Annotated in this window: 31 protein-coding genes and 1 other RNA gene; 21 read left to right on the forward strand and 11 right to left on the reverse strand. The window is 37.2% G+C overall.

All coding sequences use genetic code 11. From position 1 onward, the window contains the following. Window positions 1–419 precede the first annotated feature (419 nt). The 10 genes from TERY_RS23850 to TERY_RS23890 all read left to right on the forward strand — a co-directional run bounded on the left by TERY_RS23850 (window position 420) and on the right by TERY_RS23890 (window position 12317). The gene (locus TERY_RS23850) at window positions 420–1061 is read left to right on the forward strand and encodes a bifunctional 4-hydroxy-2-oxoglutarate aldolase/2-dehydro-3-deoxy-phosphogluconate aldolase (RefSeq protein ID WP_011614157.1); all 642 of its coding nucleotides are present in this window, start codon (window positions 420–422) and stop codon (window positions 1059–1061) included. A 169-nt stretch (window positions 1062–1230) separates the two neighbouring features. Beyond that, a complete protein-coding gene (locus TERY_RS37960) occupies window positions 1231–1851 on the forward strand; it encodes a L,D-transpeptidase family protein (RefSeq protein WP_011614158.1) in 621 nt (206 codons plus the stop codon). Window positions 1852–2249: 398 nt separating this feature from the next. Further along, window positions 2250–3203, forward strand: a complete 954-nt coding sequence (locus TERY_RS23860) for a metal ABC transporter solute-binding protein, Zn/Mn family (protein ID WP_011614159.1) — start codon at window positions 2250–2252, stop codon at window positions 3201–3203. After that, window positions 3200–4000 (forward strand): ATP-binding cassette domain-containing protein, encoded by an 801-nt coding sequence (locus tag TERY_RS23865; protein WP_011614160.1) that lies wholly within the window; start codon window positions 3200–3202, stop codon window positions 3998–4000. The genes TERY_RS23860 and TERY_RS23865 overlap by 4 nt, the downstream gene beginning before the upstream one ends. A 158-nt stretch (window positions 4001–4158) precedes the next feature. Beyond that, window positions 4159–4320, forward strand: a complete 162-nt coding sequence (locus TERY_RS35660) for a hypothetical protein (RefSeq protein ID WP_196797166.1) — start codon at window positions 4159–4161, stop codon at window positions 4318–4320. A gap of 128 nt (window positions 4321–4448) precedes the next feature. Further along, entirely contained in the window at window positions 4449–5267 is an 819-nt protein-coding gene (locus TERY_RS23870) for a metal ABC transporter permease (protein WP_011614161.1), read from the forward strand. An 828-nt stretch (window positions 5268–6095) separates the two neighbouring features. Continuing rightward, window positions 6096–7271, forward strand: coding sequence for a glycosyltransferase (locus TERY_RS23875; protein ID WP_011614162.1), 1176 nt, complete (start codon window positions 6096–6098; stop codon window positions 7269–7271). A 538-nt stretch (window positions 7272–7809) separates the two neighbouring features. Next, a complete protein-coding gene (locus TERY_RS23880) occupies window positions 7810–8961 on the forward strand; it encodes a DegT/DnrJ/EryC1/StrS family aminotransferase (RefSeq protein ID WP_011614163.1) in 1152 nt (383 codons plus the stop codon). A gap of 131 nt (window positions 8962–9092) precedes the next feature. Continuing rightward, complete coding sequence (locus TERY_RS23885; RefSeq protein WP_011614164.1) at window positions 9093–10658, forward strand: FAD-dependent oxidoreductase; 1566 nt, start codon at window positions 9093–9095, stop codon at window positions 10656–10658. A gap of 300 nt (window positions 10659–10958) precedes the next feature. Then, window positions 10959–12317: a hypothetical protein gene (locus TERY_RS23890; RefSeq protein WP_011614165.1), complete on the forward strand. Its 1359-nt coding sequence runs from the start codon at window positions 10959–10961 to the stop codon at window positions 12315–12317. 116 nt (window positions 12318–12433) lie between these two features. Here TERY_RS23890 and TERY_RS26055 read toward each other — a convergent pair whose 3' ends face one another. The 6 genes from TERY_RS26055 to TERY_RS23925 all read right to left on the reverse strand — a co-directional run bounded on the left by TERY_RS26055 (window position 12434) and on the right by TERY_RS23925 (window position 26673). Continuing rightward, complete coding sequence (locus TERY_RS26055) at window positions 12434–17299, reverse strand: CHAT domain-containing protein (RefSeq protein WP_011614166.1); 4866 nt, start codon at window positions 17297–17299, stop codon at window positions 12434–12436. Window positions 17300–17979: 680 nt separating this feature from the next. Further along, window positions 17980–22614 (reverse strand): tetratricopeptide repeat protein, encoded by a 4635-nt coding sequence (locus TERY_RS26060; protein WP_011614167.1) that lies wholly within the window; start codon window positions 22612–22614, stop codon window positions 17980–17982. 328 nt (window positions 22615–22942) lie between these two features. After that, on the reverse strand, window positions 22943–23734 hold the full coding sequence (locus TERY_RS26065; protein ID WP_011614168.1) for a DUF1822 family protein: 792 nt from the start codon (window positions 23732–23734) through the stop codon (window positions 22943–22945). Next, window positions 23734–24465, reverse strand: a complete 732-nt coding sequence (locus tag TERY_RS23915) for a hypothetical protein (RefSeq protein WP_011614169.1) — start codon at window positions 24463–24465, stop codon at window positions 23734–23736. Before TERY_RS23915 ends, TERY_RS26065 begins: the two co-directional genes overlap by 1 nt. A gap of 352 nt (window positions 24466–24817) precedes the next feature. Then, window positions 24818–25765, reverse strand: a complete 948-nt coding sequence (locus TERY_RS23920; RefSeq protein ID WP_011614170.1) for an ABC transporter permease — start codon at window positions 25763–25765, stop codon at window positions 24818–24820. A 2-nt stretch (window positions 25766–25767) separates the two neighbouring features. Beyond that, the gene (locus tag TERY_RS23925; RefSeq protein WP_011614171.1) at window positions 25768–26673 is read right to left on the reverse strand and encodes a hypothetical protein; all 906 of its coding nucleotides are present in this window, start codon (window positions 26671–26673) and stop codon (window positions 25768–25770) included. Between the two features lie 2630 nt (window positions 26674–29303). On the opposite strand from TERY_RS23925, the gene hpnJ reads away from it, so the two are divergent. Next, the gene (gene hpnJ, locus TERY_RS23930; protein ID WP_011614172.1) at window positions 29304–30734 is read left to right on the forward strand and encodes a hopanoid biosynthesis associated radical SAM protein HpnJ; all 1431 of its coding nucleotides are present in this window, start codon (window positions 29304–29306) and stop codon (window positions 30732–30734) included. A gap of 415 nt (window positions 30735–31149) precedes the next feature. Here the strand turns inward: hpnJ and TERY_RS23935 are convergent, their stop codons facing one another. Beyond that, on the reverse strand, window positions 31150–32511 hold the full coding sequence (locus TERY_RS23935) for a lipid-A-disaccharide synthase-related protein (RefSeq protein ID WP_011614173.1): 1362 nt from the start codon (window positions 32509–32511) through the stop codon (window positions 31150–31152). Window positions 32512–33732: 1221 nt separating this feature from the next. Between TERY_RS23935 and ssrA the strand changes: the two genes are divergently transcribed. From ssrA to TERY_RS23960, 5 genes are all read left to right on the forward strand, one after another. Continuing rightward, window positions 33733–34130, forward strand: a transfer-messenger RNA (tmRNA) gene (gene ssrA / locus TERY_RS26620). A gap of 1124 nt (window positions 34131–35254) precedes the next feature. Further along, a complete protein-coding gene (locus TERY_RS23945) occupies window positions 35255–35815 on the forward strand; it encodes a PEP-CTERM sorting domain-containing protein (RefSeq protein ID WP_011614174.1) in 561 nt (186 codons plus the stop codon). A gap of 592 nt (window positions 35816–36407) precedes the next feature. Beyond that, on the forward strand, window positions 36408–38426 hold the full coding sequence (gene bchD, locus TERY_RS23950) for a magnesium chelatase ATPase subunit D (protein ID WP_011614175.1): 2019 nt from the start codon (window positions 36408–36410) through the stop codon (window positions 38424–38426). Between the two features lie 498 nt (window positions 38427–38924). Beyond that, window positions 38925–39185 carry an RDD family protein gene (locus TERY_RS23955; protein ID WP_370497341.1) on the forward strand — a complete coding sequence of 87 codons (261 nt, stop codon included), beginning with the start codon at window positions 38925–38927 and terminating at the stop codon, window positions 39183–39185. Window positions 39186–39218: 33 nt separating this feature from the next. After that, window positions 39219–39653 (forward strand): type IV pilin-like G/H family protein, encoded by a 435-nt coding sequence (locus TERY_RS23960; protein WP_011614177.1) that lies wholly within the window; start codon window positions 39219–39221, stop codon window positions 39651–39653. Between the two features lie 665 nt (window positions 39654–40318). Here the strand turns inward: TERY_RS23960 and TERY_RS26070 are convergent. Both TERY_RS26070 and TERY_RS23970 read right to left on the reverse strand, forming a co-directional pair. Further along, window positions 40319–40612, reverse strand: a complete 294-nt coding sequence (locus TERY_RS26070) for a hypothetical protein (RefSeq protein WP_011614178.1) — start codon at window positions 40610–40612, stop codon at window positions 40319–40321. A 152-nt stretch (window positions 40613–40764) separates the two neighbouring features. Then, a complete protein-coding gene (locus TERY_RS23970; RefSeq protein ID WP_011614179.1) occupies window positions 40765–49890 on the reverse strand; it encodes an FG-GAP-like repeat-containing protein in 9126 nt (3041 codons plus the stop codon). Window positions 49891–50643: 753 nt separating this feature from the next. Between TERY_RS23970 and TERY_RS23975 the strand changes: the two genes are divergently transcribed. The 3 genes from TERY_RS23975 (at window position 50644) to TERY_RS26625 (ending at window position 52437) form a co-directional block, all read left to right on the forward strand. After that, on the forward strand, window positions 50644–50958 hold the full coding sequence (locus TERY_RS23975) for a CU044_2847 family protein (RefSeq protein WP_011614180.1): 315 nt from the start codon (window positions 50644–50646) through the stop codon (window positions 50956–50958). Between the two features lie 2 nt (window positions 50959–50960). Continuing rightward, window positions 50961–51128, forward strand: a complete 168-nt coding sequence (locus TERY_RS34160; protein WP_155994614.1) for a hypothetical protein — start codon at window positions 50961–50963, stop codon at window positions 51126–51128. Between the two features lie 292 nt (window positions 51129–51420). Beyond that, window positions 51421–52437, forward strand: a complete 1017-nt coding sequence (locus TERY_RS26625) for a GUN4 domain-containing protein (RefSeq protein ID WP_011614181.1) — start codon at window positions 51421–51423, stop codon at window positions 52435–52437. A gap of 219 nt (window positions 52438–52656) precedes the next feature. Here the strand turns inward: TERY_RS26625 and TERY_RS37965 are convergent, their stop codons facing one another. Both TERY_RS37965 and TERY_RS37970 read right to left on the reverse strand, forming a co-directional pair. After that, window positions 52657–52830 carry a hypothetical protein gene (locus tag TERY_RS37965; protein ID WP_370496248.1) on the reverse strand — a complete coding sequence of 58 codons (174 nt, stop codon included), beginning with the start codon at window positions 52828–52830 and terminating at the stop codon, window positions 52657–52659. Window positions 52831–52913: 83 nt separating this feature from the next. Then, window positions 52914–53045 carry a hypothetical protein gene (locus tag TERY_RS37970; RefSeq protein WP_011614182.1) on the reverse strand — a complete coding sequence of 44 codons (132 nt, stop codon included), beginning with the start codon at window positions 53043–53045 and terminating at the stop codon, window positions 52914–52916. Window positions 53046–53066: 21 nt separating this feature from the next. Between TERY_RS37970 and TERY_RS37975 the strand changes: the two genes are divergently transcribed. Together TERY_RS37975 and TERY_RS23990 are read left to right on the forward strand one after the other, a co-directional pair. Then, a complete protein-coding gene (locus TERY_RS37975) occupies window positions 53067–53189 on the forward strand; it encodes a hypothetical protein (RefSeq protein WP_370496251.1) in 123 nt (40 codons plus the stop codon). Window positions 53190–56787: 3598 nt separating this feature from the next. Then, window positions 56788–57279, forward strand: coding sequence for a helix-turn-helix domain-containing protein (locus TERY_RS23990; protein ID WP_011614183.1), 492 nt, complete (start codon window positions 56788–56790; stop codon window positions 57277–57279). Window positions 57280–57671: the final 392 nt, after the last annotated feature.

Genomic DNA, 57671 nt, shown 5'->3' on the forward strand with positions numbered 1-57671 from the left:
AGGATATTTCTACCCTTTTATATTATTTATCCAAAACTTTTAACTAAGGCTTTTGAGTATGGGGAGAGACATTATATATAATGCCTGTACAACATTTATCACATAAACTTAACGAGGGTCTATTATAAAAAAAGATTATCCTCTTTGTATTAATTATTTAATAACTGAAGTTTCACAAAAAGTTAGTATTCATCTATAGAAATTATTACTAAGTTGAGTCCAGGCTGGGAATTGAAACTCGTCGCTCCTCAACTGCAGCTAATTTTTTATATCTCAACTAAATACTATTTTTTTAATCAGTTTTATATCTGCTTATTCCACATAATCTAACCTATATAATCATCAAGATTAATTATTAGCTGCATAATTTTATTTGCAATCGTCTTTATTTCTTATTACCCATTACTTTGTGAATAGCTATGGATCAAGATAATTGGTTAAACACATTACATGAAAATCGAATAATTGCTGTTATCCGCGCATCAAAAATGCAGCAAGCTTGGCACATGGCAAATGCCGTTGCTGCTGGAGGTATTCGGATAATAGAAATTACTTGGAATAGTCATCAAGCAGCAAAACTAATTACTTTATTACGCTCCGAATTACCAAATTGTATCATTGGTACAGGTACACTATTAACCTTAGAAGACTTACAAAAAGCACTTAAGATTGGTTGTCAGTTTGTCTTTACCCCACATATTAATCCTATTATGATTCAAACAGCAAAAATAGCAGCAGTTCCTATAATTCCTGGCGCTCTCTCTCCTACAGAAATAGTTAACGCTTGGCAAGCAGGGGCTAATTGTGTTAAAATATTTCCTATTTCCGCAGCTGGAGGAGTAAATTATATTAAAAGTTTGCAAGGACCTTTAGGAGAAATTCCTTTAATTCCTACTGGTGGAGTTACTTTAGAAAACGCTCTAGAATTTATTAAAGTAGGTGCAATTGCTGTAGGTTTATCAGGAAAACTATTTCCAAAAAAATTAATAATTACTCAAAATTGGCAAGCGATAACTCAACAAACTCAGCTTATAGTTAAACAAATTTCAGAAAACAATTAGTCTGGTAAATAAATTAAAATTATCTCTATTTTTCAAGATTTAGCTATCAGCTAAAGTGAAAAAAATAGGAATAAATAATTTTAAATTTATTATAGTTATAGAACTTTTTTGTTGATGCTATAAATCAAAGTCAGATCATAATTTTTCTTTTTTTTAGTGAGATATAAACATGAAAAAAATACTGATTTTAAATCTGAATAATAGACTAAGCTTCTCAACTAAAAATCGTGATTTTAAAGGCAATAATCAGGATGAAACAATTAGCTTATTTGTTGATTTAAATAAGTCTTATAATTCTAAAAAATTAGATCAAATAGTTAAAATATTTGCTAGTACAGCCCTAATTATTACGGTTTTTTTATCCTGGTCAATACCAGCTTTAGCTAGTAAATGGACAAATATAATTGCGACAAGAATGTTAGAGTTACAACAATCAAATGAACGTTGGATATCAATTGATTTATCGACCCAAAGATTAATAGCTTGGGAAGGAAATGAAGCCGTTTATGCTGTCATAGTTTCTACAGGTAAAGCATCAACTCCTACGCGTCTTGGCACTTTTCAAATACAAACAAAATATCCCACCACTAGAATGACTGGGCCAGGTTACGATGTGCCTGATGTTCCCTATACTATGTATTATGATGCAGGAATGGCAATTCATGGTGCTTACTGGCATAATATGTTCGGGACTCCAGTTAGTCACGGTTGCACAAATGTAGCAGTCAATCACGCTAAATGGCTATTTGACTGGGCATCCGTGGGAACTCCTGTTATAGTACATAACTAAAAAGAATGAAACTTTACATTATTTGGTTAACAGTGCACGCCTTTCTTATCAACATTCACATTAGTACACTATATTGTCATTTTCTTGAGCACTAAAAATAGGAATATAATATCAAGCTGGCATTTTTCAACTAATTTTAATATTAATAATATTTAATGGTTTAACTTAGTTTTATGCATGATTTTTTGTTCAATAAAGTGTATTTAAGAACGTTTATAGATTGAACACCAGATCAAATGAGCAAAATCTGATTAAAGATAAAAAAAACTGATGACTAATAAAGGCTTTATTTATTTAGATTTTGAATAGATTATTGACTTTTTAAAGCTTTTTTGTTATTTTAACTAAGAAAAGAATGATAATCATTATCATTCTTAAAATCATAAAATAATAAAGAAATGCTTAGAAAATTTAAGTGGATCGGTAGTTCATTATTATTAACAATAGCACTGAGCATAAATGCTTCAGCCATAAGTATTGGCAAGGTAGCTCAAAATAGAAATGGAATTAAAATAATTGCAACTTTCTTGCCAATATATATCTTTACCAAAGGAGTCGCCGGAGAAACTGAAGAGATAGAAATCTTAATTCCTCCGGGAACAGATCCCCACGAATATCAGGGAACACCAGAAAATGCTCGTAGTATTGCACAAGCAGATATTTTAGTAAAAAATGGGTTGGGTTTAGAAGAATTTTTAGAGAAATTAGTCGATAGTACTGGTAACTCTCAACTACAAAAAATTAATGCTAGCCAAAATATTGAACCTATAGACATGGAAGAAGATGACGATAACCATAACGACCATGACCATGACCATGACCATGACCACGACCACAGTCACAAAGAGGGAAACCCTCATGTTTGGTTAGACCCAGTTTTAGCACAGCAACAAGTCAAGAATATTCGCGATGGTTTAATAAAAGCTAACCCTAATAATGCAACTACTTATCAGGCAAATGCTAGTATTTATCTGGAAAAATTACAGCGACTTGACCAAGAGTTTAAAACTCGTTTAAAACCTTTCAAAGAATGCAAGTTTATTGTCTTTCACGATGCCTATCCATATCTAGCAAAACGCTATAATTTGCAACAAATAGCAGTTGTAGAATTGCCACAAGACAATATTAAGCCTAGGGATATTCAAAGAGTAATAGAGGCGGCTAAAAAATATCAAGTAAAAGGTTTACTAGCGGAAATAGGATTTAATGATAGTAGAATGCAACAAATTGCTAAAGATATTGGCTTACCAATTAAAAAATTAGATCCAATAAATAGTGGTTTGTTAGACCCAGAACATTATTTCACTGCCATGAGAAATAATTTAAAAAGTTTAGAGGAAGTTTGTCAGTGAAATTAGTCGAAAGAAACAAAAGTCTACCAGTAATTACTGTACAAAATTTGACAGTAATTATAGGCCAATATAAAGCGGTAGAATCAGTCTCATTTCAAATTTTTTCTGGCAGTAATACAGCAATAATTGGACCTAATGGAGCTGGAAAAAGTACATTAATTCAAGCAATATTAGGTTTAATTCCTTATGAGTATGGTTATGTAGAAATTATTGGCAGAGAAATTAAAAATTTAGGAAAATATTGGCATAAAATTGGTTATATTCCCCAGAAGTTAACTTTTGACCGGAGTTTTCCTTTAACTGTAACTGAATTAGTTAGTTTGGGTTGGCCTCAAAGAGGTTTTATGAAGTCCCAGGAAAAGCTGATATCTGTAGAAAAAGCTTTGTTAAAAGTTGGCTTACAAAATCATCGTAAACAGCTCATAGGAAATTTAAGTGGAGGAGAGTTAAAACGGGCTTTATTAGCATATTGTTTAGTACAACCTCGCCAGTTATTAATATTAGATGAAGTGATGGCTGGTGTCGATCCAAATGGAGAAGTCGAATTTGCAGAATTATTGGCAAATTTACAAGCAGAAAATGGTTTTTCTATTCTTCAAGTTTCCCATGATTTGGATATGGTAAGCTCTTATTGTGACCAAGTTATTTGTATGAATCGTCGTTTATTATGTTGTGGTAAACCTAATATTACTTTAGATAAAGATAATTTGAGTAATATTTATGGAGACAATTTAACTAGATATTTACATCATCATCAAAAGGAAAGATTTTTAAACAAAACTATAGGTAATTCATAACCTTAAGTATTCAACTATCAACTATCAACTATTGCTTTTAGTTTTATAGTTTTTTTAAAGTAACTAAGGTATAGTTTTTTTTATTCTTTTATGTTCTCTGTTTGTGAAATTACTATAACGCTAACTAAATGTGACGCGGACATCTTCCTACTGCCCTGATGCCTATTTCCTTACAAGGTAAATTTCCCAGTTTTAACAAAAAAAACATTCCTATAAGACCTACGGATGTTGCATACAAGTTTTCTACTCCTGCGCAACAAATTAATGCAAATACCTCACAGGTTATGGGAATTGCTCTGAGCAAAGCTTTATTAATTTAGTCATAATTATTATTATATTTACTTCCCTCGTACTTCTATCCTAAACATTAAGACATGATTTTCTAGAGCTGACAGCTAATAGATAAATTATTACTTATACTAAACCAGCTTTATATTAATTGATAAATATGAATTTTTCAGAATTGATAAGTTTATTTAGTTTGCCTTTTATGCAACGAGCAATTATTGGTGGTATTCTTTTAGGAATTTTAGGAGGTCTTCTCGGTGGGTTTGTGATTTTACGCCAGTTATCTTTATTTGGAAATGCTTTAGGTCATACCGCCTTTTTAGCAGTGGTGATAGGTGCTTTATTGCAGTTACCTACAATGATGGTTTTAATTGGTTTTTTACTATTATTTGGATTAGGGATAAATTATTTAATTCAAAAAACTAATTTGGGCGGAGATACTATTTTAAGTATTGTGATTGCAAGTTCAGTTGCATTGGGTACAATTGGGTTTAATTTTGTACCTGGATATCGTGGTAATTTATTATCTATATTGTTTGGTGATATTCTAGCAATTAGCAATTTAGATTTAGCTTTTGTGGTGATTTTATTGGTTGTATCTTTGAGTTGGTTAGGAGTAACTTTACAAAAACAAATATTGTTAACTTTGAACCCTGAATTAGCACAAGTTCAAGGAATTCCTGTAGAGAGATATCAATATATATTTATAATTATTTTGTCCTTGGCGATCGCTCTCACAATTAGAGCAGTTGGTATTTTATTGGTCAATGCTTTTTTGGTAATTCCAGCAGCTACAGCAAAATTAATTTGTCATCAATTTGTACCTTTTTTAGGAGTTTCTGCACTCATTGGTTCTATGAGTGGGGTGATAGGAATGGTATTGTCTGGTACTTTAAATTTGCCTTCAGGTCCTAGTATTGTTTTGGTGCAATTATTGACATTTTTGGTAGTAGTATTTTCTGGTAAAGGAAGGTTTTAAATATTAAACCTAATCTTATCTATTTTTTTCCCATTTTTATTGGATAACCTGATCATCTGAAGATAAATAAAAATAGTAATAAAATCAGGCTTGCTAAAAAAGTTTAAGAGTGACAGAAGGGAAGTGGTAATAGATACTTTGGTAACAGTTATAGATGTTAAATTTTCGGCATTTTTTCCTGACCTAACTGGGAAAATATCAAGTTAGCAAATATTAATTTAGTAATTTCTTGTTACTTCTTGAAAGTTGAGGAAAACTTAAACTGATCATATATCAGGATTTTCTGAAAAATTAAGTAACCTCTCAGTATAGTATTCTAATAATTGCCAAAATCTTTAATCATAGTCTTATGTAAACAAGTGGTAAATTTAATCAAGTTAATCAAGTATTTTTCCTTATTTTTTATTAACTTTAAACCCCAATATAGGGTAATCAAATTCTCTTAGATATAAGAATTTTTATTCTTTTATATTTACAGTTTCCTGAATTGCTCTGAAATTGAGATACTAAAAACTGACTTCATATTAATGATTTTTATTCTTTTATATTTACAGTTTTCCGAATTGCTCTGAAGTAGAGAGACTGAAAACTAATTTCATGTTTTAGCCCGCAGCGATCGCTCACCCTTATTGAAAAATTAGGTGTTGCTAATGAGTGGGCATAATTTATATTAGTTGGCAATTACTAAATTCTTAAACCACAAATACTTAAGATGACTAAGTCTTTATTCTTATAACCTTTTCAACAACACTAAAAATTAAATCCAATTGCTAATTCAGCACTATATAACTATACTTAAATGGAAAAAATTAAAGCCAAAATCAATTAATGCCAACCCTTGTAGAAATACTTCAAATAATTTGCCTCATACCCATCATTAGTGGGTGTATATATTTAATCTTAAGTGTCTGGACAATTAGAAATTTTTTCAGAAAAACCACTACAGAAATAAATGCCACAGAAAAATTTCAGCCTCCTGTAACTGTACTTAAACCAATACGGGGGATCGAAAAAAACCTGAAGTCAAATCTGCATACTATTACTATTCAAGATTGGCCAGAGTATCAAGTAATTTATTCTATTCAAGACCCTCAAGATTCAGCTCTCCCTATTCTTGACGAGCTTCAAGCAGAAGTAGACAACCAGAAAATTTCCGTTGTTATTGACAATAAACAAGCAGGAGCTAATGGCAAGGTTAATAACTTACTTGGTGCAATAGCACAAGCACGTCATCAGATTATTATTATTAGCGATAGTGATACTAATCTTAAACCTGACTATATCAAAAATATCATATCTCCTTTATCAAATCCTAATGTGGGAGCTGTCTGCACTCTCTTTAAAGTCAAAAGTGCTTATAGATGGTTTGAGAAGATGGAATTGTTAACAATAAATGCTGACTTTATTCCTAGTGTTATATTCGCAGCAGTCACGGGAGCATCCAATGCTTGTTTGGGACCCTCGATCGCTATAAGTCGCAGCACATTACAAGAACTGGGTGGCCTTGAGAGTCTGGCAGATTATCTTGTAGAAGATTATGAATTAGGACGGAGGGTATGGACTTCTGGAAAAAAAATGGTGCTTTTGCCATATACTATTGATGTGACTGTAGACTTAAAGAATTGGCAAGAGTGGTGGACTCATCAAGTCTATTGGGATCAGAATACATATTTGGCACGTCCCTGGCCTTTTATTGCAACTATATTAATCCGGGCAGTACCTTTTGCTATTTTGTTCGCTATAGTGAGAATGGGGGATTTACTCGGATTAGGAGTATTAGGGTTTACTTTGGCTTTACGACTTTTCAGCGCTGGGATAACTTTAAAAGAGTTGAAAGATGTAGAAGGTTTTCAAAGTCTTTACTTATTACCTTTACGTGACACTTTCGGTTTAATATTTTGGTTTTTGGCGTTGACTAAGCGTACAGTGGTATGGAGGGGTGTTAAATACAAATTGGTCGATCATGGAAAAATGGTTCCCGTCAGCAAAGGAGTAGGGAATTAGGAAATAGAAGAGAAATTGAAATATGTTCAGTTTCTTTCTCTTAAATATCTTATATAAATAAAGATGAACATAATAAATTACACATTCAGTAAAACAGAACTCTTTACTGTGTAAATATTTTTTGTGCAAATAATTTTGTGTAGGTGCTTAAGAGCAATTTACTAAGGTTAAGCTACACATAACTTCAGACATGAGTTATCAAGTTTATAAGTAATATCTACAAGTTTTACCTAACTTAATGAAATTGATCTAATATAATATTAATAATTATGATCAAAAGTGTATTTTAATTAATACTTCAAGCTTTTATAGTATACTTTTGTTATTGCTTAAATAAAAAAATTGTTATGAGTGATTTTTACAAATCATTTATTTCTCAATTTATATCATATCTTGAGATGACTTGGGTAGTACAAAATTGGGTTATGATTTACGGTGGTTACTTAAAATTAGTTACTTAAAATGTTAAACTTCGTGTTAAATATTTCGATTTTTTTAATTCGGGATATTAATAAATATTCAATATTAAATAAAGATTATGAAAGTAAATCAACAAATTAAGCCATTTTATTTTGATATTTCAAATAATGAAATTCAATATTTCTTATTAGAATCAGAGAAAATTTTAAAGTCTGGGCAACTGATTTTGGGGAAACATACTACAGAATTTGAAAAAGCATTTGCTGAGTATGTAGGGACAAAGTACGCGATCGCTGTGAATAGTGGTTCTTCTGGACTAGAAATTATCTTACGCTTAAAAAAAGTAGAGGGAACAACTGTTTTAGTTCCTACCAATACTAACTTTGCCACTATTGCGTCGGTAATTCGGGCTCAAGGAAAGGTGCAATACTTGGATATGGATGAAAAAACATTTGCACCTTCCTTAGAAATGGTAAAAGAGGCAGTAGAAAAAGGTAAAAATCTTTCAGAGAAAATTTCTGGTGTATTGTGGGTTCATATTGGAGGTGTAATTTCTCCTGAGTTTCCCCAAATAGTAGAATATTGTCATCAGCAAGGGTTGTTTGTTCTTGAAGATACTGCCCATGCTCATGGTAGCAAAATAAATGGTGTCAATGCTGGGAATTTGGGAGACGGTGCTGCTTTTTCATTTTTCCCGACCAAAGTTATGACAACCTGTGAAGGAGGAATGATAACTCTCAATAATGAGGAGGAAGATTATATCGCGCGATCGCTCAGAAACCAAGGAAAGCAAGGAATGAATTTTGGTGGTTTACATACAGATTTTGGGAATAGTACGCGGATCACGGAAATGAATGCTCTCCTAGGTAGGATCCATTTAGCAAAGTTACCAGAAATGTTGCAAAAACGGCAGCAAGCTTATGAGTTAATTACAGCACCTTTAAAAGAAGCTGGTATATCTTTTGTGTCTACAGAAAAAATGGATGTAGCTAGTAATTATAAATTAATTGTTCATTTACCAGAAGGAAAAAACCCTCAAGAGGTAAAAAAGGCTATGGCAGAGAAAGAAATATATTTAGGTGGAACAGTTTATGAAATACCTTGTCATCAGCAACCAGTTTTTCAAGGTATTTGTGAAGGTCAGAGTTTTCCTTACGCCGAACGTTGGTGTCCGAATCATATTTGCCCGCCTTTAACTTCTGGTATGACAGAAGAAGATGCTGAACGAGTGGGAAAAGCTTTAGTTGAAGTACTCTCAATGTTTGGCTGACGCAATAATACAGGATTATTTACCTGAGTAAAACCTAACCGCAGTTTTGAGGTGAGGTAATATTCTTCCCCTGTGTTCATAGTCATCCTAACTACCCCTATTCCCTCTCAGGAAAAGAGTTAGAGGACTGGGTGAGTTATAAGTTAATCTCTAGTTCCTATCCACAATTAATGACAAAAATCCAAGCTTCTCAAATTGAATATGTCGATGTAGTTATCATCGGTGGTGGAATTGCTGGAATTTCTATTGCCGAATTTCTGGCTCGTCATAGTCGTCTTTCCATCAAGGTATTAGATAGTGCCCCACAATTAGGAACATTTGCTTCGGGTAAATTAGAAGGTTGGTTTCATACTGGGGCACTTTATTCAGGACATGATGATGCTCAAACTTTTATTAATTGTGTGAATAGTCTAGAAGATTTAATCAATTTATATAGTTCCTATTTTTCAGAACAATGTAATATTGATATCACAGAAACAAAACCTAATTTTTTTACTCCCGCAGTTATCCCTAATTCTAAGGGTTGGTTTTATGATAGACCTGTATATTTAATTCATCCTAACAAAAATTCTCCGGAAATTAGTCTCTCTGGTCTCAAAAGCGACTCAGTATATTTAGAAATTCAGCGTAACCGAGTTTTAGGAAGATTAGAAAATGCTTATGGTCAACAACATAATTGGCTTCAAAATGGCTGTTGTTTAGCACCAATTTATGGTCAAATTGAAGGTTATGAAGGATTAAATTGTTCTTTGCGCTCTTCAACAGAAAGTATAGATAATCTTTGTCGTAGGTTTGATCATTATTATGGTCTAAAAAAGTCTAATTATGAAGTTATTAAAACTTTGGATTGTTCCATGAATACTACTGGGATAATGACAACTTTAGTGGCTAGTGCTATGGAGCGAGGGGTGACATTTGAGACCGGGGTTACTGTTGATAAATTGCTCATAGATAGCTATGGTAAAGTTAAAATTAAAAGTATTTTATGCCACAGAGAAAATGGTTTTTCTAAACGTTTAAAAGCAAAATTATTTGTTTTTACTGTGGGAAAGGGTTTTGAATCGTTTTTATCTGATTTACAAATACGGGCAAAGCTTAAACGTAGTCGTAGTGCTATGGTGGTAGCTCAACCTGCTTTAAGTGATACTAATTTTGTGCGGATGTCTACTAAGAAAAAGTTTCATTTTAATCATTTTGTGCATAATTGTGAGATAGGGGCGGAAAAGTTTGTTTATTCTCTTTTAGCTGATTCAAGTTATACTAATGATGACCTGATAAATGAAGAATTTGAAGTAGATATTGAGCCAATTTTGGATTCTGCAGAACAATATTTTGGTAAAGATCAACTTTACAGTCGAAATCTCTTTAGTTATGAGTGTGTCAAAACAGAGTTTATTAGTCAGGAAGAACAAAAACGGCGTTATAGTTATTGGATAGAGTCAAATCCTAATAGTAATTATTTGTGTGTTTTGCCCGGGAAATTTTCTTTTTTTCCCACTGTGGCATTTCAATCTTATCGACGTATTAAAACTCTAATTAATTTTGAGGAATTTGTGGAGAAGTCAACTTTTGTTCCAGATGTTAAAGTTATGGAGGAGGCAAATAAGTTAATTGCTGATTATTATCCAATGAAAGTTATTGTTGAAGCTCAAAATTGTACGGCAATAAATAATAATCTGAATTTGTCGAATTTGTAGGTTGGGTAAAATGAATTCGGTTTGTTTGGCTCAACGAGCTCATAAGTAAGTTGGCCCGTCCTAAAAACTAGGGATAACTAAGGGCAATTATGTAGGTTAGATTCCTGCCCTCCGGGATGAGTCATTGACTTAATTTTATAAAGTATGAAATAAATCTTAATATTTTTGATGTTTAATGCTTATTATTGTATTTTCCTGATGAAGTTAAAATTTTTTACTACTTGTTCTGATTCAGAAAAGTTCAAGTTGAAGAAGTTTAATAGAGTAGGCTAATTTTTTTATCAATACCGATTAACATCTATGAACAAAGCTATTACCATTTCTACTAGTATTTCTACTACTTACATGGTAGAAGGGAAAATTATAGACAAAAAGACGAAAAAGGGAGTTGTCGATCTCCGTGTATTCGTTTATGACAAAGATCCAGGATTGGATGATTTCCTGGGAATTGCTGTCACTGACAAAGAGGGTGTATTCAAGCTTAGTTTTGATGCCTCTCAATTTAGATTCTTTAAAGTATTGGATAGAAATCCGGATTTGTATTTTATTGTTAAGGATGCAGGACATGAATTGCTGAATACAGAGAATAATGTTATTAAGAATGCTTCTGAAAGCACTCCGGCTATCAATCTAGAAGTGGATTTGTCTGGGGATCTATTGCGCGAAGAAGTCAAAGAAGTTGCCGTGGATGGATGGGTTGGAGGATTTGAGCAATCTAACCCAGCTTTTGCTTATCCAAGTCCTGATCTTAGTTCTTTGCCTATTCTAGATAACATGGACAACATTGGAAAACTTGAGCGCGGGCAAAAAATTCTTTGGCCTGAGTTTAGTTGGAAAACTGAACCAGATCAAGAGGATGGAAAACGTTGTTATCGGATGTTTGCTCCTGATATTTCTAGATTAGGATATACCAATGATGGAAGAATTTATTCTATTATATGCCCACAACAAGGATATTCTTCTCCTACACTTGGCTCTTTTAATGTTGAGGTGACCGTGACTGGAAATAGAGGATGGGTTAATGAGGAGACTAGGGAGTTGGCTGCAGACATGGGGGTTGTTGGGAAAATTTGGTTTGGTCCAAGTGGTAAAGATAATAGTTTTGTACAAAGATTAAAAGGTTATTTTGAACGCAAGAACTTGAGTTTCCCACTCAACAAAGATAATGCGATTCAAGTAAAAACACATGTACCTAATGATCCCGGTCAACCAACATTCAAAATTGCTCAAGGATCAAGTACCAGATTCCCAATTCCTGAATTTGCCAAACACGAAGGGATAGCATGGGCTTTGGGTCATATTGAAGTGCAAATTGGAGAGCTCATAGAAACTGGCCAGGAAGAAGTTGACCGATTTAATCGGTTCATCTTGGATATCTTCAATTTAGCATCTGGAAATATGCTTAAAAATGGTAATATCCTTACCTGGAATCTGTGGTTTAATGCGCCTGAATTAGTGGATGTTGATGAATGGCAAGGACATGCAGAGTTGTGGCGTAAATCTCTCCAAGCTGACCATGGTAAGACCCCGGAAGGACCTGGTACTGTCTCTAAATATTATGATGGCACCGAATTCCACCCTATAAAAGAACTATTGCTAGAAGAGCTACCTAAAGTAAAAGCTTTCATTGCGGAATACATAGAAGGTGCTACAAGTTAATAGGTTCACTTACTAAATAAGACAAAGAAGTCTTGATCTGCATGGCTAATTAAGACTTCTTTGTCTAAACTTACGACTAAAACCTAAAACCTAAAACCTAAGACCTAACACACTGACTAACTCAACCCTGCACAAATAAACCCACTCCAATACGCTGGATGCTCAAAGGGGTGTTGTTTTTTACAAGCTGCTTTCAGGTACTTATTCTTAGTATTAAAAATACGCTCATAAATAGCTACAAGTTTTTCCCGCTCCTCCTCTAACTCCTGATATTCCACGGAACTTTTGGTATAACTATCACGTCTGGGTTCTATTTCCTGAAGTTGCTTAGATGTGACTTCTAACTTCTCCCCTAATGCTTTTTCTAATTCCTTTTTATATTTCTTCTTGAGTTCTTTGCCTGTTAGTTCTCGTAACTGTCGTTGTCCTAGTTGCAATGCCAGAGAACGATTTTTTCCTTCTTGGCGCAGTTGGTGATAAAAAATCGAAAATAAACATGTTCCTAAGTCATCTACAGACCACAAACTGCTGATCACACCCCTGGCACCTGCACATAAAAATCCTGTGTTTAATGTTAATACGTCATCGGAGATTTGCACTTGACCTAAGTTGGTCTCACAATAGTCGATGAATACTTCGTCTAGATCTGGGAAACGGAAGGCAGGAGATAATAGTTGCCCTAAGGTAAGTCTGCCGTCCGCTAAGACTAATGCTGATTCCATACAGTTGTCTAGGCGAGATTCGCTGTGATGGGTTGACAATAACCGTTGTACCTGAGATAATAATAGTATGTAACTGTCTATAGTTGCGGCTTCACCTCGCAGGCGTTGGTGTTCTGGGACTCCATACATTTGGGCTATATATTGCGCTTCATAACTGGAACAAGGTAGGTCGTTGTGAGTGTCTTCTACAATGCCTTGTTTGACTTCCCCTTGAATTTCTTCCCGTTGGGTACAAAAGTCTAGAATTTGGCAACTGGCCAGGGTGCGGATACGGAAACGGTCACCTAGATATTTGTTTTCTCCTGACTCTGCTACTGGCATTGCGTTCCAAGGGAGAAAGTGCAAGGATAAATGGGGAATTAATATCAATTCTTCAATGTCTTGAAGATAAGATTTGCATAATTCCTCTAATTTTAACTTCTTACTTACATCCTGTAAAAATTCAGGCATCTGTTGTTGCCATTCTTCCGGGGATGAGAGGTAAGACTCAAACCATTTTTCCCAAATCCAGTTTTGCAGTTCTTTCTCCCCCAACCCGCTGTAAATATGAATTTTAACCCCATCTTGTCGCAATACAAATAAATAGGTATTGTCGGTGATAATATAAAAGCTCAAGATGGCTGTGATGGGCTCCTGGATTAATGCTTGGATTTTTGGAAATTCCAGTGGGGCAACTTGAATGCCCTCTGCTAATACTCGGTCGAAGCTGCGGATTTTTTTATAGACTTCCTGCTTTTGAGTCTCTAATTGGGTAATGCGTTTGTTTCTGGTTTCTGTGGCAACTCGCCCCCTAGTTGCTACCGCTAAATATTTCGGCTCTATTCGACGTTTTCCTTGTTGTTGTTGTTCCCAAAATTGATGAATTTGCTGTTGAATAGCTTCGTGTTCTTTTAAGGGTTCTTCAACTTCTCCTGGTATTTTACTTTGGGAGTAGCGATCGTTACTTGCCATTATATCTACTAGCCGTTTGGAGCGAGAATGCTCTACATATTCTAAGGCTTTTTCTATTTGCTCGCTATTCACGTAAGCTTGTACTATCTTGCGGTAGACATCTATAGACTCTTCGATAATTTCTTGGCGGCGATCATTTTCTTTTGACCAACTCCGGCTGAGTTCCACTGCGGTTATGGCTTTTTTATAGTTGTCGGCGGCGAGTTGCCAGTTTTGGTTGTCGAAATATAGGTTGCCTAGGTTGCGGGTGGTTTGGAGGTGGTCGATAGGATATACTTCTAGGGTGCGCACTTGCAAAGCTTGTTGGTATGCGACAATGGCGGCTTCAATATTTTGGGCTTGGTCTCCCTTTATTCTCTGACTGTAGGCAGAGCCGAGATTATTTTGAGTCGTTGCCCAGTCTATGGGGAAGTCTGTTTGGGTGTACACCAGCAAAGCTTGTTGGTATGCGACAATGGCGGCTTCAATATTTTGGGCTTGGTCTCCCTTTATTCTCTGACTGTAGGCAGAGCCGAGATTATTTTGAGTCGTTGCCCAGTCTATGGGGAAGTCTGTTTGGGTGTACACCAGCAAAGCTTGTTGGTATGCGGCAATGGCGGCTTCAATATTTTGGGCTTGGTCTCCCCTTTTTCTCTGACTGTAGGCAGAGCCGAGATTATTTTGAGTTGCTGCCCAGTCTATGGGGAAGTCTGTTTGGGTGTACACCAGCAAAGCTTGTTGGTATGCGACAATGGCGGCTTCAATATTTTGGGCTTGGTCTCCCTTTATTCTGTCACTGTAGGCAGAGCCGAGATTATTTTGAGTTGCTGCCCAGTCGATGGGGAAGTCTGTTTGGGTGTACACCAGCAAAGCTTGTTGGTATGCGGCAATGGCGGCTTCAATATTTTGGGCTTGGTCTCCCCTTATTCTGTTACTGCAGGCATAGCCAAAATTATTTAGAGTTGCTACCCATTTCATGGGGAAGTCACTTTGGGTGCGCACCAGCAAGGCTTTTTGGAATGCAGCAATGGCGGCTTCAATATTTTCGGCTTGGTCTCCCATTACTCTCTGAGCGTAGGCAGAGCCGAGATTATTTTGAGTTGCTGCCCATTTCATCGGGAAGTCAGTTTGGGTGCGCACCAGCAAGGCTTTTTGGAATGCAGCAATGGCAGCTTCCATATTTTGGGCTTTATCTCCCCTTATTCTCTGAGTGTAGGCAGAGCCGAGATTATTTTGAGTTTGTGCCCATTCCATGGGAAAGTCTGTTTGGGTGTGCACCTGCAAAGCTTGTTTGTATGCAGCAATGGCGGCTTCAATATTTTGGGCTTGGTCTCCCATTATTCTGTCTTTGTGGGCAACGCCGATATTTTGTTGAGTTGCTGCCCATTCTATGGGAAAGTCTGTTTGGGTGTGTACCTGCAAAGCTTGTTTGTATGCAGTAATGGCGGCTTCAATATTTTGGGCTTGGTCTCCCATTATTCTGTCTTTGTAGGCAACGCCGATATTTTGTTGAGTTGCTGCCCATTCTATGGGAAAGTCAGTTTGGGTGTGTACCAGCAAAGCTTGTTCGTATGCAGCAATGGCGGCTTCAATATTTTGGGTTTTGTCTCCCCTTCTTCTGTTTCTGTAAGCAATGCCGAGATTATTTTGAGTTTGTGCCCATTCCATGGGAAAGTCTGTTTGGGTGTGTACCAGCAAGGCTTGTTCGTATGCAGCAATAGCCACTTCAATATTTTGGGCTTTGTCTCCCCTTATTCTGTTTCTGTAGGCAATGCCGAGATTATTTTGAGTTGTTGCCCAGTGGAGGGGAAAGTCAGTTTGGGTGTGTACCAGCAAAGCTTGTTCGTATGCAGCAATAGCCACTTCAATATTTTGGGCTTTGTCTCCCCTTCTTCTTTTACTGTAGGCAACGCCGAGATTATTTTGAGTTTCTGCCCAGTCCATGGGGAAGTCTGTTTGGGTCCGCACCTGCAAAGCTTGTTCGTAGGCAGCAATGGCAGTTTCAATATTTTCGGCTTGGTCTCCTCTTTTTCTCTGAGTGTAGCCAATACCGAGATTATTTTGAGTCATTGCCCAGTCCATGGGGAAGTCTGTTTGGGTCCGCACCAGCAAAGCTTGTTGGAATGCACCAATAGCCGCTTCAATATTTTCGGCTTGGTCTCCCCTTTTTCTCTGAGTATAGGCATAGCCAAGATTATTTTGAGTCATTGCCCAGTCAATGGGGAAGTCAGTTTGGGTATATACCAGCAAAGCTTGTTGGAATGCACCAATAGCCGCTTCAATATTTTCGGCTTTGTCTCCCTTTCTTCTCTGAGTGTAGGCATTGCCGAGATTATTTTGAGTTGTTGCCCAGTCCATGGGGAAGTCTGTTTGGCTGTACACCTGCAAAGCTTTTTGGAATGCACCAATAGCCGCTTCAATATTTTCGGGTTTCTTTCCCCTTATTCTGTTTCTGTAGGCAATGCCGAGATTATTTTGAGTCATTGCCCAGTCCATGGGGAAGTCTGTTTGGGTCCGCACCAGCAAAGCTTGTTGGAATGCACCAACGGCCGCTTCAATATTTTGAGCTTTGTTTCCCTTTCTTCTCTGAGTGTAGGCAATGCCGAGATTATTTTGAGTCATTGCCCAGTCCATGGGGAAGTCTGTTTGGGTCCGCACCAGCAAAGCTTGTTCGTATGCAGCAATAGCGACTTCAATATTTTCGGCTTGGTCTCCCCTTATTCTCTGAGTGTAGTCAATACCGAGATTATTTTGAATAGCCGCCCAACTTTTCCGGTGACTCTTATATGTCAAAACTTTTAGCACTACTTCACAACCGGCAATACTAATTTCCATATTGTTGGCTTTGCTGCCCAGAGGAAATTGCCAGATCAGGTTACTGAACTCACCAATATCTATAGCAATGTCTTTTGCTAGATCCGCCTCCACTTCAGAAAATTTAGCAGTTGCCCAGTTTTGCAATATCTCAGCAAAGTGATCATCAAGTTTATCTAAGTTTTGCTGTAGGAGTGGGTAGACAACTTTCGAGTCACCATTACTTTCTGCAGTTGCCTGCAATACTTCCATCAAAAAGTCTAAATATTCTGCCGATGAGTAATGAGTTGAGGGAGAATATTCTGAAGTTTCTAGTATTTCTGCAAGCTGACTCCTGAGATGGCGTAAAAAATTAGGAGCTGCTGCGAATTGTTGTGCACAAAGTTCCATTGTTTCGAGTAACCCTTCATCTACCAACTCTTGGTTGGCTTCGAGGATTTTTTCTACCTCACCGTTGGGGGAACTTAGCAGTTGCTGGATGAGGTTGATATATGCTTCTCTGGGTTTTTTGTCCATTTTTAGTTATTAGTTGGTTGATATCTTTTCTTAGGTGTTAGGTATTAGGTGTTAGGTATTAGGTGTTAAATTTTCAGCTTTTGTGCATTTAAACCACTAATTCTTGTATACCTCAGTTCAGATAAAAAAACCTTCTCAATTCTAAATTCTCAGACTTGGCCACGGATATCAACATAAGAGAACAGACAAGATAAGTTGATCTCCATCTCCTGATGTCCTATTTTGAGATGGCTTGGGGGTGTTGATGGCCTTCCTAGTCCCAGCTCTCAAGATATTCCTCTTCCCAATAACAATATTTTACACAATTAAACAGCAGAAATTTGCGATCGCTTCCCAGAGTACATTCATTGTTTCCTTTAATTGTTAAATTGATGAATTTGAGCCATGTAAAATTATTAATTATTTGTTCTAATATATTTACGGGTTAAACCGGGGATAGTTTGGCAATATTGCCAAAATTTTTTGTTGAGAATGATAGACCTTGTTAGACTTTTGAGAATTTTGGGGAACAGAAATATTTTTTAGACAGAAAAAGAGGTTTGTAGTTGGGGTTTAGCCCTAATATCCTTAGAGAAACTCAAGTCCAACTACGATCAGAATTAATCTCTGTTGGGTTTCCTGGCCTCAAGCCAACTGAGGACTAAAACCTAAAACCTAAAACCTAAAACCTAACACACTGACTAACTCAACCCTGCACAAATAAACGCACTCCAATACGCCGGATGCTCAAAGGGATGTTCTTTTTTACAAGCTGCTTTCAGGTACTTATTCTTAGTATAAAAAATACGCTCATAAATAGCTACAAGTTTTTCCCGCTCCTCCTCTAACTCCTGATATTCCACGGAACTTTTGGTATAACCATCACGTCTGCGTTCTATTTCCTGAAGTTGCTTATATGCCGGTTCCAACTTTTCATCTAACGAACTTTCTAACTCCTTTTTATATTTCTTCTTGAGTTCTTTGCCCGTTAATTCTCGTAACTGTCGTTGTCCTAGTTGCAATGCCAGAGAACGATTTTTTCCTTCTTGGCGCAGTTGGTGATAAAAAATCGAAAATAAACATGTTCCTAAGTCATCTACAGACCACAAACTGCTGATCACACCCCTGGCACCTGCACATAAAAACCCTGTGTTTAATGTTAACACGTCATCGGAGATTTGCACTCGACCGAAATTGGTCTCACAACAGTCGATGAATACTTCATCTAGATCTGGGAAACGGAAGGCAGGAGATAATAGTTGCCCTAAAGTAAGTCTGCCGTCCGCTAACACTAACGCTGACTCCATACAGTTGTCTATGCGAGATTGAGCGTGATGGGTTGACAATAACCGTTGTACCTGAGATAATAATAGTTTGTAACTGTCTATAGTTGCGGCTTCACCTCGCAGGCGTTGGTGTTCTGGGACTCCATACATTTGGGCTATATATTGCGCTTCATAACTGGAACAAGGTAGGTCGTTGTGAGTGTCTTCCACAATGCCTTGTTTGACTTCCCCTTGAATTTCTTCCCGTTCGGTACAAAAGTCTAGAATTTGGCAACTGGCCAGGGTGCGGATACGGAAACGGTCACCTAGATATTTGTCTTCTCCTGACTCTGCTACTGGCATTGCGTTCCAAGGGAGAAAGTGCAAGGATAAATGGGGAATTAATATCAATTCTTCAATGTCTTGAAGATAAGATTTGCATAATTCCTCTAATTTTAACTTCTTACTTACATCCTGTAAAAATTCAGGCATCTGTTGTTGCCATTCTTCCCGGGATGAGAGGTAAGACCCAAACCATTTTTCCCAAATCCAGTTTTGCAGTTCTTTAAGCCCCAACCCTTCGTAAGTATGAACTTTTACCCCATCTTGTCGCAATACAAATAAATAGGTATCGTCGGTGATAGTATAAAAACTCAATATCGCTGTGGTGGGCTCCTGGATCAATGCTTGAATTTTTGGAAATTCCAGTGGGGCAACTTGAATTCCCTCTGCTAATACCCGGTCGAAGCTGCGGATTTTTTTATAAACTTCCTGCTTTTTGGCTTCTAATTCCCCAATGCGTTTGTTTCTGGCTTCTGTCGCAGCTCGCCCCCTAGTTGCTACAGCTAAATCTTTCGACTCTATTTGACTGCCCTTTTGTTGTTGTTCCCAAAGTTGATTAATTTGCTGTTGAATAGCTTCGTGTTCTTTTAACCGTTCTTCAACTTCTCCTGGCATTTCACCTTGGGAGTAGCGATCGTTACTTGCCATTATGTCTACTAACCGTTTGGAGCGAGAACGCTCTACATATTCTAAGGCTTTTTCTATTTGATCGCTATTCACGTAAGCTTGTACTATCTTGCGGTAGACACCTATAGACTCTTCGATGATTTCTTGGCGACGGTCGTCATCTTTTGACCAACTGCGGCTGAGTTCCACTGCGGTTATGGCTTTTTTATAGTTGTCGGCGGCGAGTTGCCAGTTTTGGTTGTCGAAATATAGGTTGCCTAGGTTGTTGGTGGTTTGGAGGTGGTTGATGGGGTCTGCTTCTAGGGTGCGCACCAGCAAAGCTTGTTCGTATGCAGCAATGGCGGCTTCAATATTTTCGGCTTTGTCTCCCCTTATTCTGTAAATGTAGGCAAGGCCGAGATTATTTTGAGTTTGTGCCCATTCCATGGGGAAGTCAGTTTGGGTGCGCACCAGCAAAGCTTGTTGGTATGCAGCAATGGCAGCTTCAATATTTTCGGCTTTGTCTCCCCTTATTCTGTCACTGTAGGCAATGCCGAGATTATTTTGAGTTTGTGCCCAGTCGATGGGGAAGTCAGTTTGGGTGCGCACCTGCAAAGCTTGTTCGTATGCAGCAATGGCGGCTTCAATATTTGCAGCAATGGCGGCTTCAATATTTTCGGCTTTGTCTCCCCTTATTCTGTCACTGTAGGCAAGGCCGAGATTATTTTGAGCTGCTGCCCAGTTGATGGGGAAGTCAGTTTGGGTGTACACCAGCAAAGCTTGTTGGAATGCAGCAATGGCAGCTTTAATATTTTGGGCTTTGTCTCCCCTTATTCTGTCACTGTAGGCATTGCCGAGATTATTTTGAGTCATTGCCCATTCCATGGGGAAGTCAGTTTGGGTGCGCACCAGCAAAGCTTGTTGGTATGCAGCAATGGCAGCTTCAATATTTTCGGCTTTGTCTCCCCTTATTCTGTCACTGTAGGCAATGCCGAGATTATTTTGAGTTCTTGCCCAGTTGATGGGGAAGTCAGTTTGGGTGTACACCAGCAAAGCTTGTTGGTATGCAGCAATGGCAGCTTCAATATTTTCGGCTTTGTCTCCCCTTATTCTGTCTCTGTAGGCAATGCCGAGATTATTTTGAGTATTTGCCCAGTCCATGGGGAAGTCAGTTTGGGTGCGCACCAGCAAAGCTTGTTGGAATGCAGCAATGGCAGCTTCAATATTTTCGGCTTGGTCTCCCTTTATTCTGTTACCGTAGGCAGAGCCGAGATTATTTTGAGTATTTGCCCAGTCCATGGGGAAGTCAGTTTGGGTGCGCACCAGCAAAGCTTGTTGGCATGCAGCAATGGCGGCTTCAATATTTTCGGCTTTGTCTCCCCTTATTCTGTTTCTGTAGGCAGCGCCGAGATTATTTTGAGTCATTGCCCAGTCCATGGGGAAGTCAGTTTGGGTGTACACCAGCAAAGCTTGTTGGTATGCAGCAATGGCGGCTTCAATATTTTCGGCTTTGTCTCCCCTTATTCTGTCACTGTAGGCAATGCCGAGATTATTTTGAGTCATTGCCCAGTTGATGGGGAAGTCAGTTTGGGTGTACACCAGCAAAGCTTGTTGGAATGCAGCAATGGCGGCTTCAATATTTTCGGCTTTGTCTCCCCTTATTCTGTCTCTGTAGGCAGCGCCGAGATTATTTTGAGTCATTGCCCAGTCCATGGGGAAGTCAGTTTGGGTGTACACCAGCAAAGCTTGTTGGCATGCAGCAATGGCAGCTTCAATATTTTCGGCTTTTTCTCCCCTTATTCTGTCACTGTAGGCAGCGCCGAGATTATTTTGAGTCATTGCCCAGTCGATGGGGAAGTCAGTTTGGGTGAACACCAGCAAAGCTTGTTGGTATGCAGCAATGGCGGCTTCAATATTTTCGGCTTTGTCTCCCCTTATTCTGTAAAAGTAGGCACCGCCGAGATTATTTTGAGTCATTGCCCAGTCGATGGGGAAGTCAGTTTGGGTGTACACCAGCAAAGCTTGTTGGCATGCAGCAATGGCGGCTTCAATATTTTCGGCTTTGTCTCCCCTTATTCTGTTTCTGTAGGCAGCGCCGAGATTATTTTGAGTCATTGCCCAGTCCATGGGGAAGTCAGTTTGGGTGTACACCAGCAAAGCTTGTTGGTATGCAGCAATGGCGGCTTCAATATTTTCGGCTTTGTCTCCCCTTATTCTGTAAAAGTAGGCACCGCCGAGATTATTTTGAGTCATTGCCCAGTTGATGGGGAAGTCAGTTTGGGTGTACACCAGCAAAGCTTGTTGGAATGCAGCAATGGCGGCTTCAATATTTTCGGCTTTGTCTCCCCTTATTCTGTTTCTGTAGGCAATGCCGAGATTATTTTGAGTTCCTGCCCAGTCCATGGGGAAGTCTGTTTGGGTGCGCACCAGCAAAGCTTGTTGGTATGCAGCAATGGCAGCTTCAATATTTTCCGCTTTGTCTCCCCTTATTCTGTCTCTGTAGGCAGCGCCGAGATTATTTTGAATAGTTGCCCAATTTTCCCGGTGACTCTTATGTGTAAAAACCTTTAGCACTACTTCATAACCTGCAATGCTAATTTCCATGTTGTTTGCTTGGCTGCCCAGAGGAAATTGCTGAATGAGGTTACTTAACTCACCAACACACATAGCAATGTATTCTGCTACACCCGCCTCCGCTTCAGAAAATTTAGCAGTTGCCCAGTTTCGCAATATATCAGCAAAGTTATCATCAAGTTTATCTAAGTTTTGCTGCAGGAATGGGTAGACAACCTTCGAGTCACCTTTGCTTTCTGCAGTTGCCTCCAATACCTCTTCTAAGAAATTAAAATATTCTGCCGATGAGTAATGAGTTGAGGGAGAATATTCTGAAATTTCTAGTAACTCTACAAGCTGACTCCTGAGATGACGTAAAAAATTAGCAGCGTTTTGAGCATTTTCGTCATCGTTTTCTGCCAGTTGTTGTGCGTAAAGTTCCATTATTTCCAGTAACCCTTCATCTACCAACTCTTGGTTGGCTTCGAGGATTTTTTCTACCTCACCGCTGGGGGAATTTAGCAGTTGGTTAATGAGGTTGACGTATGCTTCTATGCGTTTGTTGTCCATTTTTAGTTATTAGTTAGTTGATATATTTTGTTGGATATTAGCCATTAGGTATTAGGTATTAAGTTTTAAGCCTTTGTGCATTTAAACCACTAATTCTTGTATACCTCAGTTCAGATAAAAAAACCTTCTCAATTCTAAATTTTCATACTTAGCCACCGACATAAAAATTAGAGAATTTTATACCCATCTCCTTCTGTCCCATTTTGAAATAGCTTGGGGGTGTTGATGGCTTTCCCAGTAGTAGCCCTCAAGACATTCCCCCTCGCAACAAAAACATTTTACAAAATAAACATTTGAGAGCAATAAAATCCAACTTTTAAAGTTTGACTTATTCCCCCTCCCAAATTTTCACCAACTTATTAATCAAATCTTCTGCCAAGTCACTCAACTTAACATCCCTATCCTGAACATCATCCTCCTTGAGATTTGCCATAAAATTACTAGCTAATTCTTCTTTCTCATCATCCAAATATGTCACAAACAAACTCTTAGTAGCAGCTCGCCACTCATAACTTTTTTTAGTCCGATATATCCACTCCAACTGAGCAATAATATTAGTAAAATTATCCATCGCCAACCTATCTTTAACCCTAGAAAAAACCGGGTCAACCTCAGCAGAAAAAGCAGAATTAGCAGACTCTAAACGTTGTAAACATTCAAACAAAACCTCTATATGTTCCAACTCATCAACCTCCAACTCTTCCGGCATTTCCTCCGGATCATCCATAGGCAAAAACCCCAATATTTCCCCAAATTGTAAACTCTGATCTAACCGAACCAAAATATAACCAATTCTATCCTCAAAAACCTCTAGGGGCAACTCTATTTTATCCTGTTCAGGTAATACAAAACGACATTCCAACTTACCTCGATCAACAACAACCAAATCCGCCACATTCTGATAAAAACGGATTGCCGGATTCCAAAAATCAGAAGCCTCCAAATCAGTTTTAATATCCATCATTTTCAGGAAATTATCTACAGCATAAACCACCAAAGTATTCAGATAAACTTGAGTCTTTTTTTCCGAATTAGGTTGTTGAGCCGCAAACTTTTGAGCAGAACTATGAGCCTCCATAGGGATAGGAATATTAATAGCATCATTATCTGTAATAGTCATTATTTTTCTCCTGAAAGTTCTTGATAAATTTTCCGCAAAAGTGGTTTACACTTTCTGTTCCAATGAGCCGTCAAAGTTCCCAGAGGTACCTTTAATTCTTCCGCAATATCCTTCTGTATTTGGGGAGGATCCATGAAGAAATTCCGTCGAGCAATTTCCCCACAAGTACATTGAGGATATTTTTTAGGATGACAACCCAACTTTTGAACTTCTGCTGATAGTTTATCCCCAAAATCTTGTTGACTTAAACTTTCCATCGGTTCCGGAAAATTACCAGCAATAACATCTTCTAAAGTAGGTATATTTAAATCATTATTCCCACCATAAATGGGTGCATCAAGAGAAGCTTCCCTCTGAGCTTTTTGCTTATATTCCTGATATAAATCAAGAATTCTGTATCTAAGACCCAAACCATAATTATTCTTTCTATAATTAATCCATAATCTCAAACTATGTAAGAAATTTTTTCCCCTTTTTGGGTCAAACTCCTGACATATTCTTTGAGACAATTCTAACTGAATCTCTTGTAACAAATCTGGGTACTTTGGGTGTTGAGATGTAGCAAGTATTTTAGACTTTAAAATTCCGGTCCATAAAACATCAAAAGCTCTATGCCATTCCTGGCTTCCTGGAGTTTCCCCACAGAAATTAGCGATCGCTCCACAGAGTAAATCATTATCAGCCATTTCATTATAAACTTGAGTTAGAGAGACATATTTTGATATTACCATTTAATTAATTCCAACTGTACCATAAAAAATCTTAATTTTTCCTAAAAATAGTCAGTATTCTTGAAGTACAAAACCCCACAAAATAATCTCATTTATCAAAAAGTTTTCAACTTAAAAAACCAGTAATTAACCCACCCCCATCACCTCCCAAGAGAAGAGTAAAAATCATCAGTTAAGTTGATGCACAAAACCCCAGAAAATAACATCATTTATCAAAAAGTACCAGTTCCCAACATAGTCAAATAAATCCTTCCCAGAAAAGACACCCGCACTTGAGAAATTGCCCTATCAACCCTGAATTTTAGGCAGAAAAACCAAAACCAGAAAACAAAAAATAATACCAAAACCAACCTCAACTTGATGGTTTTCCAGATATAGACAACTGCTCATAATAAACATCATCAAAATAAACATTAATAGGCACAAACGTAACCTTACTTGTAAAATTTTGATTATGGTAATTAACCGCCGCCTCATAATTTTTACAAGCATGAGTAAAATGATATTTTTCCTGATAAAAAATCCTCTTGTATCTGCGCAACTTATATTGCCGACGTAAATAGTTAATTCTAAACCAAAAAAAAGCAAAAGCATTTTGATAGCGATCGTAACCATAAACCACACCAGCATCAGTCACATAAGCCAAAATTCCCATCGCCAACAACAAAATTATTTCATACAACTCAGGAGGCCACTCCTCCCCAGTATAGAGAGCAACAGAAGTACCAAGCAACATCGCCGGAGTTACCCAAACAATAGTATTAGCCAGCCTTTGCCAAAGTATAACTTCATCACGAGAAGAAGGAGACATTTGAGCCGAAAACAACTGAGAACAAACCCCCAACTCAAACAAAACAATAACAAAAGGCAACAATATAGCCGCAACAGTAACAGCAAAAGACCCTGGAGGAAATGCCTGGGACGCCAAATATTCCACAGGTTGTTTAATTAAAACAAAATTGATCACCAAAACAGCAATAAAAAACGACAGCATAAAAAAATAACCAAGAGTTGTCCTAATACCCTTCCTCAAAAACTCCGGATATTCTTGTTTCAACCGTGCCAACTCATTCTCAGTTTCTAACTTTCTTTCTCGAGTTTCCCCTGCCTTATAAAAATGCTTAAACCTCAACGACGCAAGCTGACGGATATGATCAAGCGATCGCCTCTCATCTATTTCCCTGTTAGGCCTTTCCCTCTCATCCTCATCTTGTTGTTTCCACCCTGCTAACTTTTTATAGTAGTCTTCTTTTGCCGACTGAAAATTTTGACCTTCCTCACCCAAAGACGAATTATGCATACTCAATTTTCTCCCTTATTCACCTGAGTAACCAAATACCGAAAAGCAGCAGGTACAGACTCAAAAGCCTTGTGCTCAATATTTTCAAATATCCCCTTACCTCCCGCGCCATTTACTAACAAAACCTCAGCATTACTCTTAAACTCCACAGGTTGAACGCCAACATTATCCAAACCATCAGTAATAAAAACAGCAAACTTTTGAGGTGTTTGTCTCCAAGTCAGATCACTTTCCCCTAAAAATAACTTAGCACGGTTAATTCCTCCTTGAATATCACTACTCCCACAATTAACAGGACGTGCTAAAATAGGTTTAACTTGAGTTGTGAGAAACTCATTAATTTTTTCCTCACTCTGACTGTGCCACTCTTGCACCGAATTATTATGATCAGCCAAAATTTGCAGATCATTTTGACGTAGAGTTTTATATTTAACTAACTCTTGTTTATACTGATCCTTTTCCTTCCTATATGTAAAAGCATTACCTTTATTTTTTGGTTCAACAGGTGGAACTGGATGATGAAAAACCACTTTTTCCAACAAAGGTTGTTGTTCCACCCTAACCCTTTCTAGGGGGCGGTTACTGTCATCACAAAAATTTCCTACTGCTAGCTCCCCACCATTAATTTTTAATAGCCGCAAAGATGACTGAACATCTTGGGTTTTTGGTCCTTCGATGCGACTCCAGTCAGCACTAACCGTCTTATCTATTAGAATGACCACTTTAACCGGAGTTGACCGGGCTTGGTTTTGCAAAGCATTTTTGACTTCTGGTAAAGGTTCAGATATAATAGGAGATGTAGTCTTAATAGAAGTTTTGCCATCAACTTTTCCGGCACAGCTTGCTATGGATAAAATAGTTGATATAATAATCAGAATACCATATATTTTAAGAATAGTTACAATCATTGTTTTTTAGCTCAAAGTGTTGATCCTTAAGTTGATAAATTTGCCTGATGTCAAACCGTAAATTATCTGTTCTATTTATTTAACAGCTTGAAAAAGAACTAACTTTGCAAACTTCAAAAAAAATTTAGCTGAAAATTCTGCCATGACTGCAAATTATCTGTTCTATTTATTTAACAGCTTGAAAAAGAACTGACTTGGCAAACTTCAAAAAAAATTTTAGCTGAAAATTCTGCCATGACTGCAAATTATCTGTTCTATTTATTTAACAGCTTGAAAAAGAACTGACTTTGCAAATTTCAAAAAAAAATTAGCTGAAAATTCTGCCATGACTGCAAATTATCTTTTCTATTTATTTAACAGCTTGAAAAAGAACTGACTTTGCAAACTTCAAAAAAAATTTAGCTGAAAATTCTGCCATGACTGCAAATTATCTTTTCTATTTATTTAACAGCTTGAAAAAGAACTGACTTGGCAAATTTCAAAAAAAATTTTAGCTGAAAATTCTGCCATAACTGCAAATTATCTGTTCTATCTGTTTAACAGCTTGAAAAAGAACTGACTTTGCAAACTTCAAAAAAAATTTTAGCTGAAAATTCTGCCATGACTGCAAATTATCTGTTCTATTTATTTAACAGCTTGAAAAAGAACTGACTTGGCAAATTTCAAAAAAAATTTAGCTGAAAATTCTGCCATGACTGCAAATTATCTGTTCTATTTATTTAACAGCTTGAAAAAGAACTGACTTTGCAAACTTCAAAAAAAATTTTTAGCTGAAAATTCTGCCATGACTGCAAATTATCTGTTCTATTTATTTAACAGCTTGAAAAAGAACTGACTTTGCAAACTTCAAAAAAAATTTAGCTGAAAATTCTGCCATGACTGCAAATTATCTGTTCTATTTATTTAACAGCTTGAAAAAGAACTGACTTGGCAAATTTCAAAAAAATTTTTAGCTGAAAATTCTGCCATGACTGCAAATTATCTGTTCTATCTGTTTAACAGCTTGAAAAAGAACTGACTTTGCAAACTTCAAAAAAAAATTTAGCTGAAAATTCTGCCATGACTGCAAATTATCTGTTCTATTTATTTAACAGCTTGAAAAAGAACTGACTTGGCAAATTTCAAAAAAAAATTAGCTGAAAATTCTGCCATGACTGCAAATTATCTGTTCTATTTATTTAACAGCTTGAAAAAGAACTGACTTGGCAAATTTCAAAAAAAATTTAGCTGAAAATTCTGCCATGACTGCAAATTATCTGTTCTATTTATTTAACAGCTTGAAAAAGAACTGACTTTGCAAATTTCAAAAAAAAATTAGCTGAAAATTCTGCCATGACTGCAAATTATCTTTTCTATTTATTTAACAGCTTGAAAAAGAACTGACTTTGCAAACTTCAAAAAAAATTTAGCTGAAAATTCTGCCATGACTGCAAATTATCTTTTCTATTTATTTAACAGCTTGAAAAAGAACTGACTTGGCAAATTTCAAAAAAAATTTTAGCTGAAAATTCTGCCATAACTGCAAATTATCTGTTCTATCTGTTTAACAGCTTGAAAAAGAACTGACTTTGCAAACTTCAAAAAAAATTTTAGCTGAAAATTCTGCCATGACTGCAAATTATCTGTTCTATTTATTTAACAGCTTGAAAAAGAACTGACTTGGCAAATTTCAAAAAAAATTTAGCTGAAAATTCTGCCATGACTGCAAATTATCTGTTCTATTTATTTAACAGCTTGAAAAAGAACTGACTTTGCAAACTTCAAAAAAAATTTTTAGCTGAAAATTCTGCCATGACTGCAAATTATCTGTTCTATTTATTTAACAGCTTGAAAAAGAACTGACTTTGCAAACTTCAAAAAAAATTTAGCTGAAAATTCTGCCATGACTGCAAATTATCTGTTCTATTTATTTAACAGCTTGAAAAAGAACTGACTTGGCAAATTTCAAAAAAAATTTTAGCTGAAAATTCTGCCATGACTGCAAATTATCTGTTCTATTTATTTAACAGCTTGAAAAAGAACTGACTTTGCAAATTTCAAAAAAAATTTAGCTGAAAATTCTGCCATGACCCTAAATTATCTGTTCTATTTATTTAACAGCTTGAAAAAGAACTGACTTGGCAAATTTCAAAAAAAAATTTAGCTGAAAATTCTCCCATGACTGCAAATTATCTGTTCTATTTATTTAACAGCTTGAAAAAGAACTGACTTTGCAAATTTCAAAAAAAATTTAGCTGAAAATTCTGCCATGACCCTAAATTATCTGTTCTATTTATTTACATCAACTTTCATATCCGTAGACCACAGCAGGGAAGTTTCCCTACCCGAGATAAAACGCATTTTTGTTATGCAACGTCCAGACCTACAACATCCCTACAAAGTTATAGTTATAGCGATACCATTAACCCCCTCCTCAGTCAAACAAAAGGAAATGGCCATTATTTCTAAACTGCTAGCATGAACTAAATTTAAGACGAGTAACAATTTTCTAACAGTAATCGAAACTGCTATAACTTGTGATATAAAAAGAAAATCTAGTTATAGTATCTTATCTTAAGTTTTCGGCTACCGCCGACATAAACTGGACGACATGAACAGCAATTCTGTATATTTTAAATTTAGTATTAAATATGAAAAAAACTCTATTTTTAAACCCCCCTTCCTTTGATGGTTTCGATGGAGGAGCCGGAGCCAGATATCAAGCCAAACGAGAAATCACCTCATTCTGGTATCCAACCTGGTTAGCTCAACCTGCTGCCCTAGTTCCCGGAAGTAAATTAGTAGATGCTCCTGCTCATTATCAAACCGTAGAAGATGTACTGAAAATTGCTAAAGACTATGAACTAGTAATTATGCATACCAGTACCCCTTCCCTCCCCAATGACATTAAATGTGCAGAAGCAATTAAAAATCAAAACCCTGAGACAAAAATAGGTTTTGTTGGCGCCCATGTAGCAGTTTTACCAGAAAAAACTCTCAAAGATCATCCAATAATTGACTTTGTTTGTCGCAACGAATTTGATTATACCTGTAAAGAATTATCCCAAGGAAAACCTTTTGCAAAAATTAAAGGATTGAGTTATTATGATACCCAAGGTAATATTCACCATACCCCAGAACGAGAATTAATTCATGACTGGGATGCCATGCCCAGTGTTTTTCCAGTTTATGCAGAACATCTCAATATTCGTAACTATCTAATTGGTTATTTACTTAATCCTTATATATCCTTATATACAGGACGAGGTTGCCCTGCTAAATGTACTTTTTGTTTGTGGCCACAAACTATTGGCGGACATCAATATCGGGCTAAAAGTCCAGAAGCAGTAGGGCGAGAAATGGCAGAGGCCAAAGCAATTTGGGGTAGCTCCGTGCGAGAATACTTTTTTGATGACGATACCTTTACCATTGATAAAAAACGAGCGATCGCCATTAGCGAACATTTACAGCGACTGAAGCTAACCTGGAGTTGTAATGCTCGTGGGAATTTAGATTATAATACCCTCAAAGAATTGAAAAAAAACGGACTACGTTTGCTATTAGTCGGTTTTGAATCTGGAAATCAGAAAATTTTGGATGGAGTCAATAAAGGAATTAAATTAGAAGTAGCCCGGAAATTTATGGAAAATTGCCATAAGTTAGGAATTAAAGTTCATGGAGCTTTCATTCTCGGTTTACCCAATGAGAGTCAGGAAACTATTGAGGAGACCATCCGTTTTGCTTGTGAAGTCAACCCCCATACAATTCAAGTTTCCATTGCTTCCCCCTATCCAGGAACAGAATTATATACTCAAGCAGAGAAAAATGGTTGGTTTACTGGAGACTCTTTAGTTGCTAGTTCTGGAATTCAAATGTCCGCATTACAGTACCCTCATTTGTCAGGTAGTGAAATTGAAGATGGAGTGGAACAGATGTATCGACGGTTTTATTTTAGACCCAAGTCTATCATTCCTATAGTTGGTGAAATGTTAGCAGATCCACAAATGTTAGTACGTCGTTTACGGGAAGGCAAAGAATTTTTGTCTTACCTGAGAGAGCGTCATCAGAGAGCATTGACTTGATCAAAGAATAAAGAATAATGATTATTTAAGCGGTCAACTGCAATAAACACATTAAATTGTCTTTCTCGCAATAGCAAGAAGTTGACCACTTTTTGTTTCCGCTCACCCCATCTGAATTACAGTTTTTACGATCTACACTTTTATCTAAAAGAATCTTTATTCTATGGTACTTACCTCTGAATAACTTGTTTTTCTATTTTTTCTATTGATATCCTCCTAAGATCAAATTAAAAAATTATGAAAGACGGACTCCTATCTATTCAGATAACCAAAATTGTTAACTCAACCCCCGTTAATACATCATTCAAAAAAGAATAGCAGTTTTCATTTAGGTAGAAAACTGTAGGCAAGTTCCTAAGAACCTCCCTATAAAAGTTTTTGTTATTAGAAGTATGTTCCATCATAGATGAATTTCCTAAACCCAATTTAAATTAATTAAAAAATTAGCAATTCTTTTAGCCGCACCTGAGCCTCCCATTCTTTTAACACCATTTTTAGCAATTAAGCGCCGTTGCTCTAAGTTATCTAACAAAGACTTAACTACACCACAAACTTCTCTAGGATCTTTAACCAGAATTTGAGAAATTCCTAAAAGGCGACTTTGATTTTCTGCAAAAGTGGATGTAAACTGTGGACCCTTGCCAGGAATAGCGATCGCTGGTTTCCCTAAACCGACAAATTGTTCTGTAGCCGTACCTGCCATAGCAATAGCTAAATCTCCCTGATGTATAAATTCTTGAAAAGCCTGTTGATTTAAAATCAGACTTGCATTTTTATTCTGAGAAATAAATTTTATGGGAAAATGAATACTTTTTTCTCTAAAACAAAAAGTTAGTTCAGGTTTATCAGTTGGCATTTGTAAAATACTGTTTTGGTTCTGAGTTAGAATTTCTTGTTCAGTTTGCCAATTATCAAACAAAAGCTGTTTAGTAAAAGCTTCCAAATCTAAATTAGGAGCGATCGCTGCCAGAAACAAAAACTTTTTTTGTGGAAAGCTTTCGAGCAACCCTGTCACTGCCTGAAGAATAATTTGCCAATTGGCATAAGCTTCTGGAGAACGAGACCCTGGTAACAAAGTAATTGTTAATTGATCATGCATCTCTAGCATCCGGGCTTTATTACCAGACATTAACTCCATAGAGCTTTTTAACTTGACACCATCCATCATCGGGTTTCCCACACAATAAGCTCGAATAGACTTTTTCTTTAACATTTTTGCTGTTAAATCATCTCTAGCAAGGACTGCCCCACATTTCTTTCTACTCATTAACCAACGTTCCCAAGGAAAATAGACTGACCCTGAGGAAAGCAGGAAACTTTCCACCCAAGACCTAGGGAGAAGTTGCTCATTTTGATCTCGAATCAGATATTCAGATTTAGCAGTTCCTAAAAAAGTATAAGGTGCTCCACTTAACCAAGCAAATAATAAAGGCACAATATCCCCAACTGCCAAAATAACTACTTGATGACCATCATTAGTTTGATCACTTATCCAAGATCTTAATGCTTTCAACTGAGCCAAAACAATACTTAACAAACCACTTTTAACATCTCGCCATAACTGCTTTCCATCCATATAAATAAATCCACCAGAAGGCATTCTTTGTCGGGGGCCAATAATTGAGAAGTCAGCTATTGTATAAGCTTGTCCTTCTCCCACTATCGGTAAAGCAACAAGATCAGGAGGAAGAGGATATTTTTTGAGTTCTTGCAAAATTTGAGACCCGATCACATCTTCTCCGTGACCATTACTCACGCAAAGTATTTTTAAGGTCATATCAGTTATCAGTTATCAGTTATCAGTTAGTCTCCTCTGGAGGAAATGAGTTAACACTACTTCCTCTAATAGTATTAGAAATTTTTTTTATGTATATATTAATTAAGGGAGTAGGGTTAGAGACATTATAAGGGCGTCCGTACAACACCATCTAAAACTCACATTAATCTATTCAAACAGAGGAATAAGATTATTTTACCTACAATTATTTAAGAACTGAAGTATCTCCAAGGTACACCATTAATATATGGGAATTGGTATAAATAGGAGATATTAAAATACGGAATTTTCTTTTTTCTCCCTTTAAGAAACTGTTTGTCAAAGGAATATTAAATCCAAAGCTGGGAAGGGTAGGGTTGTTTTTGCTGGCGCAAAGCTTTCTTTGGGAATGCTGCGTCAACGCACTTCGGCTATCGCCGACATGAAAAGATGGCAAAGGGTAAATACTGAAGAACTAAAATCTTAAGTATACTCCTGAATATAGCACTCAGTATTACTAGACTAGAGTAGATATTTTTGCTCTTCATTAAATATAGTAACAGCTAGCAACAGCAATAATGTACGGGTAAATGGATGTTTATCCGTACATACTTCCCACCTTGGAGGTTAGGGGCAGACTTAACTTCTCACTTTAGCTATACCAACTGAATTTTTAACTAGAATCAGAAAAATGAAAATATTACGAAACCTACAAAGAGGCAAATATACTTGAGAATAAGAATTAGGAAGGGGTGGCTTTGATAGTAATACCAAAGCTACTTATAATTATTCTTGAGAACAATATTAACTAAAAACCAAAAAAACTCACCTTTTTAAAATTACTTGTATCTAGTTATATATCTCCTTGAAAATTTCCTCAATTACTTGAGAACAGCTAAAAACTAAAGAAGAACTTGTAGAGTTAGTGACTTGTTTAACAAGAGAACATTCCCGCCCCAGGAAAAACTAAAAGCCATCAAAAGATATGGCTGGTTGTAAGTTAAGGGACATAAAGAAAATGGACATCGGTGTTGTTAAAGTACAGAGAAGAAGTAGACAATATCCTCCAAACTATTAACTATAAGGGTCTTGTTTTCAAGCAGCATTACAATGCCGACAACACCCGTTACTGGGGAGCGGCTGCTCCTATAAAAATTCAAGGTGCAAGCTTTGAATAGATTAAATGCTCCACTTGTCAAAGTTAAAATAATTGTGTATCATAGTATCAATAAGCAACCATGCGGGGCATTAACGGTTTCGACAGGGTGGTGAAATCTGCTTTGTGATGCAGGCCGAGAGTGAGTCTTCTCTCGAAAATCCTGGACTCAAAAAATAATAAGTGCAAACAACATTGTACCTTTTGCTCGTAAGCAAGTAGCTGCTCTAGCTTAATTGCAAAAACACCTCTTATAGGTTCGAGCGTCTGTGGTTTGACTCCGTTAATAATTGCAGACTTAACCCCAACGGATGCTCTAGCAATTTTTCTCTGGTTACCTGCTAGTTAAGATTTAACCAGAGCATCCCACTATCCGGGATAATGGATAGTCCCAGCTCTGAGGGTTAAGAAGGGCTAAACCTGTGAATGAGTGAAGGGTGAATAGCCATTTTGGACATGGGTTCGACTCCCATATGCTCCATACATTAGTTATAAGTCTCTCCAAGCCGTTTTCTGCTTTTCTAGCAGAGGCCGGCTTTTTTTTATCGATTTTCTCAAAACATTATTGAGGATAGGAAGTTGATCAGTTGGGTAAGTTTTTGACTTTCTAGTTGTGGCCATAATTGAAGGTTTTTGACTATATTCTGGACTAGAGAGAAAAAACTGTAGATAGATATTACGGATATTTACATTTCAAAGCAGAAATCTGTACCTATACATATTGTATATATTCCCAAAAACCTACCCCAGTCAGATAAGTAACGACTTTGTATCCAATTTCCTCATGAAATAGACAAATTAGGCACAATATATTTTTGCTTTTTTCCTATACCTTAAAAAGATTACTTAACTTTAGCTTTTTAGTTAATAACTGAATTCTTGAGGAACAACAGCATCATTGAATTGGTATTACTTTTAACTTTGGACTGGCCTTTATATAGAGCTATAGCCCCTAGCAAAATAAAAGTCCCTAGGCCAGAGTTGACTGAGGGACAAATAACTATTCAGGGTGCATCTATAAAAAATTATAGTACAAAACCTATGATGGGTAAAACCCATCGACTCAATATAAAAAAATATATTTTAAATCCAAAAAAGTATTAGTTTAACTAAACTAAATTCAAAATAGATCAAAAAAAAGTCCCTCAACAAATTTCAGTTAAGAGACGATAACTATCAGGGTGCATCTACTAAACGTAGTGTAACACCCCTGAAGGGTTAGACCCCCTATTTTTATATTTAAATATTTAATGTTACTAATAATCAAAAATTATATCTTAGCAAAAAAAAAAGTCCCTCAACAAATTTCAGTTGAGAGACGATAACTATCAGGGTGCATCTACTAAACGTAGTGTAACACCCCTGAAGGGTTAGACCCCCTATTTTTATATTTAAATATTTAATGTTACTAATAATTAAAAATTATATTTAGTCAATATCCATTTAATTTATAGCTTATAAGCTATAAATTAAATGCTTTAATCTAATTAATATGTAGCTTTTAATTAAAGAAAAATAGAGAATTTAGTATTTAAAGGGATTTTAACCTTGACCAATACCAAAGATGTTATAATGGTATAAATACTTAGAACTATAATAGGTAAAACAATGAAAAATATTTATCAAAAACTAGTTTTTGCTAGTAGCGGAGTAATTCTCAGCTTAAGTCCCTTAACTATGAGTATGCCAGCTGAAGCAGTATCAATGACCAGGTATGACTTTTCAGTAGAAATTGATGATGGGCCACAAAGTGGCACTATTGGGTCAGGCTATTTTACTTTTGATTCTCTGGGTCAAGAAACTCAAATTGACAGTAATCAGGTAGTTAAAGAAGTCTTAGATTTTGAGTTCAATTGGTTAAATGAAACCTATGGAGTAGAAGCATTAGATTTTCAAAATGACGCAGATGGTGTTTTATTTGAAAATGGAGTGTTTCAGGGATTAGATTGGGATTATCGTCCTAGTAGTAGATTGTATTGGGACTTGGAACTGGATGAGTTTGTTTACAATGATTTGAGCGCTGGTTACTTCAATAGTGAAGGTGAAGGCCTGGTGAGTTATCAGAAAAATGAACCAGTGTCTAGTGTTCCTGAACCAGGAGTTGTCATTGGCTTAGGTTTAGTAAGTTTGGGATTTTTGCTGAATAAAAAGAAATTATCTAATCGTTAAATTAGTAATAAAAATATTTCACTATCAGATTTCTAGAAGTAGATAACAATAATAATTAGGGTTAGTTAACCCAGATATCCTAATGACATTTTTTCGAGGGTAAGGGCCAAATAAATTATCCCGTTAATGTATATTGCTTGAATATGGGTTGATCATGGCTCAAAATTGCTACTGTGTCCTGGAACTGTAAAAGGAATAGAGTTAAGCTTTTGGGAGTACTGTGTTCTTTTTCTTAATAACCTATTGATTTTGTCCCTAACCCTGAATTTTTTTTTATATCCAAAAAGTTGTCTGGGAAACCTTAAGAGTTAAAACCCTTAATACTGCTAGATTATACAAGTTATAGTGCCTGAGAAAAGAGTGAAATTTAATTGTGTCTGGCTACTTATGAGTTGATTTTACTGAAAGGGACGAGAATTTTAGGTTTTTGGGGATAGACGATGATGTGAAAAAAAATCTTTTACCATGGCCTATACAGAATGGATATAGCAAAAAGTATTTAACAATAGACAGGAGCGATCGCTAACCAGGACTTGAAAAATATGTTCCATTAATTGATATCCTGAAAAGCAAAAATCAAGTTATTGAAACTATGCCTGTTGTTAACCCTTCCACTATCATCAACTTTCCCCTAGCTGCCGTAGTTGGACAAGAAGCAATAAAACTGGCCTTATTATTAGCTGCGGTAGATCCAGGATTGGGAGGAGTGGCCATTGCTGGTCGTCGAGGTACAGCGAAATCTGTAATGGCCAGAGCTATACATTCCCTTTTGCCTCCTATTGAAATTGTCAAAGGTTCTATTAGTAATTGTAATCCCAACTATCCTGAAGAATGGGATGAGCAAGTTTTACAAGAGAGTCCCAACGCTACAGGAGAAGAAATATCTACAGAAGTTATACCTGCACCTTTTATTCAAATTCCTCTGGGAGTGACAGAAGACAGGTTATTGGGTTCAGTGGATGTGGAAAAATCAGTCAAACAGGGGGAAACTGTATTTCAACCAGGGTTATTAGCTGCTGCTCACCGAGGGGTATTATATGTAGATGAAATTAATCTCCTTGATGATAATATTGCTAATTTATTACTGACGGTTTTAACAGAAGGCAAAAATCAAATAGAGCGAGAAGGTATTAGTTTTCAACATCCCTGTCAACCTCTATTTATTGCTACTTATAATCCAGAAGAAGGACCTTTAAGAGAACATTTGCTTGATAGAATAGCGATCGCTCTCTCAGCAGATATGGTCTTAGGTTTAGACCAACGAGTGGAAGCAGTAGGACAAGCTTTAGATTATGCTAATTCTCCCCAAGCTTTTCTGGAACGATACACGGAAGATATAGATAATCTCAAAACTCAAATTCTGTTAGCAAGGGAATGGGTAAAAGAGGTAGTGATCACCCATGAACAAATACTCTATTTAGTAGAAGAAGCAGTTCGAGGAGGAGTACAAGGACATCGGGCAGAACTTTTTGCTGTGCGAGTTGCTAAGGCATCGGCGGCGTTGGACGGACGAACAACTGTTAATGCTGATGACTTACGCCGAGCAGTGGAGTTAGTTATTGTGCCACGAGCAACAATAGTGCCAACTCCGCCGGAAGAAGAACAACAACCACCACCGCCACCGCCTCCTCCTCCAGAAGACCAGTCCGAACAGGAACAAGATGAACAGGAAGATGAGGAAAAACCTGAACCTCCAGAGGAAGAAGAGGCAAGTATTCCGGAAGAGTTTTTGTTTGATCCTGAGGGAGTGGTATTGGATGATAGTGTTTTGTATTTTGCTCAAATGGCAAACCGTCAGGGTAAGTCGGGTAGTAGGAGTATAATTTTTTCTGAAGATCGGGGGCGTTATGTGAAACCAATGTTGCCTAAAGGTAAGGTGCGACGTATTGCTGTGGATGCAACTTTACGGGCGGCTGCTCCTTATCAAAAGTCTAGAAGGGAACGTCAACCAAACCGCAGGGTTATTGTGGAGCAGGGTGATATGCGGGCAAAACGGTTGGCAAGAAAGGCGGGTGCTTTGGTGGTTTTTGTGGTTGATGCTTCGGGTTCGATGGCGTTGAATAGAATGCAGTCGGCAAAGGGTGCGGTGATGCAGTTGTTGACGGAGGCGTATCAGAGTCGTGATCAGGTTTCGTTAATTCCGTTTCGGGGGGAACAGGCGGAGGTTTTGTTACCGCCGACTCGCTCGATCACTTCTGCCCGAAGACGTTTGGAAAAAATGCCTTGTGGTGGGGGTTCGCCTTTGGCACATGGTTTGACTCAGGCGGTGAGAGTGGGTGTGAATGCCAAGCAGTCTGGTGATGTGGGGCAGGTGGTTATTGTGGCTATTACTGATGGGCGGGGGAATATTCCGTTGGCGCGTTCTTTGGGTGAACCGATGTTGGATGCTGAAAAGCCGAATATTAAGGAGGAGTTATTGGAAATTGCTGGTAAAATTCGGGGTTTGGGAATTCAGTTGTTGATGATAGATACGGAGAATAAGTTTGTTTCTACTGGGTTTGCGAAGGAGTTGGCGAAGCAGTCGGGGGGTAAGTATTATCATTTACCGAAGGCGAGTGATCAGGCTATTGCTGCTATGACTCAGAATGCTCTGAAGGATGCTATTGGGTAACTTCAGTTATCGGTTATTAGTTATCAGTAGATACTTATAATCTTCTATCATACCAATTTCATCAATTTAGGCTACATTATTTAATATTAATAAGATTATATGATTTCATTATTGAGTATGATGTGTAGCCATACCTAAGGAAATTGGTAGAATTTCTGAGTTATAACTTCTGATTTTTGAGTTATGGCTTTTAATTTTACTATAGTTTTAAAAAATTTAAGCAAAGCTATAAATTTAAAGGCTATTGTTCCTTAAGATTGGTTTTGTGTTTCAAAATTGTTATCATAAAAGAGCTGATTTTAAAAACTTACTTAAGAGGTAAAATGCAAACAACATAATATGGTGGTTTGTAGAATAGAGTTGCAGTATTCTTCATAGATACAATAATTTTACATTCAAATATCTATTATTATATGTCAATTTGTTGTATTTCCAGTGTTTCATGCAGCAGGTGGAACAGATGAGGGTGGGCGTATCTTAGGTTAGTGTCTCTGCTGGATTTTCAGTTGGCTTTACCATGCAATCATGGAAAGTTCTGGTAAACAAAGAACTCTAGGGAAAATAGCAGTAAGATTAGTTGTTACCTATAAGAGGGGTAAGCGCCTAACTTTTTGTAGGTCAGCTTATAGACATTTTGCCAAGTCGCTTTTTGCCACAATGATGATAGGTTGTATCATTGCAGAATTTACAAAGAAAAAGCAAGCTCTCCATGACATGATAGCAGGTACTATAGTTTATCAGAGGCGACCATCAAAATAGGCTCCCACTTTTCCTGCTTTTTCTGCTAGTTGTATGAGGTTTTTTATAGGGTTGGTGCTTTTGGGGATAGTTAGCGCTATCGTTTTACCGTCCTTTTTAAATCAAGCAAATAAAGCTAAACAGAATGAGGCGAAAGAATATATTGCTTCAATGAATAGAGGTCAACAAGCTTATTATACAAAAAAGGCAGAGTTTTCAGACAACATTTCTGCTCTAGGACTAGAGTTCAATTCAGAAACTGAAAATTACTCATACGATATTAGCAAAGTAGATGATGGTGATTATGTTATTTCCACTGCTACTGCTAAAAATAAACAATTAAAAAGTTATTCCGGTATAGTTTATGTTGATGACAATACTACTACATTAATGATTTGTGAAACTGACAAACCTTCATTAACAGCACCTGAGGATTTTGAATCTTTTGATATATGTCCGCCAGGCTCTTCTAAATTTATAAAAGATTAAATCTGAATCAGTATTTTACATTGATTTTTTGAGGGCTGGTTTTAGCTAAATTTACTTAATTGTTCAGGGCTTACGCCAACTCGTAAATAATATCCTATCTGTAGAAGGCAAATACTAGATAGGTTGCTTCTGCCTCAGCTTTGTTCTTGTGAAATATCTCTTGACATCTTTCCCGGCCTGATCGAGCTGTAGCTCCGGTGTGGGTTTGCATTTTACAGGATCCCGCGACTGGCACCAGTAGTCGTACATTTGTCGAATCCTCCGTTTTTTTAAGGAGTGAATGCCCAAGAAGTTACTTACTTGACAATATAATAAGATAATAACAACATATTATATTGAAAAAAATCAACTAAAAAGTCGTCCGCTTATGGGCGAGGCTTTAAACCAAAATTTTCGGTACATCATTCCTAATTGCTATATAGCTATGTACTTAATTTTAGGAAAAAGAGAAACTCTTTTTTTGTACAATAATTCTCGCACATCAAGTATCAAAGAAAATACTTCTTGATTTCTATCTTCTCCCTGAATATCACAAGCTTTTTATTCAGTTTCCACGTCTAATTTATCTTCAGTAAAAATAACCTGAGTAAAATAATGCTTTAATGGCGAGAAAAAATTAATTAATTAATTAATTCGGGAATTTTAGGTTTATGAGTTATCAACATTTAAAAGCTATGGTTAATTTTTTGTTTTTTATCTACTGGAATATAAACTACCCAAAGGCTTAAAAGTAGATTTTCTGAATTTGGGGGGCAAACTTTTAAGGCTTGATAGGGATATTCTCTGGGAATTGTCATAAGATCAAAATCAAAATCTGCTGAGGACGACTCTTCTTTTCGTCTGTCTGCTAATACTAAGCTAGCAGTAGGATGAGGTTCAGCACTGAATTTATATTTCCCTTCTATCCAATTTGATCCTTGATAACTTTCTATAATAGAGTTGTTGGAAATTAAGCCCAAAAAATAGCTAACACCATTATTCGTTTATGTTTATAGTGCTTTTAAGGATTAAAATCATGAAAACCTTACTATATTTACTATATAAAGTTTTCATGATCTTAAATTTTCTGACACCAAACAACTCTATTATTCTGTAATTTATTTAATGGAAATTACATTCCTACCACATCCCAATTTGAATGGAAACCTCCGGGGTTAACTATAGTATCACGTGTGCCATCATCTTTCATCAACCAAATCTTGTTAGCTACATTTTCAGTACGCCAGAGAATGTCTGCCACTCCATCAGTATTGAAATCTGCGACTCCAGCGACATCCCAATCTGAATGGAAACCTCCAGGGTTAACTATACTATCCCGTGTGCCATCATTTTTCATCAACCAAATCTTGTTAGCTCCATTTTCAGTACGCCAGAGAATGTCTGCCACTCCATCAGTATTGAAATCTGCGACTCCAGCGACATCCCAATTTGAATGGAAACCTCCAGAGTTAACTATACTATCCCGTGTGCCATCATTTTTCATCAACCAAATCTTGTTAGCTCCATTTTCAGTACGCCAGAGAATGTCTGCCACTCCATCAGTATTGAAATCTGCGACTCCAGCGACATCCCAATCTGAATGGAAACCTCCAGGGTTAACTATACTATCCCGTGTGCCATCATTTTTCATCAACCAAATCTTGTTAGCTACATTTTCATGACGCCAGAGAATGTCTGCCACTCCATCAGTATTGAAATCTGCGACTCCAGCGACATCCCAATCTGAATGGAAACCTCCAGGGTTAACTATACTATCCCGTGTGCCATCATTTTTCATCAACCAAATCTTGTTAGCTCCATTTTCAGTACGCCAGAGAATGTCTGCCACTCCATCAGTATTGAAATCTGCGACTCCAGCGACATCCCAATTTGAATGGAAACCTCCAGGGTTAACTATACTATCCCGTGTGCCATCATTTTTCATCAACCAAATCTTGTTAGCTCCATTTTCAGTGCGCCAGAGAATGTCTGCCACTCCATCAGCATTGAAATCAAACTGCACGGGAGCTTTGTTTTCCGTGATATTTACAGTGACATCACTTATACTGATACCATTGTAGTCTCCATCGCTATTGCTAACGTTATGACTAATTATACTGGTGTGATAACTTTCATTCTCTCTGTCTTTTTCTGCTTCAACAGTAATGGTTTGAGGAGTATCCCAGTTGGCATCTGTAAAGGTTATAGAGTTGATTTTTTTGACCTCTGCATCTGTGGTAAAATCAATGGTTACATCTGAAGTAGGCTCAGTTTCAAGAACTATCTGATAAGTATCTGTGGTACCACCTTCAGTTACATCAGTACTGCCATCAGTTTCGGTAATAGTGACCCCAGGAGTTGAAGTAGTTATGGTGGTTTCAATAGTCAGCTCATAACTACCAAAGCCGGAACCAGAACCGCTACCTTCCGTATTGGGGTCGTAAGAGCTATTCATCTCACCACTAATACCCAAATAGAACGTGCCGGTTTCCGGAGCAGAGAAAGTACCTTGACCAGGCTCGCTTCCTGGGTTCCTAGGAATCTCATTTCCTGTAGAGTCAAACACTCGCACTGTCGCCATACCCATGGGCATGTTCTTTTCATCGAACAATTCTGGCAAGTTAAAGTTAACTTTTTCCCCAATGTAGAGGTCGAACTTAAATAGGTCTACATCTTCCTCTTGTAGGATATTGGTATTGTCGCCGACTTCGCCACTAAAGTTGTAGATGCCTGGGTTGGTCAAATTTAGTCCGGTGTCGGTGGCATCCGTTAAGATGTCGTTGGCTTCCTCATTTCCCATAGTCCGACCCATGGTTTCAATAGTCAAGTCATAACTACCAAATCCCAAACCAGAACCGCTACCTTCGGTATTGGGGTCGTAAGAGCTATTGCCATCACCACTAATACCCAAATAGAACGTGCCGGTTTCCGGAGCAGAGAAAGTACCTTGACCAGGCTCGCTTCCTGGGTTCGTAGGAATCTCATTTCCTGTAGAGTCAAACACTCGCACTGTCGCCATACCCATGGGCATGTTCTTTTCATCGAACAATTCTGGCAAGTTAAAGTTAACTTTTTCCCCAATGTAGAGGTCGAACTTAAATAGGTCTACATCTTCCTCTTGTAGAATATTGCTATTGTCGCCGACTTCGCCGCTGAAGTTGTAGATGCCTGGGTTGGTCAAATTTAGTCCGGTGTCGGTGGCATCCGTTAAGATGTCGTTGGCTTCTTCATTTCCCATAGTCCGACCCATGGTTTCAATAGTCAAGTCATAACTACCAAAGCCGGAACCATAACCGCTACCTTCCGTATTGGGGTCGTAAGAGCTATTCATCTCACCACTAATACCCAAATAGAACGTGCCGGTTTCCGGAGCAGAGAAAGTACCTTGACCAGGCTCGCTTCCTGGGTTCCTAGGAATCTCATTTCCTGTAGAGTCAAACACTCGCGCTGTCGCCATACCCATGGGCATGTTCTTTTCATCGAACAATTCTGGCAAGTTAAAGTTAACTTTTTCCCCAATGTAGAGGTCGAACTTAAATAGGTCTACATCTTCCTCTTGTAGAATATTGCTATTGTCGCCGACTTGGCCGCTGAAGGTGTAGATGCCTGGGTTAGTCAAACTTAGCCCAGTGTCGGTTGCTTCAGTTAAGGTATCGTTGGGTTCCCCATCTCCCATAGTCCTATCAATAGTTTCAATAGTCAGCTCATAACTACCAAAGTTGGAACCAGAACCGCTACCTTCGGTATTGGGGTCGTAAGAGATATTGCCATCACCACTAATACCCAAATAGAATGTCCCTGGTTCCGGAGTCAAGAAAGTACCTGTACCTGCTTCAGTTCCATAGTCCCAATCAATCTCTATACCTGTGGAGTCAAACAGTCGCACTGTGGCCTGGCCAATGGGGGAGTTATTTTCATCTAACAATTCTGGCAAGTTAAAGTTGACTTCTTCGCCGATGTCGAGGTCGAACTTAAATAGGTCTACATCTTCCTCTTGTAGAATATTGCTATTGTCGCCGACTTGGCCACTGAAGGTGTAGATGCCTGGGTTAGTCAAACTTAGCCCAGTGTCGGTTGCTTCAGTTAAGGTATCGTTGGGTTCCCCATCTCCCATAGTCTTATCAATAGTTTCAATAGTCAGCTCATAACTACCAAAATTGGAACCAGAACCGCTACCTTCGGTATTGGGGTCGTAAGAGATATTGCCATCACCACTAATACCCAAATAGAATGTCCCTGCTTCCGGAGTCAAGAAAGTACCTGTACCTGCTTCAGTTCCATAGTCCCAATCAATCTCTATACCTGTGGAGTCAAACAGTCGCACTGTGGCCTGGCCAATGGGGGAGTTATTTTCATCTAACAATTCTGGCAAGTTAAAGTTGACTTCTTCGCCGATGTCGAGGTCGAACTTAAATAGGTCTACATCTTCCTCTTGTAGAATATTGCTATTGTCGCCGACTTGGCCACTGAAGGTGTAGATACCTGGGTTAGTCAAACTTAGCCCAGTGTCGGTTGCTTCAGTTAAGGTATCGTTGGGTTCCCCATCTCCCATAGTCCTATCAATAGTTTCAATAGTCAGCTCATAACTACCAAAGTTGGAACCAGAACCGCTACCTTCCGTATTGGGGTCGTAATAGCTATTGCCATCACCACTAATACCCAAATAGAATGTGCCTGCTTCCGGAGTCCAGAAAGTACCACCTGGTTCAGGTCCATAATCCCAATAGTCCCAACTAATCTCATATCCTGTGGAGTCAAACAGTCGCACTGTGGCCGGGCCATTGGGGTTTTCATTATCAACCCACAATTCTGGCAAGTTAAAGTTGACTTCTTCTCCGATGTCGAGGTCGAACTTAAATAGGTCTACATCTTCCTCTTGTAGAATATTGCTATTGTCGCCGACTTGGCCACTGAAGGTGTAGATACCTGGGTTAGTCAAACTTAGCCCAGTGTCGGTTGCTTCAGTTAAGGTATCGTTGGGTTCCTCATTTCCCATAGTCCGACCGATAGTTTCAATAGTCAGCTCATAACTACCAAAATTGTAACCATAACCACTACCTTCGGTATTGGGGTCGTAATAGCTATTGCCATCACCACTAATACCCAAATAGAATGTGCCTGCTTCAGCAGTCCGGAAAGTACCACCTGGTTCAGGTCCATAATCCCAATAGTCCCAACTAATCTCATATCCTGTGGAGTCAAACACTCGCACTGTGGCCGGGCCATTGGGGTTTTCATTATCAACCCACAATTCTGGCAAATTAAAGTTGACTTCTTCGCCGATGTCGAGGTCGAACTTAAATAGGTCTACATCTTCCTCTTGTAGAATATTGCTATTGTCGCCGACTTGGCCGCTGAAGGTGTAGATGCCTGGGTTCGTCAAACTTAGCCCAGTGTCGGTTGCTTCAGTTAAGGTGTCGTTGGGTTCCTCATTTCCCATAGTCCGACCGATAGTTTCAATAGTCAGCTCATAACTACCAAAATTGTAACCATAACCACTACCTTCGGTATTGGGGTCGTAATAGCTATTGCCATCACCACTAATACCCAAATAGAATGTGCCTGCTTCAGGAGTCCAGAAAGTACCACCTGGTTCAGGTCCATAATCCCAATAGTCCCAACTAATCTCATATCCTGTGGAGTCAAACAGTCGCACTGTGGCCTGGCCATTGGGGTTTTCATTATCAACCCACAATTCTGGCAAGTTAAAGTTGACTTCTTCGCCGATGTCGAGGTCGAACTTAAATAGGTCTACATCTTCCTCTTGTAGAATATTGCTATTGTCGCCGACTTGGCCACTGAAGGTGTAGATGCCTGGGTTAGTCAAACTTAGTCCAGTATCGGTCGCTTCAGCTAAGGTGTCGTTGGGTTCATCCCCAATTCGAGAACCTGTAGTTTCAATGGTTAAGTCATAGTTGCCTGCTATAGAACCATAACCACTACCTTCTATATTGGGGTCATAATTTGTATTACCAGTACCACTAATGCCAAGATAGAATGTACCTATTTCTAATGCTTGATAGGTAAGAGAGTTAGGGTCTGGGTAAGAAGATAATGATATATGGCTTCCTGTAGAATCAAACAATCTGATTTCAGCATTACCAACAAAATTACCGTCATCATCCAATATTTCTACATTCGAGGATAAACTAACTGTTTCTCCTGCATCCAAGTCAAACTTAAATAAATCTACATCATGTTGTTGCAGGAGATTAGTGTTGTCACCAATTTTACCAGAATATGTATATGTACCTGGGTTAGTTAGGGTAAGTCCAGTGTGAGTCGCTCGTGTTATAGTATCATTTGGTTCTTTAAATATAATCGAAACTACATCGTCACCTCCAAGTGCTGAAATTGGATAATTGTTGATTGTCCGTAAAAGTGTGCCAAAGCGATCAAATACATCGATGTTAGCTGAGCTGTTGTTACCTATATAAATCTCGTTATCAACAACAGCAACTCCATTGCTATTGTTAGAGATAGAAAAAGAATTGGTAACTAAACCTGTTGTCGGATTTATTTCTAAAAGTTGTTCTGGATATTCATTAATTGCTAGTAAGGCATTAGGCCCTGTAATTCCTGCTAGTCCTCGACTTAGTGATACGGGGAAGTTATTAATTCCATCAATATCTAACGTCCTAGTAACTTCATCTATTACAGGATCGAACTCCAGAATATCCCCGTCCCCATAGTCTAATATATAAACCTTTCCTTCCAGAACTGCTAAACCTTCAAAAACACCATAATCAGAAATGGGATCGCTATCCCTTACTGCTCCTGTATCTGGGTTTAGTTCCCATAGCTTGGTACTGTAACCATTATTCTCAACAAAGAATAAACTATTACCGTCAAAAGCTAAACCTTTACTTTCTGATGAAAATGTTTCGGGGGCTAAGAAATTATTAATTTCTTCTCCTGTTTCAGGGTTTAACTCAACTATTTGATTAGAACCGTCATCCTTAAAAGCAAACAAGCGTTCGCTCTCAATTTGACCCATCTGCCGACCAATAGTTTCAATAGTTAAGCCATAGCTACCTGCTTCATAACCATAACCACTGCCTTCTATGTTAGGATCGTAATTTATATTTCCAGGACCGCTAATACCTACATAGAAACTACCTGCTTGGTATTCTTCAGTAACAATAAAAGACTGATAATCTGGGGAGTCTGGCCATGGGTTCAAAGAATATGAACCTCCTGTAGCATCAAACAGTTGCACTTCTGCTGCCCCAATAGGTTCACCTTCTTCACCTATTAATTGTATCACCGTTGGTAAACGGACTATTTCTCCCAGGTCTAGGTGTATCTCAAACAAATCTACATCATTTGGTTGCAGTAGGTTAGTATTATCCCCTATTTCACCAAAATAGCTGAAAATACCGTGATTTTTCTGGGTTAGTCCCGTCTGAGTTGCCCGTGCTATAGTATCATTAGGTTCTTCGTAAAAGTCTTCATTAACGAATGCCAAACCCCCACCATATTCTATTCCCGTATCGCCAAGCACAGTTACAACTGCAGTTGATACATCTATCTCGTAAAGTAAAGTATCCCCATCTCGTTTAGCATATAACACATTTTTCTCTGTATCAAAGGCTAATCCTACATTCTGCCATTGGTAGATTCCCGTTTTTCCAATTATAGACCAATCATCAGTATTGGGGTTGTAGAACATCAAATCTTCACTAGGACCCAACCCATATACTCCTTCGTTACCAAAAGCTAATCCATCTAGTGAACCGGGGGAGCCTAGGTAAGAAATTGGCTCTCCTGTATTGGGGTTGATGGTATGCAAATTATAACCATCTGTTCCATAGAGAATATTTCTGGAGCTATCGTATGCTAGTCCGTTATAATAAAAAGGGTTATTACTAATTTGATTAGCAACGCTACCATCAGCATTAATTTTGAATAAGGACTCATTACTACCATAGATGAAGCTTGAAGATTCGCTGGGAGCTAAACCTCTCATCCACATTTGATTTCCGTTAATGGTGACAGGAGTAGCATTACCTGTAGTTGTATTCAGAGTGTATAAACCATCTCCATAATAATCTGAACTAAAGTACAATTTGCCTTTAGAGACATGATCAACTAATGCTAAACCACCACCATCTGCTATTCCTGTATCTCCAATACTCTGAATTTGTCCCGTTGAAGCATCTATCTCATAAAGTAAAGTATCACCATCTCGTTTAGCATATAAGACATTTTGCTCTGTATCAAAGGCTAATCCTACATTATTCCATTCAGAGATTCCCGTATATCCAATTACAGACCAATAATTAGTCTTAGGGTTGTAGAACATCAAATCTGCACTAGAACCCAACCCATATACTCCTTCGTTACCAAAAGCTAATCCATCTAGTGAACCGGGGGACCCTAGGTAAGAAATTGGCTCTCCTGTCTTGGGGTTAATGCTATAGAAATCATAACCATTTGTTCCATAGAGAATATTTCTGGAGTCATCATATGCTAGTCCTTCATATCCTCCATAACTAGAAAATGGATTAGCAACACTGCCATTAGTATTGATTTTTAAGAACTCGTAATTGTTACTACCATAGAGGAAACCTGAAGAGTCGCTGGGAGCTAGACCACTGTTTCCCATCAAATAATTATCATTGCTAAAAGGAGTAGCATTACCTGTGGTTGTATTGAGAGTGTAGAAACCTTCATTATCTGAGCTAAAGTACAGTTGAGCTTTTCTAGTTCCAGTACCTCCCATCTCCCGACCAATAGTTTCAATAGTTATGCCATAGCTACGTATTTCATCATAACCATGACCACTACCACTGCCTTCTATGTTAGGATTGTAATTTGTGTTTCCAGGACCGCTAATACCTACATAGAAACTACCTGCTTGATCTTCTTCAGTAACAATAAAAGAGTGATACTCTGGCGAGCCTGGAGAGCCTGGCCATGAGTTCAAAGAATGTAAATTTCCTGTAGCATCAAACAGTTGCACTTCGGCATTCATAATAGGTTCACCTTCTTCACCTATTAATTGTATTACCCTTGGTAAACGGACTCTTTCTCCCAAGTCTAGGTGTATTTCAAACAAATCTACATCATTTTGTGGCAGTATATTAGTATTATCGCCGATTTCACCAACATAGCTAAAAATACCGTGGTTTTTCTTGGTCAGTCCGGTCTGAGTCGCTCGTTGTATAGTATCATTGGATTCTTTGTAAAAGTCTTCATTAATGAATGCTAAACCCCCACCATCTTCTATCCCCGTATCCCCCAGGACAGTCACTCCTGCTGTTGATACATCTATCTCGTAAAGTAAAGTATCCCCATCTCGTTTAGCATATAAGACATTTTTCTCTGTATCAAAGGCTAATCCTACATTATTCCATTCGGAGATTCCCGTATCTCCAATTACAGACCAATCATCAGTATTGGGGTTGTAGAACATCAAATCTTTATTAGAACCCAACCCATATACTCCTTCGTTACCAAAGGCTAATCCATGTAGTGAACTGAAAGGGGAGCTTAGGTTAGAAATTGGCTCTCCTGTATTGGGGTTGATCCTATAGAAATCATTACCATTTGTTCCATAGAGAATATTTTTGGAACTATCGTATGCTAGTCCGTCATAGTTAGAAGGATAGTCATCACTAATTTGATTAGCAACGCTACCATCAGCATTGATTTTGGATAAGTGCCAATTACCACCATAGATGAAATTTGAAGATTCGCTGGGAGCTAAACCATCCCATTGAAAATTTGGATCAGTGGTCAAAAGACGAGTAGCATTACCTGTTTTTCTATTGAGAGTGTATAAATCTTCAGTATTGCCTGAGCTAAAGTACAATTTACCTTTAGCACCTCCTATCTGACGACCAATAGTTTCAATAGTCAAGTCATATTTTCCAGGAGTTCCTGGACTACCGCTACCTTCTTGCTCAAAGTTATAATTCGTGTTACCATCACCGCTAATACCAACATAGAAAGTCCCCGCCTGGTTAGCTTGGTAAATAATATAGTTCGGGTCAACAGGATCATATAACTCCAAGAGCTTCGAGTTATCAAACATTTTTAATTCTGCATCACCAATATTATTGTCGTTTTCGTCTAACAAATCAATAGTTTTTGGTAACCGGAGGCGATCGCCTACACCTAAGTCGAACTTAAATAAATCAACATCTTTCTCAGGGTCAACATTAGGGTTATCTCCAATTTCACCAGAATAGGTAAAAGTACCATCATCACGAAGAGTTAGTCCAGTATGAATAGCACGAATAGGAAATGTCATTAGGTTCTTTTATCATTATGAATAATCCTATAAATTCTACAACTACCAATATCGGGGTTACTATCTAATTAAGCATCGAGGCTCATCTTCAAGGTCACCAAACCCTTTGAGCAACTGATAAAAGCATGAAAATGAAAAACTTGCTGTCCTCAAATAAATACATTTTTTTACCAGTCAATATTAGTACCACTGACATCAAAAACTTTACTTTTGACTACACTGATTTTAAATATATTATATCAGACAATGTCTTGTTTTTATAACAAGTTAAATAAAATTAAAGATTTTTGACATCCTCTCTTGAGTTTTTTTTCGATATCGATATTACACCTACCTCCTCTTGCTTCCTTCTTGCGAAAGAATAGAGTACAGTTATACCTCCTTCCTTGTACATTTTTTGTCTCAGAATGCCCACATAAGATTTATTAACTCTATTATATTATTATATTATAATACTATGTACTTAAAACAACAACCCAAATTTATAAATTTATTGATCAAATGGGGAAAGTTTTGGTCCTTATGTAAAAATTATGTTGCAACTCAACAGGGTAGGGACTTGTAGACTTTTACATCACATTACAACCACCTGATCAGTTTTCAATTATCAGTTTTCAGTTACCAGTTTTTAGTTTTTGATAACCCATTTATTGGTGACTCAAAGTTGAAAATAATTATTATATGTTAGTTTTTGATAATTTGATATGACATCCTAAAATAAATACCAGTTAAACTTACCAATAATAATTACATATGGCCACGAGATTAATTGAGTTAGAAGGTGGTATTTTGGTTGAGGCAGAAGTTTCCGAAAATGAAGCCCAGCCTATTTCTAGTAATGAAATTAAAGCAGTTAAATCTACTTTTGCTAGGGTTAAACCTATATTAATTAGTATTAGCCGCCCTATTGCTGAAGCTTGGCAAGAAATTAATCAAGATATGGAAGTAGAACACGCTGAAGTTGAAGTAGGTTTTAATTTTGAGGGGGAGGGTAATGTTGATGTTGCGAAAGCCAAGACTGGTAAAAATTTAAAGGTTAAGTTAGTTCTCAAACCTAAAAAAATCTGAGAATGAGTAACTTAGAAGAATTTATTGTTTCAATTACTAGCGCTAGTGCCAATGCTCTCAAGGCAGGTGTTATTAGAACTGGAACTACATTTTATCGGGAGCATCATTATGTTTATTTGCTTACCTGGGCTCATATTGTTGAGGATGTCGGTAGCAAAGAAAATGTTTGAGTCAGTAATATTGCGGTAGCAGTTTTTGCAATAGGAGATCTTAAGATTTTTTTTACTTCCTTCCTGGGAAGGGGTGGCGGTGGGTTAGCAGTTTTGGGGTTAGAAAAGCTGAATATCAAAACTTTTCTCCCTCACAAGTTTATCGGTAGCAGTCAACCTCAAGTTTCCGACAGCAGGTTATTTTCTCTATGGTGAGGAGCAAAAAAATCTTGCTTTCAACTGTTGATGGAACTTTAGGAAAAAAGGGTTTTCTCTGTCAAAATGATCAAAGAGTGGTAGTAAAAGTCTGAGAATGAGTAACTTAGAAAAATCTATTGTTTTAATTACTAGTGCTAGTGACAACTCTCGCAAGGCAGATGTTATTGGCACAGGATTTGCTTTTTATCGAAAGGATAATTATACTTATTTGCTAACCTGCGCCCATGTTGTTGAGGATGTAGGCGGTAAAGAAAATGTTTTAGTCAATGATATTCCGACAGAGGTTTTAGCAATAGGAGATGTGAAGAATTTTGATTTAGCAGTTTTGGGGGTGAAAAACCTGAAGGTGGAACTTTTCTCCCTCACAAGTTTATCCGCGTCAGAAAATGTCAAGTTTTGGATAGCAGGTCATTTTCTCTATGGTGAGGAGAAAAAAATCTTGCTGGAAACTGTTGAGGGAACTTTAGGAAAAAAGCGTTTTGTTCGTCAAAATAATCAAACAGTGGCAGCTTGGAAATTGTTAATTAATGAGGGCGATCGCCTTCGTAAAGGTTATAGTGGGGCACCTGTTGTGGACTTGAAAGCTGACCGTGTGTTCGGTATCACTACAGATATGGAGAAAGATGGAAGGGAGGGGTTAGCTATTTCCGTAGAAGCTATGGAAAAAATTTGGCCTCAAGTGCCTCCTGTTATTTCTGATGTTATTTATGACTATGATAAATTAAAAAAATTACTTAGTGAGGGAAAATGGCAAGAAGCAGATGAAGAAACAGCTTGTTGTATGTTGAAAGTTGCAGGGCGAGAGGAGGAAGGTTGGCTAAGAGTAGAAGATATAGAAAAGTTTCCTTGTAGTGACCTCCGCACAATTGACCAACTTTGGGTAAAATATAGCGACGGTAAGTTTGGCTTTTCTGTGCAAAAGAAAATTTACCAGAGTTTGGGTGGTACGAAAGAGTATGACGAGAAAGTATATTGTTCCTTTGGGGATAAAGTCGGATGGCGTCAAGGAAGAAAATGGTTGTCTGAATTACAATTAACTTTTAGCTTAGATACGCATTTTGTGGAGCACCTACCTCCTAAGGTGGTCGGGGTACCTAGGCTACCTGGTTAGGGGGAACCTTACATTATTGTGCGTTCGTGGCAGTATGGCGACTGGCGTCGACTGGCGCGAGGAGGCGCGAGTTCTCTTCTCTCCCGCAGAGACTTGTAGAGCTTAACATATAAGCGTTTCAGCCGTAAAGACAAATAACTTTAGCGAACCCAATTTTAGGAGTTTCCTTGAATTCAGCATTTTGATACCTGGCACCAACAGGCAGGCATCCCCCGAATGTCAAAAGTCCATAAAAAAATCATCAAAAAACAGCATTGCCGCCTCTGGGTCATAACATTTGGCCAGAACAAACTGCCTCGTAACCTCCATTACCTCAGACTCCACAGGTTCCCATGTAGCCCAGGGAAGCCACATTTGTCCTGGAGACTGCTTATTTTCACGTTTTTTCTGCAAGACCTTCGGTAAAAACTTACTTCCTGATCAATTACCTCTTTTTTTTGTTTATACCTATACTTATACCTTTGGTAAAGCCCCCATTAATTCTTAGCACATTTATCTAAAGTATTACCAAAGTACAAAAAAGCCGGATGCCACTTGATCAAACCATCATCAGTCAAGCGGTCATAAGTGCCATAGTTCGAGAAATTATAAAAGAAACCCTGCTGCATATTAGCCGCTTTAGGGTTAGCGTGAATATATCGCAGAGAAATTATTCGTACAGTTTACCCAGAGAAATGTCGCGATCGCGCGCTGAAAATATTGAAGTCATTTTTGAGGAAGCATTTTTGGGAGTTATTTTTGACGAGGTTTGAATTTTTCTCCATCAACATTTGACTAGATAATTTTCGTGATGTTGGGTTTTGTGACTTTTTTTGACTATAGAGTTTTAATGATGTTGGGTTTGGTGACTAGAGAATTTTAGTGATGTTGGGTTTGGTGACTAGAGAATTTTAGTGATGTTGGGTTTGGCTAACTCAACCCCACCTACAAAATTGCGGAAGCGTTTTTGGGAATTATTTCTGATGAGGTTTGAATATTTCTCTGTCAACATTTGACTAGATAATTTTCGTGATGTTGGGTTTGGTAAACTAAACCCCACCTACAAAATTGCGGAAGCGTTTTTGGAAATTATTTCTGATGAGGTTTGAATATTTCTCTGTCAACATTTGACTAGATAATTTTCGTGATGTTGGGTTTGGCTAACTCAACCCCACCTACAAAATTGCGGAAGCGTTTTTGGGAATTATTTCTGATGAGGTTTGAATATTTCTCTGTCAACATTTGACTAGATAATTTTCGTGATGTTGGGTTTGGCTAACTCAACCCCACCTACAAAATTGCGGAAGCGTTTTTGGGAATTATTTCTGATGAGGTTTGAATATTTCTCTGTCAACATTTGACTAGATAATTTTCGTGATGTTGGGTTTGGTAAACTAAACCCCACCTACAAAATTGCGGAAGCGTTTTTGGGAATTATTTCTGATGAGGTTTGAATATTTCTCTGTCAACATTTGACTAGATAATTTTCGTGATGTTGGGTTTGGTAAACTAAACCCCACCTACAAAATTGCGGAAGCGTTTTTGGGAATTATTTCTGATGAGGTTTGAATATTTCTCTGTCAACATTTGACTAGATAATTTTCGTGATGTTGGGTTTGGTCAACTAAACCCCACCTACAAAATTGCGGAAGCGTTTTTGGGAATTATTTCTGATGAGGTTTGAATATTTCTCTGTCAACATTTGACTAGATAATTTTCGTGATGTTGGGTTTGGTAAACTAAACCCCACCTACAAAATTGCGGAAGCGTTTTTGGGAATTATTTCTGATGAGGTTTGAATATTTCTCTGTCAACATTTGACTAGATAATTTTCGTGATGTTGGGTTTGGCTAACTCAACCCCACCTACAAAATTGCGGAAGCGTTTTTGGGAATTATTTCTGATGAGGTTTGAATATTTCTCTGTCAACATTTGACTAGATAATTTTAGTGATGTTGGGTTTGGTCAACTCAACCCCACCTACAAAATTGCGGAAGCGTTTTTAGGAATTATTTCTGATGAGGTTTGAATATTTCTCTGTCAACATTTGACTAGATAATTTTCGTGATGTTGGGTTTGGCTAACTCAACCCCACCTACAAAATTGCGGAAGCGTTTTTAGGAATTATTTCTGATGAGGTTTGAATATTTCTCTGTCAACATTTGACTAGATAATTTTCGTGATGTTGGGTTTGGTAAACTAAACCCCACCTACAAAATTGCGGAAGCGTTTTTGGGAATTATTTCTGATGAGGTTTGAATATTTCTCTGTCAACATTTGACTAGATAATTTTCGTGATGTTGGGTTTGGTAAACTAAACCCCACCTACAAAATTGCGGAAGCGTTTTTAGGAATTATTTCTGATGAGGTTTGAATATTTCTCTGTCAACATTTGACTAGATAATTTTCGTGATGTTGGGTTTGGCTAACTCAACCCCACCTACAAAATTGCGGAAGCGTTTTTGGGAATTATTTCTGATGAGGTTTGAATATTTCTCTGTCAACATTTGACTAGATAATTTTCGTGATGTTGGGTTTGGCTAACTCAACCCCACCTACAAAATTGCGGAAGCGTTTTTGGGAATTATTTCTGATGAGGTTTGAATATTTCTCTGTCAACATTTGACTAGATAATTTTCGTGATGTTGGGTTTGGTCAACTAAACCCCACCTACAAAATTGCGGAAGCGTTTTTGGGAATTATTTCTGATGAGGTTTGAATATTTCTCTGTCAACATTTGACTAGATAATTTTAGTGATGTTGGGTTTGGCTAACTCAACCCCACCTACAAAATTGCGGAAGCGTTTTTGGGAATTATTTCTGATGAGGTTTGAATATTTCTCTGTCAACATTTGACTAGAGAATTTTCGTGATGTTGGGTTTGGTAAACTAAACCCCACCTACAAATTTGCGGAAGTAAATTAAAAGACTACGCAAAGTTACAAATTTCTTCTTATGTTATCTAGGCTCCGCTGCCAAAACTCAGCCAAACTGTACTGGAAATATTTCAACTAGAAATTAATTATTATATTCCTAAAAATGATTCTTGGTTTGCCAAAATGAACTTAGAATTAACTTGATATAATGGTGTATTGAAAATATTAATAGTACTTATTTTTGTTGGTGCGATACTGATAGAAATGTCATCAAAAAAAAGAAAATAAAGAGTAATAGTAAAAATATTGAAATATCTAAAAAATACACTCAAGTTAAACAGGAGTTATTATTAGTAATTAAAATGGGATTAAAACTAAAATTGGGATATAAATCTGTGGAAAGTTTATCAGCTATTTCAAAAATAGATAGTCTGAAATTGTTAGAGAGAATAGTATTCCAAATTCCCCAAATTTCTCAAAATATGAGTTGCAAAAACTATATAATCAATAGTTAAAAAACATTGAATATTAGCCATTTGTTTACTGATATGATGAGATAACTTAAATATCTAATATAGTAAAAGTGATACATTTAATCAACCTGTTTCCTGATTACTAGAAATTCTACCTGAAGACTGAAAGATCAAAGCCGCTTTAAGGCAGGAAGTAAGAGGCATTATCCTAAAGTAATATAACTTAGATGAGTTCGAGCTTTTTTTTAACAAGTCCAGTGATTTTAAATAAGATTTAAGATTGTTAAATCTAGGTTTAAGGGATTTTCACCCAAAAAAAGCAATTGCTTGAGTACTATAAACTATCAAAGGATTGAAATATAAAGCTTACAGCTTTTTTTTTGGAAAAAAGTACTAGCTTTCTAGTGGCTTAAGCTCAGAGGTTATCATATTTTATGTAAGCAAATTGCAAAACTTTGATTATAACACAAAAAATCTGGAAATTTACAATCATTAATCAGGTTGGAAATTAAGGTTTAGTCATATAAAAAATGCAAAATTAAATTTTAAACAACTGATATCACAAAATCAGATATAGTTATAGTAGAATGATATAAATTATTTTCACTTAATATCAAAAATAGGATGATTTAGGCGGCCATTTGTCGAGACTTACAAAAACTTGAATTAAGCTATAAAAAAAACGTTGTACAGTAGCTAGGGAGCGATACCAAGAGTGCAAAAATTAAGAGGAGAATACTAGAAAAATGTGAAAGATATAAATCCAGAAAACTTAGTATTTTTTAGATTAAATAAGTGTAATACTAGGTAAAAAAAGAACTTATGAAAATTTGGAGGGACTAGGATACATGAAATAAAGCTATTTTATCCAGGCTAAAAAAATAAACACATTAATTGGTATTGGTACAGAAATGTTGAATGCGGTAATAAAAGTTTACATATAAGCTTAACCTAGTCTATAGGTAACATTTTCATCTTATCCAATTCAAAAATAATAACGTATATAGAATAGAGAAATAAAAATGCCAGCACCCAACCACCTTAGTCAAAAACAACGTCAAAATTTACTGAAAATTTTTAGAGAAAGTGAAAGTCCTTTAATTAGGAACAGAGTAATGATTTTGTTATTGATGAATGACGGAAAGACTTATGAAGAAATCAGTGATTTTTTACAAATATCTTATCCTACAGTAGCATATTGGGCTATGCAAGCAGACCCAGATCAACCGGAAAGTTTTACAGATGGAAGGTCCAAAGGAAATTATAGAAAAGCTACAGAACAATATATCAATTTGCTATTAAAAATAGTTGATAATAAACCATCGAAATACGGGTATCAATTTGGTAGTTGGACAGCAGAAAAATTAGTAAATCACCTGGAAAAAGAAACTGGCATTAAGTTGAGTAGTTCTCAAGTAAGGAGGATTTTAAAACAAAAAAAAGCAGATTTATTATCTGAGCAAAACAAAGCCAAGAATAGCGACAAAAATCAAAAAGAAAAAAAAATGACTTGAGTTTTAATAAGAAAAAGCATTCCTTTTATTTTAATTGTTTGACCAGAGATTTTTTTTAGTCATTCCAACTTAATTATCCAAGATTTTTATATTACTCTTGAGCACTAATATAGCAGTAAGCTCTGGCATATTTACAGTCCCAACCCTCTAAAGACAGTCCAAAGCCTCTAAAGTAAGTCCTTATAACAAAAATTGTAAATACACCAGCGCACTTTGCTATATCATCTATCCTTGCTATTTACAGTAGATGAGCTATTAAATGACGTACAGGATAAATAATAAAAACATTGTAGTGAAAATTTTGCCCCTGGTTATTGTACCTAACCGGCAGCAACAAACCCCTGTATTTTTAAGGGGCAATAATATATTTTTCCTCAGTTATCTAGTCATTC

Source organism: Trichodesmium erythraeum IMS101, from assembly GCF_000014265.1.
Lineage (GTDB): Bacteria > Cyanobacteriota > Cyanobacteriia > Cyanobacteriales > Microcoleaceae > Trichodesmium > Trichodesmium erythraeum.

Bases quoted from the DNA above. Each gene is read 5' to 3' on its own strand.
- TERY_RS23850 (WP_011614157.1), top strand. From the start codon at position 420: ATGGATCAAGATAATTGGTTAAACACATTACATGAAAATCGAATAATT.
- TERY_RS23890 (WP_011614165.1), top strand. From the start codon at position 10,959: ATGAACAAAGCTATTACCATTTCTACTAGTATTTCTACTACTTACATG.
- TERY_RS23870 (WP_011614161.1), top strand. From the start codon at position 4,449: ATGAATTTTTCAGAATTGATAAGTTTATTTAGTTTGCCTTTTATGCAA.
- TERY_RS23945 (WP_011614174.1), top strand. From the start codon at position 35,255: ATGAAAAATATTTATCAAAAACTAGTTTTTGCTAGTAGCGGAGTAATT.
- TERY_RS23935 (WP_011614173.1), bottom strand. From the start codon at position 32,511: ATGACCTTAAAAATACTTTGCGTGAGTAATGGTCACGGAGAAGATGTG.
- TERY_RS23915 (WP_011614169.1), bottom strand. From the start codon at position 24,465: ATGGTAATATCAAAATATGTCTCTCTAACTCAAGTTTATAATGAAATG.
- TERY_RS26065 (WP_011614168.1), bottom strand. From the start codon at position 23,734: ATGACTATTACAGATAATGATGCTATTAATATTCCTATCCCTATGGAG.
- TERY_RS23990 (WP_011614183.1), top strand. From the start codon at position 56,788: ATGCCAGCACCCAACCACCTTAGTCAAAAACAACGTCAAAATTTACTG.
- TERY_RS23970 (WP_011614179.1), bottom strand. From the start codon at position 49,890: ATGACATTTCCTATTCGTGCTATTCATACTGGACTAACTCTTCGTGAT.
- TERY_RS23960 (WP_011614177.1), top strand. From the start codon at position 39,219: ATGAGGTTTTTTATAGGGTTGGTGCTTTTGGGGATAGTTAGCGCTATC.
- hpnJ (WP_011614172.1), top strand. From the start codon at position 29,304: ATGAAAAAAACTCTATTTTTAAACCCCCCTTCCTTTGATGGTTTCGAT.
- TERY_RS26055 (WP_011614166.1), bottom strand. From the start codon at position 17,299: ATGGACAAAAAACCCAGAGAAGCATATATCAACCTCATCCAGCAACTG.
- TERY_RS26625 (WP_011614181.1), top strand. From the start codon at position 51,421: ATGAGTAACTTAGAAAAATCTATTGTTTTAATTACTAGTGCTAGTGAC.
- TERY_RS26060 (WP_011614167.1), bottom strand. From the start codon at position 22,614: ATGGACAACAAACGCATAGAAGCATACGTCAACCTCATTAACCAACTG.
- TERY_RS35660 (WP_196797166.1), top strand. From the start codon at position 4,159: ATGCCTATTTCCTTACAAGGTAAATTTCCCAGTTTTAACAAAAAAAAC.
- TERY_RS23860 (WP_011614159.1), top strand. From the start codon at position 2,250: ATGCTTAGAAAATTTAAGTGGATCGGTAGTTCATTATTATTAACAATA.
- TERY_RS34160 (WP_155994614.1), top strand. From the start codon at position 50,961: ATGAGTAACTTAGAAGAATTTATTGTTTCAATTACTAGCGCTAGTGCC.
- TERY_RS23925 (WP_011614171.1), bottom strand. From the start codon at position 26,673: ATGATTGTAACTATTCTTAAAATATATGGTATTCTGATTATTATATCA.
- bchD (WP_011614175.1), top strand. From the start codon at position 36,408: ATGCCTGTTGTTAACCCTTCCACTATCATCAACTTTCCCCTAGCTGCC.
- TERY_RS37960 (WP_011614158.1), top strand. From the start codon at position 1,231: ATGAAAAAAATACTGATTTTAAATCTGAATAATAGACTAAGCTTCTCA.
- TERY_RS23875 (WP_011614162.1), top strand. From the start codon at position 6,096: ATGCCAACCCTTGTAGAAATACTTCAAATAATTTGCCTCATACCCATC.
- TERY_RS23975 (WP_011614180.1), top strand. From the start codon at position 50,644: ATGGCCACGAGATTAATTGAGTTAGAAGGTGGTATTTTGGTTGAGGCA.
- TERY_RS23880 (WP_011614163.1), top strand. From the start codon at position 7,810: ATGAAAGTAAATCAACAAATTAAGCCATTTTATTTTGATATTTCAAAT.
- TERY_RS37970 (WP_011614182.1), bottom strand. From the start codon at position 53,045: ATGCAGCAGGGTTTCTTTTATAATTTCTCGAACTATGGCACTTATGAC.
- TERY_RS23920 (WP_011614170.1), bottom strand. From the start codon at position 25,765: ATGCATAATTCGTCTTTGGGTGAGGAAGGTCAAAATTTTCAGTCGGCA.